We start from the raw sequence: 56,711 nt of genomic DNA on the forward strand, positions 1-56,711 counted from the left end.
GTGATTAGCTCTGCCGAAGATCTCTGGCACCAAATTTTGGAGCGGTTGCAACTGTTGCTCAGTCGCCCGACGTTTGAAACTTGGATTAAGACAGCAACGGTGCAGTCCTTTGATGGCCAGACCCTGACGATTTGCACCCCCAATCCCTTTGCCCGCAATTGGCTGCAAAAGTACTATTTGAAAACCATTGCCGATGTGGCACGGGAAATTGTCGGTGAGGCGGTGGAGATTGAGCTGGCGATCGCCCAAGGGGCAGAGCATGACACCAGCATTCGCCCCACCAGTCGTGCTGAAGTAGAGGCTACCACCCCGCCCGCTCGTCATCGCGGCAGTGAACTGAATCCCAAGTATGTCTTTTCCCGCTATGTCGTTGGCCCCAATAATCGCATGGCCCATGCGGCCTGCTTGGCAGTGGCGGAATCACCGGGGCGGGAGTTTAATCCTCTCTTTCTCTGTGGCGGCGTTGGCTTGGGCAAGACCCATCTCATGCAGGCGATCGGTCACTATCGCTTGGAAATTGATCCCAATGCCAAGATTTTCTATGTCTCGACCGAGCAGTTTACGAATGATTTGATTGCCGCCATCCGCAAAGACAGTATGCAGAGCTTTCGCGAGCACTATCGGGCGGTGGATGTCATGCTCGTGGATGATATTCAATTTATTGAGGGCAAGGAATACACCCAAGAGGAGTTTTTTCACACCTTCAATACACTGCACGAGGCCGGTAAGCAGGTGGTTTTGGCCAGCGATCGTCCCCCCAGTCAAATTCCCCGCCTGCAAGAGCGCCTCTGCTCCCGCTTTTCCATGGGGCTGATCGCCGATATTCAACCCCCGGACTTGGAAACCCGCATGGCCATTCTCCAGAAAAAAGCGGAGTACGAAAATATCCGCCTGCCCCGCGATGTGATTGAGTATATTGCCGCCAGCTACACTTCCAATATTCGGGAACTAGAGGGGGCACTGATTCGAGCGGTGGCCTACATTTCCATTTCTGGGTTGCCGATGACGGTGGAAAATATTGCCCCCGTTCTGAGTCCAGCCATCCGCAAAATTGAGACCTCCCCAGAGGTGATCCTGAATGTGGTCTCTGAAGCCCTGAATGTGTCTATTAGTGATCTCAAGGGCAACTCCCGCCGTCGCGAAATTAGCATGGCGCGTCAAGTGGGTATGTATCTGATGCGCCAATACACGGGCTTGAGTCTGCCGAAAATTGGTGAAGAGTTTGGCGGCAAGGATCACACCACCGTCATGTATAGCTGTGACAAGGTGGCCGAACTGCAACGTACCGATCCAGAAATGGGCAGCCTGCTGCGACAACTCAGCGATCGCATTAACTTGGCCAGCCGTCCCACAGAGCCATAGTGCGCAGAGCCTTCCTATGCCAAGATAAAAACAGTCTTGAAAGGGGTATGAATGCACATCCTCATTCCCGCCGCCGGCATGGGTAAACGCATGGGGGCAGGCCACAATAAACTGCGCTTGCAACTCTTGGGTAAACCCCTGTTGGCATGGACATTGGCAGCGGTGGCTGCTGCGGAAGCGATTGAATGGATTGGCGTTATTGGCCAGCCAGAGGATTTTCCCACTTGGGAAGCACTCCTTGGGGACTTGAACCTACGGCAGCCCGTCCAGCTCATCGAAGGGGGTGAGACCCGTCAAGCCTCCGTTTTTAATGGGTTACAGGCACTTCCCGAAAGGGCTGAGCAGGTGCTGATCCACGATGGTGCCCGCTGCCTTGCCACCCCCGATCTGATCAACCGCTGTGCCCAAGCCCTAGAGACCTATGCCGGACTCATTGCCGCCGTGCCGGTCAAAGATACGATTAAAATTGTCAACCATGAAGGGGTTGTTGTCCAAACCCCAGAGCGGGACTCCCTGTGGGCGGCTCAAACTCCCCAAGGCTTTCGCGTCGAGCCGTTGCGTATTGCCCATGAAATGGCGGTGGTCAAAGGCTGGGAAGTTACAGATGATGCTGCCCTCTTTGAACGCCTGGGCTATGCCGTACATATTGTCTTGGGCGAAGAAACCAATCTCAAGATCACCACTCCCAGCGATCTCCCCCTTGCAGAACGAATCTTGCAGCATCGCCGGGAGCAAGGCCAAGGGGACACGATGCCCTAGGCCAAGGTTTCGGGACAGTAGCCCAAGCCTTGAATGAACTGCTTGCGAAACGCTTCGATGTCATCGTAGTTGGGGTAGCCGTGGGAAACAATCGCCACTTGATAACGGCGCATCACATCCACCATTGACTGTCCGGTTTCCAGTGCCCACAGTGCCATTTTCAGCGAAATCCCCGGTGTGTAGGGGAATCCCAATTCGTTCAAGAAGGCGCGGAAATTCCCTGCTTGTTCGTTGGAGAGGGGCGAATGCATTTTAATGCGAATCACCCACCCATCCACTTGATGAATGACTGTAACAAACTGTATTGGTAGCTTGGCGTATTCATGCAAGAATTGCACAACCCGCAGGGTAAGGCTGGCATTGCTGAGGTGATAGATGAAATCCATGGTGTTGACCTCTTACCCTTGATACTTTTATTGTCGGTGGCACCTAGAGCGATCGCCTAGGGGAATTGTCCGCGATTTGCTGGGGGAACCCCCCTATCCTCAAGATTGAGATAATCGCTGCTGCGGCGTGCCACTGAGCAGATCATGGGCTGCCTGCAAAATCCTTGGAATCTTCTGCCGATGGGGACTCTTTTGCAAACAGGGGTCTAAATCCAAGTGCTTGACTTGGGCTGCATTGGCTCCAGGAAACCAGTGGCCGCCGTTGCCAAGCAAGTTATAGCGCATCCGCGCATAGTCCAGCAAATCGTAGGCCTGCACCAGATTCCACAGCCAGAGAATGGTGGGGATATTCACCTCACCGGGGGTGTGGCGATAGTCGGGCAATCCCTGATGCCAAGTGTGGTACCAGTCTTCCCCCAACCGCTCAATGGCGGCTTGCTCCAGTCGCGCCAAGATCGGCGGCAAAATTTCAGCGGCCTGATCCAACAGATCGAGCACCTTGAGATGCTCATCAAAATCACTGGGGCGAGCAGCACCGACACTCAGGGTATGCACTTGGGGATGGGAGAGGCAAAACAGATCGTTAAAGACCATTGGGCTTAAGGGGGCACACAGTTCCACTAGGCGTTGGGGTGGTTTGTAGAGCATCCCCCCCTTATCCGCAGGGCTAATGATAAAGACGCCCATATCCCGCGCTTGGGCATCGAGGATGGCGGGCCAATTCTGCTGATTGATGTAGTACCAGTGCAGATTGACGTAGTCAAAGGCATCGCTGGCGATCGCCCGGCGGATCACCTCCAGACTGCCGTGGGTAGAAAAGCCAATGAAGCGGATCTTTCCTGCCGCTTGCCAGTCCCGTGCCACCTCTAGGCATCCCCCCGGTCGCAGCACCTGTTCCAGATGCTCTGGCAAATTAAGGCCATGAATTGCCAGCAAATCGATGTAGTCCAGCCGCAGATTACGCAGCGAGGTTTCCAAGGTTGCCCGAAATTCCTTGGCGGTGGGTCGCGGCCCCACTTTGGTTTGCACGATCAGCTTTTCGCGAGGCAGCCGCGGCAGAATTTTGCCCAACTGCACTTCTGAGGTGCCATAGCCACGGGCGGTTTCAATATGATTAATGCCTAGCTCGACGGCTCGGCAAATCGTCGCCTCTAAACTGCGTTGATTTTCTTCTGGAATCGTACTCGGGCTGACATCCTGCCATGAAAACTGATAGCGCATGCCGCCACAGGAAAAGACAGGCATTGGTAATTGGGTACGACCAAAGCGACGGTAGCGCATGTTGAACTCAATGAACGTTTCTTCATCATTGTCGCGGAATTCCCGATCCTGCGCTAACGGGGGCATGAGGGGCTGAGGCAGCGGCACTGAAGAGAGTATCCCCAACATCCCTTGGTTTGGGCTAGGCTGGAAAAAAATGACAGCAATTATTTTGTATGTTCCAAGGGAAAAGCAATTCTCTCCTGCCTCTACTCCTTTCCTTGCTGGCCACCCTCGGCCTTTTGGGCATTGGTGCAGGGCTGGTGCTTCGCCTCATCAATAACGGCGAAATCATTGGCAATGGTGGTCTCAATCTCGGAACCAAGGGTCAATCCACGTTTACCCAAGTCAAGAATGTCCCCAGTGGTCTTTTTAATTATGGCGGTAGCACCACTTGGGCACCCATTCGCCGCGATGTGGATCCGCTGCTGCAAGCGGCTTGGCCCAATTTTCAACTGCGCTATGTGGATCCGCCCACAGGAACGCCGGGGTCGGGCAGTGGGATCCGCATGTTACTGAATCATCAATTGTCTTTCTCCCAATCTTCCCGTTCCCTCAAGGACGAAGAGCTAGCCAAGGCAGCGGCTCAGGGTATTAAATTAACTGCCATTCCTGTTGCTATTGATGGGCTGGCGATCGCTGTCAATCCGAGGCTAGAAATTCCCGGACTGACGGTGCAACAAGTGGTGGATATTTACACCGGCAAAGTAACCAATTGGCAGCAGGTGGGCGGCCCCAACCAAAAGATTACCCCCTTCTCTCGCCGTCCGGAAGATGGTGGTACCGTTGAATACTTTATTCAGGAAGTGCTAGGGAAGCAGCCTTTTGGTCGCAATGTGGTCATGGTTCGCGATACCACCGATGGCCTACGGCGCGTCGCCGCGACACTGGGGGGTATTTATTATGCCTCTGCGCCGGAGGTCGTGGGTCAGTGCAGCATCCACCCGCTTCCCCTCGGCCGCCAAGCCAATGAGTACGTGCCTCCCTATCAAGACCCCTATGTTCCCCCTGAGCAGTGTCCCCAACAGCGCAACCAACTGAATCAGCGTGCATTTCAAGAGGGGACGTATCCCATCACCCGCCGCCTATTTGTCATTACCAAGGAGGACAATAGCCTCGATGCCCAAGCAGGACGTGCCTACGCTGCACTCTTGCTCACGGATCAAGGGCAAGCCGCCATTGAAAAGGCAGGATTTGTGCGCCTGCGCTAGCGATCGCCCACTGAACAGGGTTTTGGCTGAAATCAATATTCTGGCACCGCCACCCCAGATAATAGATCTGGCCACCTGCTTCTTAATCTGAATCCATGACCTACAAGCGACTCAGTGACAGCGAACGCCAGCGTGTCTTTCAACAGTACACCGCCGGACAAACGATCAAAGCTCTAGCAGCGGAATTTGGTGTGAGTGAAAACACCATTCGGCGTGTGATCAAACAAATGGAAGAAGAAGCGGCTGCCCCTGAAGCTCCCCTATTGGCGGTGGCTGCAACGGATGACATGCCAGAGGAAGAGGATTTAGAAGATGTAGAGACGGCAGAGGCCGTTGTCCTCGATGAGGATGACTACAGTGATGCAGAGGATGACGATCTCGAAGATGACGATGACGAGGAACTTGAGGGGGATATTCCCTTACCGGATCTCGCCGATGTAGAAGTGGTGCAGTCGGTGGAGGTCATTCCCCTTGCAGAAGCAGTGCTGCCCCGTCCTTGTTATGTTGTTGTGGATCGGCGGGCGGAACTGCTCACCCGTCCCCTAGAAGCCTTTCGCGGTTTAGGTGCCCTCTCTAGTGAGGAAGCGCAACAAAGTACCCTACCCATTTTCGATAGCCGCCCCGTGGCTCTACGCTATTCCCAGCAAAATCAACGCCTCTATAAGGCCAGTGATGTCCAGTGGCGCAAGACCGTTGTTAAGGTACCCGACGGCGAAATGCTGCGGAAAGTGCGCAGCTATCTTCAGTCCAAAGGGATTACCCGCTTGCTCTACCATGGACGAGTGTATGCCCTGGATTGAGGTAAGCTAGGGGGGGACAGCCCTTTTCTAAAACGTGGGGTTCCTCAAGGAGTAGTGATCAACCATAGCTTTGGCTCTTTCCAGAGTCTTGCGTACCTTGTGAAAAGGGCTGTTATCACGAGTGGGGGTGTCTCCCTTTCAGTGTTGGTAGATTAGGTAAAACCGATATGAAAGCAATGATCTTGGCGGCTGGAAAAGGCACGCGGGTACGCCCGATTACATACACCATTCCGAAGCCAATGATCCCAATTTTGCAAAAACCGGTGATGGAGTTTTTGGTAGAACTTTTGCGGCAGCATGGGTTTACTGAAATTATGGTGAACGTTAGTCACCTAGCCCACGAAATTGAAAGCTATTTTCAGGATGGCCAACGCTTTGGTGTAGAGATTGCCTACTCCTTTGAGGGCTATATCAAGGATGGCGAACTCGTGGGCAAAGCCCTAGGCTCTGCGGGGGGGATCAAGCGAATTCAAGATTTTCACCCCTTTTTTGATGACACCTTTGTGGTGCTGTGTGGGGATGCCCTCATTGACTTGGATTTGACGGCAGCGGTGGCTTGGCATCGCCAAAAGGGGGCGATCGCTACCGTGATTATGAAAACAGTCCCCAAAGAGGATGTCTCTAGCTATGGCGTCGTCGTCACCGATAAGAGCGATCGCATTATCGCTTTTCAAGAAAAACCTAGCGTTGAAGAAGCCCTGAGCAACAATATCAACACGGGAATTTATATTTTTGAGCCAGAAATTCTCGACTACATTCCCTCCAACCAGGAATACGACATTGGCAGCCAGCTGTTCCCTAAATTGGTGGAAATGGGTGCCCCCTTCTATGGCCTAGCAATGGACTTTGAATGGATTGATATTGGTAAAGTCCCCGATTACTGGCAAGCGGTGCGCGGCGTTCTTGAGGGCACAATTAAAAATGTCTCGATTCCCGGCCATGAGCAGTTCCCCGGCATTTATACCGGGCTGAATGTGGCGGTCAACTGGGATAAAGTCACAATTCAAGGCCCTGTATACATTGGCGGCATGACCAAGATTGAAGATGGGGCAACGATTATTGGGCCGACGATGATTGGCCCCAATTGCCACATTTGCAGTGGTGCTGTCGTCGATAACTGTGTGATTTTTGAGTATTCCCGCCTTGGTTCGGATGTGCGTCTTGTGGATAAGCTGGTCTTTGGCCGCTACTGTGTTGACAAAACAGGGACAACGATTGATCTCAAGGCCGCTGCCCTCGATTGGCTAATTACCGATTCACGGCAAACGGATATTCAGCCGAGTCCCCTCGAGTTGAAGGAGATTGTGTCCTAGACCCCGCTATACACCCATGACATTTGCGAATCAGTTGCAAAGCGGTTTTACCCTTTTTCTGAGCCTACTGGTGGAGGCAGTGCCGTTTCTGCTGCTGGGCATTTTGCTCTCTAGCGTGCTGCTGCTATTTGTAGATGAGCAGGCGCTCATTCGTCGCTTGCCGCGATCGCCCCTGCTGGGAGCCTTGGTCGGCAGTTGCATTGGCTTTCTTTTTCCAGTGTGTGAGTGTGGCAATGTGCCGGTGGCGCGGCGATTATTGGTGCAAGGACTGCCTACATCCGTGGCCATTGGTTTTTTGTTGGCAGCACCGACAATCAACCCGATTGTGATTTGGGCAACGTGGACGGCCTTTCGTGATCAACCGGAAATTGTCGTCTTTCGTGTCCTCTTCTCACTGGCGATCGCCACCATTATTGGCTGGGTTTTTAGTTTCCAAAAGGATCTAACCCCCTTTTTGCAGCCCACCGTCACCAGTCTCATGCGTCGTCCCCAGCCTCAAGCAGCCACTATACCGGCCTTGCTCCAGTCAGGCACCTACCTGTTGGGAACCCCCGGCCAACCCCTTGCCATGGAAACTCTCACGCTTGCGCCACCGACTGCAACGATGCCTTGGCAGCAGCGTCTGCCCCAAGTCCTGGAGAATGTGGTGCAGGAATTTCGCGAATTGGGGGGAATTTTAGTCCTCGGTAGCCTAGTGGCGACTCTTATTCAGGTGGCGGCTCCCCGCGAACTCATTCTCAGCCTTGGCCAAGGGCCGGTGATCTCGATTGTGGCAATGATGATCTTGGGCACAGTGATTTCCATTTGCTCGACGGTTGATGCCTTTTTTGCCCTTGCCTTTGCTGCCACGTTTACGCCGGGGTCAATTCTCGCTTTTCTTGTCCTCGGACCGATGGTGGATCTCAAGGGGCTGGGATTACTGCTGACGATTTTTCGCCCCCGTGCTCTAATTTACCTCTTTCTGTTGGTGGCACAATTGACGTTTTCCCTTTGTTTGTTTTTGAATTTGCAGTGGAGTTAGCCGTGGTTGTTAAGCCAGAGTGGTTACGGGTCAAAGCACCCCAGTGGCAGCGGGTCGGTTCCGTCAAGGAACTGTTGCGGGACTTAAACCTCAATACCGTTTGCGAAGAGGCCTCTTGCCCCAATATTGGTGAATGTTTCCATGAGGGAACGGCGACATTTTTAATGATGGGGCCAGCTTGCACCCGCGCTTGTCCTTACTGCGATATTGATTTTGCGAAAAAGCCACTGCCCTTGGATGCCACTGAACCCCAGCGACTGGCGGAAGCAGTGGTGCGAATGCGGCTCAATCATGTTGTCATTACCTCGGTAAATCGGGATGACTTGGCTGATGGTGGTGCCTCTCAGTTTGTGGCCACGATTCAGGCTGTGCGGGCGCGATCGCCCCAAACAACCATTGAAGTGCTCATTCCCGATCTCTGTGGCAATTGGCAGGCCTTAGATCAAATTCTCGCCGCCAGTCCCGAAGTGCTGAACCACAACACCGAAACCGTGCCCCGTCTCTATCGGCGGGTGCGTCCCCAAGGCAACTATCAGCGCAGTCTGGAACTGCTGCAACGGGTGCGCGATCGCGCCCCTTGGATCTACTCAAAGTCAGGCATGATGGTGGGTTTGGGAGAAACCCCTGAGGAAGTGGCGGCAGTGATGGCGGATCTGCGTCAAGTGGGCTGCGACATTCTCACGATTGGCCAGTATCTGCAGCCGAGTCCGAAACACTTACCCGTGCAGGATTTTATTCCACCAGAGCAATTTGAAGCATGGCGGCAGCTTGGCGAATCCATGGGCTTTTTGCAGGTGGTCTCCTCTCCCCTCACCCGTAGTTCCTACCACGCCGAGCAGGTGCGTGCCCTGATGCAACAGTATCCCCGCCAGCGTCCTGCAACAAACCTCCTCGGATAAATTTATTGCAATTTAATCGCAACTAAGCTAGGCTAAGCAATAGGAAAAATCTGCATTAAAAAACCCCCTTGGGTGGGGGCGTTTTATGGACAACCGTGATCTTGCATTAAGGTTCGTTAACCTAAATTGCGAAAGACTACGCCTTCAGGCTGTCGTTGGCCAAGAAATGACCAATGTGGTAGGCACGCTCCTCCGTTTGCAGCAGGATTTGGTCATAGAGGTAGGCAGTGGCGCGATCGCCCAAACTCTCTGCTTGGGTAGCCTGTTGCCGCAGAACACCAATGATTGCCTGTTCGGCCTGCAAATCATTAGTGAGCATTTGGCGGCAATTAAAAGCCCCCTCCGGTTCAGGGGTAAAGCAGCAGAGCGTGGCCAACTGTTGAAAACCGGCCACAGGCACGCCCCCCAGACCATTCAGACGTTCACCCAAGTCATGGACGTGACCTTGCACCTGTTCATAGCAGTCTTGGAAAAACTGATGCAGTGGATAAAATTCTGCCCCCTCAACCACAAAATGATGCTTTTGGTACTGCAAATACAGGGCTTGAAAACTGGCCAAGAGGCGATTCATCCCCTCACAGATGGGCGTGGTGGTGGCTTTCTCCAGCAGTACAACTGTATCTTTCATCTCGCCAAAGGCTTGGCGCGGCAATGCACTGGTCGTCATAGCACGATGCTCCTTTGCGGACACTAGTGAGCTAACCAACTTAGCTCTGACAGCCCGATCCTAAACTACCTTTCTGTACATTTTCAATAGTGGAGTGCTTATTGAATGTCTATAAACCCCCACCTTATTGCAGTTCAGTGGCAATTACGCTGGCCAATCTACCAACGGTTGATTGATCTAGAGGTGCCCTGTGACTATGCTCCCTATCAACCCCTGAGGGTCGAGGTCAACTCCCCCTTAGCTGCCTTACAGGTGTGGTCAGTGGTGCGCCAAGTCTCTGCCCCTCGCGAGACCTTGATAGACTGGCTCGAAAACTGTTGGCAGTACTCTTTGACCACCTTGAGTGAGTATCACAATCCTGCTGAGTCCTAGGGGAATGTACAACCAGCGGGTGGTGCAGCACTGAATATGGCAGGCGTGATATTGGTAACTGTTCCTGCTCCAGTTGTGTTGATGACTACACCACCATTGTTCGGGGTGAGACTAAGAGCATTAACAACACGGAAGATGACAGGAGCATTCTGGGGTCGTAAGCGGAAACCTGCACCACTTGTTTCGACGTTACTAAATACGTTTGCACACAGTGTTGCATTATTATCAGCCCGCAGCTCTAAACTTCGCGTGGCAGGATTCCCTTGAGTGAGGGTGTTATTGTTGACTGTGGCATTGAGGCGAGAAGTATTCTGAGCACGCAGTCGCACTGCTTCACCACCAGCTGTTGCTTGGATACTGTTATTGCTAACCTCAAGTTGCAAGCTAGCATTGTTAGTGGTATCGATTTCTATCCCGCGATCGCTGACACCAGAAAGCTGATTGCCAACAATTCTGACCCGTGCCGGTGTTGGATTGGCAGCATTCGTGGTGAACTCAATGTCAATGCCGTCATTACCATTGCCAATATTTTGGATTACATTATTTTCAATGTTTAGTACCACTTGTCCTGCACTGTTGGACTCTAGCGTGATGGCATCATCATTGAGGATGTTGCGTATCTCATTGTTGCGAATTATGATGTTTGCGCTGGGAGGTGCAATTGGAGCCGCACTGCTGACAATATCAAACGTCATCCCCGCATCAGAAATATTGTTAACCACGTTATTTTCTAGAACGGCTGTGAGGTTGGCACCATCGCCAATATTGAAGTCAATGCCATCACTGCCGTCGGTACCTGTACCAATGTTGCGAATCTGATTGTTCCGAACGATAACAGTTGCACTCGCGGGAGCCGCACAGTTCGCAAACTGATTGTCACTGAAACGGTCAGCCACAGCAAAGCTATCGCCACGGCAGAGGTTAAATTCAATTCCATCCACACGATTACCTGGCGTCAAGTTGTTTTCAGTCACGTTATCTTCGATGGTAATGTTGGCGTTGCCACGATTGTTGCGAATGAAGATGCTAGCTTCGAGGTTAGTATCTGTTGCTGTTTGGCCAACATTACGGACAGTGTTGCCACGAATAGTTACATTTCCAAGGGCATTATCTAGGCCAATTCCCTCACCAATACCACCATTAACAGTGTTATTTTCAATCGTTGCGTTGGTGCTTTCAGTAATACTGATGCCACGGCGGTTAAAGGCAGGGGCAGTTGTGCTCGTAATTGTAACGGTATTATTGCGAACCACAGGGGATTCAGCATTGACTAAAATGATGCCACTGCCATTGGTACTCGTAATTTGGTTATTGGTAATTTGTACACCAGTACTATTCGTTATACTGATGCCGTTGGCATTGATGGTTGTAATTTGATTGTTGAGAATACGCGGTGGATTGACGTTATTACCAATAATCGCAGGTTAGCCGGCAGGCGGTGTAATATTGAAGCCATCAATTGTATTATTCTTAGCTAAAACAATAGTGGCAGCTATAATAGGCTGTTGGTTAATCGGTGTGAGCGCAGGAATAGTAATCGTTCCAAGTGTACTAGGAAGTTGTCGATTCACAGTTGCTGAAAGCAGTTGAACTCCATCTTGGAGATTAATAATGCCTTGACCTGCGGTATTGCCATCCGTATCGGCAACACCAACCAAGACAATGTCATTTTGAGCAAGGGGTAAATCATTAATACGGGCAGCGCTACCTGCTCCAGTATCAACTGTAAAAACTCGATAGGGTTGACCTATGGCAGGATTAATTGCTGCAATTTGATCCTGAACCAGTTCGTTATCAACGGTAATAAAGCTGAGACGCTCTGGAGATTCACCTAGACGGGCTGCTACATTTTGACCCTGTTCTGGAGCACGGCGGCGACTACCTGCGACACCGGGAAAAGAAACCCCAATTCCAAACCAAGCTTTCGTGCCAAAGCGATCATCATTTTGCACTGTTGCACTGAGGCTGAGGTACTCAATAGGGCGGGTAGCTAAACGGGCACGGACGCCAACAAAATCAGCAATACTCTCACCGCTGTAGTAGTATAAACCTGCGTAACCCCGCAGATAGTCTTTACCTAATGGAACCAATCGGGTTCCTACTTCAAAGTCAAAACCCGTCAGCGCTTCTTGGAAAAGGCGATCGCGATCAAGAAGAATCTGGTTGTTTTGAATGGTGCCGATTGAACCCACTGCTTGATTGAGAAGGACTTGCCGAGTCCCTAGGGGGATATAGCCGTTTATACGGACATCAACATCTCCCAAGAGTTCCAGACCAAGCCCAAGCTGGTTAAAACCTGCATCTCCCGTGTTGCGAAAATCGTAGGATAGGTAGCCACCAAGGGCAAATTTCTGATTGCCTGTCAGGGCACGGTAGCCAAGGGTCAAATTGTACCCCAAGGCTGTATTGGGCGTGGCCATGAGGAGTTTGCCTTCAAAGAAGCCGACGCTAGCACCCTGCTGTTGAAAGAACGGAATAAATGTTTCTGCACTGAGGTAGTGATCAAAACCAGCGCCTTCACTATTGAAGCGAATCGTTCCACGGGGCTGGATTCGAGGCCCTAACATTTCCTCTGCTGATGACTGGCCAACGGCTGCATTGTTCAATCCCAAAATGATGCCCAAGCCAACTAGGCAGCTTCCTAGAAGCTTCCCCCAAGAACGCATATACACTCCTCAACACACAATTCGGCAGTCACACCTCACCTGCGACTGCTTTTTGTTCCTCGACTCAAGATATTGGCTTGTATTTAAGTGGCGATAAAGATTTGTTTAGCTGAACGTTAAGGAATTAAACGCAACAATCGGCCATTTTGGGCATCGTCGGTGAGAACGTACAGGTAACCATCGGGGCCTTGGCGCACATCCCGTACCCGCTGACCTATTGGAATGCGCCCTTGGCTTGCAACAGCATTGTTGGTATTGACTCGAATTTTGCGCACATCTTGGGAGACGAGACCGCCGGCAAAAAGGGCACCTTGCCACTGGGGAGCGCGATCGCCCCGATAAACTGCTAGCCCTGAAGGCGCAATGGCCGGTGTCCACACCACCAAAGGATCCACCATTCCCGGCCGGCGCCGCTCTGGGGTAATTTCTGCCCCCCAATACTCACGGCTATAGGTGACCACTGGCCAACCATAGTTGGCACCACGTTCAATGCGATTGAGTTCATCACCACCAAGGGAGCCGTGCTCCGTTGACCACACCGTTTCTGTGACTGGATCAACCACCAGTCCTTGGATATTGCGGTGGCCGTAGCTCCAGAGTTCGGGGGTGGCCGTGGCATCGCCCACAAAAGGATTGTCCTCCGGCACAGTGCCATCGTCCCGCAGGCGAATAATTTTGCCCAAATGACTGCGGCGGTTTTGGGCTTGCTCGCGAATTAATTTGCCTTCCAGTTCAATTGGGGGATTGCCGCCATCGCCAATGGCCATGAGCAATGTGCCGTCGGGGAGCCAAGCCAAGCGGGAGCCAAAATGCTGTGCCCCAGTTTTCGCTTGCGAGACTTCAAAGAGAACTGTCACCTCTTCAAGGCGATCGCCCACCAGACGCCCCCGTGCTAGGCGAGTACGATTCGCGGATGCTGTGCCATGGGCATAGGTAAGATAAACCCAATTGTTTTCAGCAAAGCGGGGGTGAAGGGCGACATCCAATAAGCCCCCTTGGCCTTGGCCAAAGACCGGCGGCACGCCACGAATAGGTGAACCCAAACGCCCTTGGTGAAATCGCCGCAACCGTCCGGGGCGCTCAGTAATCAACGCACTGCCATCCGGCAGCCAAGTTACTGCCCAAGGATGCTCTAACTCTTCAACAACGGTTTCAATGCGTACCGCCAGTGTTGGTGGTGGCTGCGATTCTAACAGGGGTTCAGCGGTTGATAAGGGTAACGGGGTATCCGACTGCGCAATGGGACTACAGCCTAGGAATACCCCGATCGCCCCCATGAGGGGGAGTAATTTGACAAATCGATAACTAGGCAATGGGTGTCACATCTTCAGAACGCTCTGCACCTTCAGACTCCGGCAAGACCACCGGCAGTTCCAAAGAGGCAGCATCAGAAGCAGGGGTCGGGGCATCCGTTTGCTGCCGCCGTTGCCAGAGGGTCACCCCCACTGCCGCTGCTGTAATTGCACCTGCACCCAGTCCAAGGGCGATCGGCAGCTTGCTGCTATCGAAGAATGAGGAATTACTCAGACTTTGATGACTTAACCCTTTCGCATAGGCACAGGCTTGGGCAGAACTGGGTTGCGGCATTGCCACCAAAGTGGCAGACAGACCAACGGTCAGGGCAATGAGGGGACGCAACATAAACGACTCCTTAACGAATGTATTCTTTGAGGACACTGTTGCGGTTGGGATGGCGCAGTTTCCGCAGGGCCTTGGCCTCAATTTGGCGAATGCGCTCACGGGTGACATTAAAGAGTTGACCAATTTCCTCCAACGTTTTCATGCGACCATCGTCCAAGCCATACCGCAGTTTTAACACATCTCGCTCGCGGGGGCTAAGGGTGCACAATACCGTTTCTAAATCTTCGCGCAGCAGGTGCTTGGACACTTGATCTTCAGGGGTTTCACCGTCGGATTCAATGAAGTCCCCCAGACGGGAATCCTCTTCTTTACCGATAGGGGTTTCTAGGGAGATGGGCAGTTGTGCCGATTTGGCAATGAAGCGCAGTTTTTCAATGGTCATTTCCATGCGATCGGCAATTTCTTCCTCAGTGGGTTTGCGCCCCATTTCCTGTGAGAGGAGTTTAGTGGTTTTCTTAATCCGCGAAATGGTTTCGTACAGGTGCACAGGCAGACGAATGGTGCGGGATTGATCGGCAATGGCACGGGTAATGGCTTGGCGAATCCACCAGGTGGCGTAGGTGGAAAATTTATAGCCCTTTTCGTGGTCAAATTTCTCAGCAGCGCGGATGAGCCCTAGGCTGCCCTCTTGAATCAAGTCCTGAAAGGATAGCCCCCGGTTCATGTATTTTTTGGCGATCGACACCACCAGTCGCAGGTTCGACTGCACCATTTTTTCCTTGGCTTTGCGACCCACAAATAAGCGATGGCGAAAGGCTTGCACGGTCATACCCAGCTCTGTAGCCCAAGGCTCAGGATTGCGCTCTAGCTCTTCAGGGGTACAGCCGAGTTGTTGACACAGGCGATCGCGCACTCGCTCCATTTCTAGGAGATCGGCAATTTTGCGCGCCAATTCAATTTCCTCGTCGGCACGCAACAGACGAATGCGGCCAATTTCTTGCAAATAGAGGCGTATCGAGTCCTCGGTGTAGTGTTTCTTCTTGACCTGTGTCCGCCGTCGGCTGGCACGACCTTTTGTGGGCTTGTCGTCAAGATCGTCGCTGACCTCCTCAAAGTCTTCGCTCTCCTCCTCTTCTTCGGCCTCTACAGCATCAAGGCCATAGTCACTGAGTAGAGCCACCTCATCCTCAAGGGGGGCTGTTGCGGGGTCGTAAACGTCAAGTACATTCGCTTGGGTCATGCCGTTGTCCTCGTAAAATCTCCCTAAATGTGTATTGTCAGTGTGTTGTCGGCAACCGTTGCCTTTGGTGACGCTAGAATCGTCAGCCACATTTCAATCATGGAATGCAGCCAAGGAAAGCGGTTGGACGGGGGCATAGGCTCTAGATTCCACATCCTCAGGATCTCTGCCGCTGGATCATCTTGAAAAATTTCCTGTGTGACCCACGGGGTCAGGGAGCAGGCAGTAGCGAGCGGTTGAGACTGTGCAGGAATCTTTTGACTAATTTTAACTAAAACCTCATTGATTGTAGCCTTTCTAACAGAAATCGCCCACAGCAAAGGGATAAATTTTTCGGGAATTCAGGGCTAGCGATCGCTCGCGTCAACAACCGCTAACAAATTCTAATTTGCTATTCTCAGATAAAATTTCTATCCCTGCTGAGGGAAATTTCTTGCTTCTAGCCTAGCTAATTTATTGCCGTTCCGCCGTACCCGTTACGTTTGATCACGAACGATCACGAAACGCCCGAATCGTGGCTTGCAGTGCCTGAGTGCCCCTGACATCACTGCTGTAATAAAACCGCAGGGGAATTACCTGCCCATTCTGTAACTCCAAGGCCAAACGAGCTGATACTCTGCCCTTCTTACCACGGGAGAGCTGTACGACGACATCCTTGAGGTCATGCCAAGGGAAGGTTTTCTTTTCTGTCCTGAGAAGACTGCTATATTGCAGCGATACCACGCCTGCACTTTTATCAAAAACCAGCACCAGCACCTTGGCTTCGATAAAGATTAGGGGTAAGCCTAGACCCCAGCCAATAGCTAAGATCAAAAATCCCCACCAGTGGTTGTCTTCCACTAATGTTAAAGGGGGATGTTGCGGCTGCTGCAAAAAGCGACGGATGCGTTCGGCAACGGCTTCCCGATTCTGGCGATCGCGGGTAAATTCACCAAAGGCAATAGAACCCGCGGCGGTTTGTAGGTGCACCTGATAGACACGGTAGCGTCGTCCGCGACTAGAGCGCCACTGCTCGATAATGCCCACCCCTTGGAGCCGATTCAGGGGAATTTGGGTGATCTGTACCCCCGTTGCCCCAGAGCGCACCCAGCGACAGCGACTATCAATAACGCGAACCTCATGGCGGCACACCAGCTCATAGCGGGCTGCAAACCAAATCGGTACAGCAGCACCAACACAGAATATCAGACCTGCCAGCCACACCCCCCAAGGGCGACTGCGCAAAATCAGCCGCTGCTGAGACTTCTCGATAATTTCCATGCCCCTATTCTAGGGGGTCGGATTATTGGCATGGGCCTCTTGGAAGATCACCTGACGTCGCAGCACCTCTTCAATCGTCACATCAGGTTCAGGCACCCCCTTGAAGGCAGTCCCCACCTCTAGGCGAATAAACTGAATGCCTGCCAAGCGATAGCCTTCGGGCGTAAGGGGAACATACCCGACCTTGGGAACGACCGTCGGTGCCTGCTGGATGTAATACTCAACAAACTGTCGCAGCAGGGGCTTGTCTTGGGCATATTTGGCATTGACATAGAGGAAGAGGGGGCGCGAGAGGGGCTGGTATGTACTGTTTTGCACCGTTTCCACTGAAGGCGGAATTGCCCCTCGGCCATCATTGACGGGCACAGCTCGTAGCCGATTCTGGTTGGCCATGTAGTAAGCATAGGGAAGGTAACCAAGGGCATTCACATCCCCGGCAATACCCGCTACGATTTCGTTATCGTCTTCGCTGGCTTTGTAGTCGGTGCGAGAGCCGCGCTGATTGCCAAGAATCGCCTCGTTGAAATAATCAAAGGTGCCTGAATCTTGACCTGGTCCCCAGAGCACAATGGGTGCATTGGGAAAGTCGGGACGTAATTGGTTCCAGCGAGTGAGCTTTTGCTCCGCCGCTTTTTCCCAGAGTTTTTTCAGCTCAGCCACAGAAATTTCCTTGAGCCAAGTATTTTGGGGATGGACAGCGATCGTCAGCGCGTCAAAGGCAATGGGCAATTCAATAAAGGGGACACCATTGGCAATGCACTCGTTCATTTCAGTAATGAGGATCGGGCGAGAGGCGTCACTAATATCCGTTTTGCCGCTACAAAAGGCGCGAAAGCCAGCAGATGTCCCTGAAAAAGCAACGGCAATATCGGCCTCTTGACCATTGGGCGTGGTCTTAAACCCTTCGGCGATCGCCCTGGAAATGGGATAAACCGTGCTCGATCCATCCACCCGAATCACCTTGAGCATTGGGTCATTAGATGCCGCCTCCATTGTGCAGCCCACAAAGATGATGGCCAAAAGGGGTAAAACGCCGCGCCTCAATTGCTGAAACTGCATCACTCAAGCCTCACTCTAAAAATGACGGATATTGCATCAATTAGAAAATTGGTGAATTCAACTATTTCCCCACTAAAACAAAATCACTAAAAACGATGAATAACTTGCCAAAACTATTTATAAATAAAACTTCAAAGATGAGTTATTAATATAAATCCTTCTAAAGTTAGTAACTTGAATTCAAAGAATTGAGACTTAAAAAGTCTTATCTTAAGGTATTTCGTTAGCCCTTCTCCCTAGAGAAAGTATTGTTGAGAACACCCTAGCGATAATCTTAGGCTGCCTTTGGTCTCAGGAACCTAGAGATTAAGAAAATTTTTATAAATTGCTTCCTTGAAAGTATTCCTCACTACACCCAGCGGAAAACTAAGCTTAGACTGCCCTACCCAAGCTTTGGTTCAGATCGACAGAGACTGCACAATAATAAAAAAACTTAATTAACAGATGGAGTCGTTCTTAACCTAACCTTTACATCGTTCCCGTATTATCGCCCTAGCTTGTCTTTGAGTCGCGATAGATTTGTCGTTGCTATCGAGCAAGCTGTCATACAGCCCTTGTTCTAAAAACTATGGAGCACATGAACGGGGATGAGAGCCTCGTGCCTGCTGTCAGCGCACAATCGTTCTAACTGTTTGGAGCAGTCTCAATCCTCACGAGAGGGGCTGTAACTACTGATGCATCAATGCATTCGTTCATTGTCCTTACTTGCGATCGCGCTTATGATCTTCAAACTCAGAAAATCTCGAATTCTCATGATCCTCTCCGCTATTATTACCGCTGGCATCGTTGTTGCTTGCGGTCCTCAAGGAGGGGGTGGCCCAAATCAAGCGGGCGAGCCGATAAATATTAATGGTGCCGGCGCCAGTTTTCCTGCCCCCCTTTACCAAAACTGGTTCAAAACCTACGCCCAGCAGGTTGATCCCAACGTCCAAATCAGTTATCAATCCGTTGGCAGTGGTGCTGGTTTGGAGCAGTATATTAACGGCACAGTGGATTTTGCTGGTTCCGATGCACCGATAGCCGGCGATCGCCTGAAGTCCTTTCAGGAAAGATACAAGGCTGACCCCATCCAAGTTCCCATGGTCGGTGGTGCCGTTGTCTTTGCCTATAACCTGCCCGGTGTGGATGAACTGAAATTACCGCGGGCGGTCTATTGCGACATCGTCATGGGCAAAATTACCCGCTGGAATGATCCCAAGCTGGTTGCTGCAAATGAGGGTAAAACGCTTCCCGATAAACCAATTACCTTTGCCCACCGCTCTGACGGCAGTGGCACCACATTTATTTTCACAAACCACATCAATACCGTGTGTCCTGGCTGGCCGGCAGGGGTTGGCACCTCCGTCAATTGGCCTGTGGGTGTTGGTGGCCAAGGCAATGAAGGCGTGGCTGCCCAAATTCAGCAAAACGAAGGCACCATTGGCTACGTCGAGTATGCCTATGCCAAACTCAACAACTTGCCCCGCGCCCTACTGGAAAACAAGGCAGGTAACTTCGTCTATCCTTCCCCGGAAGCTGCCTCCAAAGCCTTTGAGGGCGCTGACGTTCCCGAAGATTTTGCATTGCTAGTGCCGGATCCCGAAAATCCCGAAGCCTTTCCCATCGCTGGCTTGACATGGATCTTGGTGTACCCTGAGTACCAAGATGGCAGAAAATGGCAAGCCCTTAAAAATGTGCTGCTTTGGGCACTGGGCAATGAGGGCAAAAGCATTGCCGAACAGCTGGACTATGTTCCCATGCCTGACGACATCGTCGCGCGAGTCAAGGCAACCCTCGATAAGGTGAAAGTCACAGGCTAAATCATGCAACCGCAGGGGGAGTGTTTCCCCCTCGCAATCCCCTAGGATGAAAAAGAGCCAGTTATGGCAATTGAGGCAACTGATCAATATTACCCGTGAAACCCTATGGCTGTTACCAGCACCCCCCCTGAATCACCGGATTTGGCTGCGATTGAGGCACGGAAAAACCTCCGCTACTACCTCGATCAATCCTTCTACTATCTGACAATGGTCTTTGCCTTGGCGGTGGCTGTTGCCCTGCTCTGGATTGTGATTCAAATTGGCCTTGCGGCTATACCTGCAATTACACGATTTGGTCTGCGCTTTCTGGCTAGCACCACATGGGATCCGGTGCAAAATATCTACGGCATCCTACCCCAAATCTACGGTACCCTTGTCAGTGCCCTCATTGCCCTACTGGTGGCAGTTCCCCTAGGACTGGGTATTGCCGTCTTTCTCAGTGAGGACTTTCTACCTACGTACATTCGTACCCCAATTGCCTTTGCGATTGAGCTATTAGCTGCCATTCCTAGTGTGGTCATTGGCCTGTGGGGCATCTTTGTGCTGATTCCCTTTTTGCGGCCATTTTACAATTTCCTGCACGAGTACCTCGGCTGGATTCCTCTCTTTGGTACCAGTCCTCGCGGTAACAGCATCCTCACCTTAGGTCTAGTGCTGGCGTTCATGATTTTGCCCCTGATCACCTCCATTTCACGGGAAACGCTGGTTTCTTTGCCTCCTTACTTACGCCAAGGAGCAATGGCTCTAGGCGCCACCCGCTGGGAGACGATTTTGCGGGTGCTCATTCCCGCTGGATTTTCGGGGATTGTGGGTTCGATTATGTTGGCTCTCGGTCGGGCGATGGGGGAAACGATGGCCGCAGCTATGCTCGTGGGCAATACCAACCGCATCAGCCTCTCAATCCTTGAGCCGGGTTCGACGATCGCGTCATTGATTGCCTCCCAGTTTGGGGAAGCAGGGCGAGAGCAAGTGGCTGCACTGCTGTATGCCGGTTTAGTGCTCATGATCCTGACACTGCTGGTCAATATCTTGGCAGAAATCATTATTAAGAAGTTTCAAAACGTTGAGCGATAGGTTGCACCATGACAGAGATCAGTAACCGCCTTTCTACCGCAGAGATTCAACTAGGCAAGGTCTGGACTTCGGCACGAAACCTCTTTGGTCTGTTGATGACAGGTGTGACGGGACTGTTTGCTGTCATTGCGGTGATTCCCTTGGCAGCCATTGTCATCAATGTGGCGTCCCAAGGACTGCCTCGGATTAACTTAGATCTGTTTACAAAACTGCCACCGCCGCCGGGTTTGAGTGGGGGGGGCTTGGGAAATGCGATCGTTGGTACGTTAATCGTGCTCGCTGTTGCCATGGCGATTAGTGTTCCCATTGGCGTTTTGGGCGCTGTGTGGCTGTCCGAATTTGGGCGGGGGAGCAAAATCGCCTATTGGGTGCGGTTTTCGGCAAACGTTCTCAGTGGGGTGCCCGCTATCATTGCGGGTTTGTTTTCCTATACGATTGTGGTCATGACGATGGGCACCTTTAGTGCCTTTGCCGGTGGGGTGGCTCTGGCAGTGGTCATGCTGCCCATTGTGATGCGAACCACAGAGGAAGGCTTGGTGCTGGTACCTGAGGAGGTTCGTCTGGCAGCATTGGGATTGGGTGCCACTCGTTTTGAGACGGTAACGCGAGTTGTTCTCCCTGCGGCGTTGCCCTCTATTGCTACTGCGGTAACTCTAGCGGTGGCGCGGGCAGGGGGTGAAGCGGCACCTCTCCTCTTTACGGCTCTGAATAATAATTTCTGGTCAACGGATTTGTTTCGCCCCATTTCCACGCTTTCGGTACAGGTTTATTTCTTTGCCATCATTCCCTACAAACCCCAGCAGGAACTGGCATGGGCAGGCGCGTTGGTGTTGCTGAGCATCATTTTGATCGTCAGTATTGGCTCCCGCTTACTCACTCGTAAGAAACGCTACTAAAGACTTAAAAGGTAACTGTTCTATGACAACTTACCCTAAACCTACTCCTAAAGTGGTTTTCCAAGTGCAGAACGCCTCGATTTTTTATGGCTCATTTCGGGCAGTACGGGATGTGACGATGGACATCTATGCCAATGAAGTAACGGCTCTCATTGGCCCATCGGGTTGTGGCAAGAGCACGCTGCTGCGCTGTTTTAACCGCATGAATGATCTGGTGCCGGGTGCTCGGGTAGAGGGCAAGATTACCTACCACGGCAAGGATCTGTACGCCAAGGAGGTGGATCCCGTGGAGGTGCGGCGGCGTATTGGTATGGTGTTCCAAAAGCCTAATCCCTTTCCCAAGTCAATTTATGACAATGTGGCCTTTGGAGCGCGGGTCAATAAGTATAAGGGGGATTTGGGTGAGCTAGTGGAAACTGCCCTACGGCAGGCGGCTCTTTGGGATGAGGTGAAGGACAAGCTCAAAGAAAATGGTCTGTCGCTCTCTGGCGGACAACAGCAACGGCTATGTATTGCGCGGGCGATCGCCACCAAGCCCGAGGTCATCCTCATGGATGAACCCTGTTCTGCCCTTGACCCCATTTCTACCCTCAAGGTGGAAGAACTGATCCATGAATTGAAGCAGAACTACACGATTGTGATCGTGACCCACAATATGCAACAGGCGACTCGGGTGAGCGATCGCACTGCCTTCTTTAATGCCGAGGCCACAGAACGGGGCAACCGGGTAGGCTACCTCGTTGAGTATGACTATACTAGCATTGTCTTCAATAACCCCAAAGAGCAAGCCACGATGGATTATGTCAGTGGCCGTTTCGGCTAAGGTCTAAAGCGGCGGCTGCTGCTGGTGCCAAGGGGTCGCCTGTTCATAGGCATAGGCAACGTGAAATAGGGTCTCTTCCCCTAGGACGTTGCCAATCAATTGCAGACCAATGGGCAGCCCTTCGTGATCAAAGCCACAGGGGAGGCTCAATGCGGGTAAGCCAGCAAGGTTCACGGGAATGGTCATCAGATCTGACAGGTACATACTCAGGGGGTCGGCGGTTTTCTCCCCAGCTTTGAAGGCAGTGGTGGGAGCTGTGGGGCAGACCAAAACATCCACCTGTGCAAAGGCTTGGGCAAAGTCTTCTTTGATCAGGGTGCGTACCTTTTGTGCCCGTAGGTAGTAAGCATCATAGTAGCCAGCGGAAAGGGCGTAGGTGCCAATCATGATCCGTCGCTTCACCTCAGCCCCAAAGCCTTGGGCGCGGGTTTTCATGTACATTTCAAGGAGATCGCTGGCTCCTTCAGCGCGAAAACCAAAGTTCACGCCATCATAGCGGGCTAGGTTTGCCGAGGCTTCCGAAGGGGCAATAATGTAGTAGGTGGGCAGGCCGTAGGCAAAGCGGGGACAGGAGAGTTCAACAATCGTGGCTCCCAATTCCTCTAGGGTTTTTAGGGCGGCCTCAAGGGCAGATTTCACTTCTGGTTGGATGCCTTCACTCACTGTTTCTTGAATAACGCCAATGCGCATTCCTTTGAGATCGGGTTTGAGGGCTTGGGTGTAGTCGGGAATCGACACGCTGAGACTGGTGGCATCCTTGGGATCATGCCCCGCGATCGCCCCCAAAAGAATCGCAGCATCAGTAACTGTCGGTGCCAAAGGCCCAATTTGATCCAATGACGACGCATAGGCAACAAGGCCATAGCGCGACACCAAACCATAGGTCGGTTTGAGGCCGACCACCCCACAAAAGGCGGCGGGTTGACGAATGGAACCGCCGGTATCGGAACCAAGGGCAGCCGCACATTCCCCGGCAGCAACGGCGGCAGCAGATCCCCCAGAAGACCCCCCAGAGACCCGCTCTGGATGCCAAGGATTGGCGGTGAAACCAAAGGCAGAATTTTCGGTGGAGCTGCCCATGGCAAATTCATCGAGATTGGTTTTGCCCACCATAATCGCGCCAGCGGCCTGCAATTTTTGGGTCACGGTGGATTCGTAGGGGGGGACAAAGTGCTCCAGCATCTTAGAGGCACAGGTGGTGCGCACACCGTAGGTGCAAAGGTTATCCTTGATGGCCAAGGGAATCCCTGTGAGCACACCAATCTCTTCACCGGCAGCAATGCGCTCATCTACAGCGGCCGCTTGGGCAAGGGCGCGATCGCCCGTCACGGTTAAGAAGCTATGGAGCGTTGGCTCCACTTGGGCAATGCGATCTAAGTAAGCTTGGGTAATTTCAGTGGCGGAGCGTTCTTTGCGAACGAGTTGACGGTGGAGCTCCTGAATCACTGACATAAATGCAGATTCCCTAGTGACAATGCAACACTGGCGATCGCGGGCATGGCCGCAAACAGGCCAATCTTAAGTTTAGCAATGTGGCTGATCATTTATTGCTCCAGATGCAGCGCTTTGGCACAGGGCTGTCTCTGAATCAATCAGCGATATATTAGGAATCAAGAAGCCCTGACGACGGTGCTCATGCCCTTGGGGAGTATTCGATGGAACCGCTCGACCCCGTGGATCGGGAAGCCTTTACCAACCCGACATTGCAGCGATTGTTGTTCTTTGTCTATTTGCTGCCCATTTTTGGCATGATTCCAGCACTGTGGCAGTTGAGTCGCCGGGGGAGCGATCGCCAGACCCGACAAGTGAGCCGCCTCGCTGTTCTCATTGGTCTCATTTGGCTGTTGGGCTATGGCCTGCTGAATGGGGCGGTCAGCGTGAGTGAAGCCCAGTCTCTGCATCATGGCCTATTACTCTTTCTCAATAGTCTCTGGGGATCCGCCTATTTTCTGGTGAACTTGGGGCTGATGGTACAGTTGTGGCAGGGGCGATCGCTGCAATTGCCCTTCCTACAACGTCTGATGAAATACCTGCCATGACCCCCAAGCGCTGGTTTTGGCCCCTGTTGGGATTCAGCGCCATTCTGGTGCTCATCCTCTGGTTGATATCGGCACTCACGTGGCTCTATGTGCAGGTGGCCTTTACTGCCCCCTTTTTGGCCAATCTCTTGGTGCTGATTTTCATTGGTCTATTGGGGGGGCTGCTCTATACCTTCTTTCGTTACCTGTACTTACTTGAGCGCAAGGGCAAGCCCGCCACCGCTACGCCCCAAGCCCCCCTCGATAAAACGGAGGCCGCCGCCGAAAACCTCAAAGCCCTACGGCAGCAACTGAGTCAAATTGAAGATGAGGTGGCACGGCAGGCGCTGTTGGCACGGGCACGGGAGCTGGCGGAGGATTTTTACCGCCAAGAATTGCGCATTGTGGTCTTTGGCACCGGTTCGGCGGGTAAAACCTCTCTTGTCAATGCCCTTCTTGGTGAAATGGTGGGGGAAGTGGCACCAACAATGGGCACGACGGCGGTGGGGCAAACCTATCGTTTTTGGCTACCTAATACAGAGCGGGAAATTCTGATTACCGATACCCCCGGCATTTTGGAGGCGGGTGTGGCTGGTACCTACCGCGAGCAATTAGCCCGCCAACTGGCCGCCGAAGCAGACTTACTCCTTTTTGTGCTCGATGATGACCTGCGCCAGTCGGAATATACCCCCTTGGTCAACTTGGTGGAAATGGGCAAGCGATCGCTCTTGGTGCTCAATAAAATTGACTTGCGCTCCGAGGCCGATCAACTGGCTCTTTTGCGCCATCTACGGCAGCGGGTCAAGGGGTTGATTCCACCCCAAGATGTGGTGGGTATTGCCGCCCGTCCCCAACCGATTCGCCTCGACACAGGAGAGTGGTTAGAACCCGAACCCCATATTTGGCCATTGATTCGGCGGCTGAGTGCTATTCTCCGCGAGGAAGGGGATGACCTCGTGGCAGATAATATCCTCTTGCAGTCGCAACGCCTAGGGGAGCAGGCTCGCAAAATCATTGATCAGCAACGGCGCCGCCAAGCCGATAAGGTAGTGGAGCGCTACCAGTGGATCAGTGCGGGTGTGGTCTGTGTCACGCCGATTCCCGGCGTAGATCTACTGGCTGCCGCCGCCGTGAATGCGCAAATGGTGATGGAAATTGGCAAGGTCTATGGCTGTGACCTGAATCGCGATCGCGCCCGCGAGCTAGCTCTTTCCCTAGGCAAAACCCTGGCCAGCTTGGGCATTGTTAAGGGAGCCATGAATCTCGTCGGTACGGCCTTGCAATTGAGCATGGGGGGGCTGGTGGTGGGCAAAGCCGTCCAAGGAATTACAGCCGCCTATCTCACTCGGATTGCGGGCAAAAGTTTTATGGAATATTTTCGCCACAACCAAGACTGGGGCGATGGTGGCATCAGCGAAGTAGTTCAACAGCAATTTGAACTCAATCGCCGCGATGAATTTATTCGCTCCTTTGTGCAGCAGGCGATCGCCCGCTTACCGTCGCAACTTGGCACCATGATGCCTGAAGCAATGAAAACACCCTTATCCCATGAGGAAGAGCTGCCTTAAGGTATTCTTAGGATTCCCCCAAGGGTCTTAGCAAAAACCGCTACTATGTTCAGTAACTATTTTATGTTACCGATTTCGGATGAGTCTCTCGACCCGCAGTCCCGATCTTGAGGTGGAACAACTGCCGCAGTTATTGCAGGCAGCTCGGTCTCGTTATTTGGCCGGGGAGCGATCGCCCGCTGTGACGAAGCCCCTCTCTCAAGCCCTGCGAGCCATCCTCGAGCGCAACATTGATACCCATCTGAGTCAACGCGGCGGCTATCTCCAACGCCTAGTGGAAGCCTATTTTCGCCTCTTTCCTCGCTGCCTAGAAAACTTGAGCCGCGATCAACTCCAACAGCAGGCAGTGCAAAAAACGGTGCAGCGGTTACTGCAAATTCCCGCCACCGTCATTCAAGACGAGTACGATCGCCTCAATCGTGGCCAGTACAATCAACCCCTAAAGCAACTGGTGCTTGCCTTTAGTCGCCCAGCCCTAGCCAACCGTAATCCCTCTCCCGAATTGACAGAGGCCGAGTGTTTCCTTGCCTTCTTTATCCAGTGCCTACGTCAAGAACTCGGCGCAACGGTTCTCCTATCCCCCCAGTTTCGCCAAGAGTACCGCGATCTCCTGCGCACGGTGTGTCTGGGGAGTTCTGATCCCGAGCAATGCCAAAGTAACCTCACGGGCTGGCTCTGGGAAGCAATGAAATCCTTTGACCCCCTCAAGCCCTTTGGTGCCACTGGTCATGGTCGTCCCACCTTTGAAGCATGGGTGCGCACGGTCATCAGCAATAAACTGGCGGATGAAAAACGCAAACTCCTCAAGCGCGAGGCCGATGAACTGCTCTTCTATGACAACCGCGCCCTGCAAGTCTTTCAAGATCGTTATCAAGCAGCACCCCCTGAGGTACAACGGGAGATTGATCCCAAAGCCTGCGCTCAGTTGATTACGATTGTCCAAACGGAAATTACCGATCCCCGTATCCGTGCTTCGACGGCTCGCTTGCGCCAGCACATTGCCCAACTCTTGGGCTGGACGATCGAGTACACCCGCGACATTCATCAACAGGTGCGGCGTATTCTTGGACGTTATGTGCAGTCCACTCGCTCTCTGAACATTTGCTCCACCGACAGCAACCAAGAATGGATTGACAACTATCCCGATACCCGCACACTGCCAACCAGCAATGGCCAAGGGGTGGAGTGCATAGTGGAGTTTCTCAATGATCCGCAGACGCCGACATGGGTCAGGGATTGGTGTGAGCGTCGCCGTACCCAAGCCGAAATTGCCCGTGAACTCTTTGTCAGCCAGCCCACGATTTCTCGCTGCCTCGGTCGTGAATATCGCCTGTGGCTCTACCGTAAATTCTTTCAAGATCCCCAGATTCCGCAATGGATGAGGCGATGGTATGAAACCCAATCAATCCCCAGCCCCCACCAACGACGGCAAACCCGCCGTGAAATTCACCCTGACTATGCCCGTGGCCGCTACACCGCAAAACAAATTGATGAGCAAATAGAGGCCAAACTTGCGCAGTGGTGTGAGCATAACGATATTTACTACCTTCCCTAGGCAGCCTCGCTTTTTCGTACTTGGTTTGGATGACGACGGCTATGACTTCCTTTTTGGCACCGACTGTTCCCATTCGTTCCCTGATATTGGATGCCGCCCATGCGGTGCTTCAGGGATGTCGTCCCAGTCGGCAACGGCAGGTTCTGCCCTATTTGGTTGCCCTCTACGCCTTCATTGACTGGTGGGAAAATGAGGGTGTTCCCAGTAAGCAGGATGATCTGGACGATCTGCCCGATGATCTGACCTTGAGTACCACTTGGTGTGAGCGGCCAGAGGTTCTTGACCTTGTGGACATTGCGGATCTCAACTTGGAAGGGGTGCAGTTATCTATCTATCCTGTCGAGGCGGGAGAGTCTCTGCGGATCCATTGCCCGACATTTTTGGGGGTGATCAACGCCGATTTGGCAGTTGCTGTTGGTTTGGATCGCGATCGCCGTCAGGCACAGATGCTGGGTTTTTGCGATCGCCAGACCCTTCTTGACTACTGGCAACACCATCCAGCGGATGCCCAAGGCTATGGCACCTTTCCCCTAGAGCACCTGCAACCCATCTTCTACTTGCCTGAGCAAATTAGCTTCCTCAACCCGCTGCCCCGAAGCACACCGCTGGCCACCAAGGGCAATACCTACGGTCAACGCCTCGAAACTCTACCGCAGCTCACCCAGCGCACGGCTGTTGCTGAACCTGAAGGGTTGCCCCTCGACAATGAAACCGCAATCCAACGCCTTTTACAAGCCCTCCAAGGCTACACTGAAACCTCGGAAATTTCCCTCTCCCAAGATTAAGATTGGGCTTCTGGGGGCGATGTGTTTTCGGGTGAGTGCTCGCGGTAGTAGGCCTGTGCTCCCTCTTTGGTATGAATCTGACCGGGTTGAGGACGGCGATGGGTTTGCAGGCCTTGCAGCACTTCTGATAAGGTCAAGCCTTCCGGCAGGGGCGATCGCACTTCCCGCACCTTGTGCCACACCGAGCGCGACATCATTAAACTGCGGCGGATAGGTTCAGCCCAGCTTTCAAGGTAGGCTTCTCGCTCCCCTTGGTAATCCGTCGAAGACAGCAGTAGAGGTACGGGCGGATAGGCCTGCACCAAGCGAGCAATGTGGGTCAGTACCCCTGGATACAGATTTGTATAGGCAGGATGTACTGTTAAGTCTAGCCAGTGGGGCGTGTGTCCATCTTGGCTGGTATGGAGTGTATAGGAGGCGATCGCCACCTTCCGCTGTGGTTCAAACACATAAGCACGATGCACTTGTACCTGTTGCGACCAACTGGCCAAACCGTGGTGTAGCCAATCCAAAAGACTCGTTTGAAAGTCCCGATAGTGGCGATTAAAGACTTGGCGCACCAGTGCCGGCATCGACATCGTATCCAACTCATGCAGCAACCGTGCATCAGCATTCGTGACCTTCAGCAAATTAGGCAAGCAAGGTGTGCCCTGTGCCAGTTCTGCCAACTGATCCGCTGAAATTTGCCAGTAGGTGAGATGCGCCAAGGGTTGAAAGCCATTTTGGCGGTAGAGGTCTAGTGCTTCACGGTGGTCAATATTGATTTCAACCATCCAAGTACGGGCTTCCACAAGGGTACTAAAACAGTGGCGCAGGAGTTGTGTCCCCACCTCCGTAAACTCTTGGGCGGCCAATTGCTGCACCTGCCATGTGGTGCGACTTTCATTAAAGGGAGCCACCTGCACAACGCCCAACACTTGGTTGTCCCGCTCCGCAACATAAATCCGCAGCTTGCTCATCCCCGTTAGCCACTGCAATAGATGCAGCGGTGAGGTCATCAGGCCACCCGCCAAGGACGGCAGACCAAAGGGTTGATCATGTACCCCTTCATGGCACAGCCGCTGTTCCACCACCTCCACATCCCGATAGGCCAAGGGACGGATAATCAAATCACCAGTGGAGGGCAAGTCGGAAACCATCAGCCGGCACCAATCACTACTTCCATCTTAAGGACTCCAGTCCCAAAATAAAGGGGCGATGCCCAACGACAACCGCCCCAGCAACATAAATTGTGCAAAATCGCCTTAGTAAAGTTCTTCCTCTTGGTGGGTGAGGATTTTGCAGTCAGAACGGGGATAGGCGACACAGGTGAGCACAAAGCCCTTCTCGATTTGGTCATCATCCAAGAAGGATTGATCCGACTGATCCACTTCCCCTTCCAGCAGCTTGCCGGCACAGGTCGAGCAAGCACCAGCACGGCAGGAGAAGGGCAGGTCTAAGCCTTGCTCTTCAGCCACATCCAGAATGTACTCATCTTCGGGCACGTCAATTGTTGTTTCGCTTCCATCAGGACGCACTAGCGTTACTTTGTAGGTTGCCATGAATCTTGTCCTCTCATGTATGGAAAAGGCAGGGAGCCATCACGCTCCAATTTAGATACTAGGGGAAAACCCTAACCTTGATGGTTGGATTCAAGTCCCTCTTTGTATCGTTTTCGTAATTTGAGGCTCCCAAGGTATCTGAAATACTTATAGACATTGAACCCTATGGAGAAAATTAAGCAAACTCGATGACTGGCTCTATTCTCCGACTCGATGGCGCGGGGGCACAACCAACTCCCCTGTCCGATACCGATTCACCATGGCCGTTAGGGCTTGCTCCATCTCACGGCTAAAGCGTTGGGGATTCCACAGGGGGGCATAGCGTTTAGCTTGGCGCAGTTTCCAGCTGACCTGCTGCCGCAGCGCTGGCTCCGTCCCGAAACGAATTCCCCAATTCACATACTCCTCATCATTGAAGGCAATCCCCTCCTCAACGCCAACATTTTTCAGGAAAGTATAGGTATGGCGTGCCACAAACTGCTGGCCTACCTTTGTAACAATTGGCACCTCCAACCAGAGGGCTTCAAGACTCATTGCTCCCCCAGCATAGGGATAGGTATCCAGCACCACATCCACATCATAGAGATTGGCACGGTGGATCTCTGGCAGATTTGATGTCAAGAAATAGAGTTTGCTTAAATCAAATCCGGCAGCTTCCGCCACACTGCGGCACCACTCCTCAAAAATCGAGCTACTAGCGTGGTACTTGACAATGAGTACAGCATTTGGCACCGCTTCAACAATGGCAAATAGCAGCTTGAGCATTTCGGGTTGAATTTTACTGGCTCGCTGGGCACACAGAAAGATCACCGTATCGGCACTCAGCCCCAATTGATCGCGAATCCCAGTTTTGTTGGCCACCTCATAGCCATCAAGGGAGAGATAACAATCCGGCAGGCGCCACAGGGTTTCTGTGTACCATGCCTGCGCTCCCTCGGAAAGAATATACGGGTCAACAATAAAGTAATCTACTGTTGGCAAGCCAATGGCATCAAAGCCCACCCATGTCGCTTGTACAGGTGCTGGCTTGAGGGTGAGAACTTGATAGGTAAGGTCACTGGTGCAGCTATCTAAGTCAATGAGAAGATCAATTTTATCGTCATAAATCTGCTGAGCAATCTCATTGACTTTTGTGTCACAACTGCGAAAGTAATCGAAACTAGCTTGAAACCAGCGAGAAAGTTGGTCTTCCTTACTGGTACGAAACCATGGATTATAACCATAAAATTCAAACTGCTGGCGATCGTACAACCGAATAAAGGCACGAACCTGATGACCCGCAGGATGCTCGTGAAAACAATTGCCAATAAATCCAACCTTAATTTTCTCAGTAGATGAACTCTCTATGGAAGAATGTAAAGATCGTTGATGATTAGCATAGTAATTATTGACGGGTAGAAAGTACTGAGCATTTTCATAAAAGACTTTATTACGCCTGTTATAGATTGGTTTAATTTTAGAAGGTTCATCAAATTGATGTGTCAGATGAAAGTAAGAAGAGATAGCATAAAAGATGCTGCCAAAGTCAATTTGTTGACTGCTGATATTCTCTGCAAGAAATTGATTACAGCGATCGGCGTTCTCAAACCATCTCTTCCACAGATTTGCAACTTCTTCGGAATAATTGAGATCATACTTAAACGTTTGTAGCACGTGCAGTTTAGAAGTGGGGCTGACATCCTCCCCCAAAAGTGTCAGTGGATAATCAAAGAGCTTATTTGCACAGTAAAGTGCCAACTCATGTAACTTGCTCTTAGCACAAATACGAGAAAGAAACTCGTACAATCCCCATTTTTCCTCAGCAATTTTTAGATAAACCTCAGCTAGGGAAGGAGCTAGGTTAGCAGGATGATTGTTGAGCATTTCAAACACTACCTTCTCAAGCGCAGGTTGCAGTGATGGATATTGGCCTAGCGCTTTGATAAACTCAGGCAACCCCTCTAGCTCACTGTTGTCACCCACTAAGTGCTGCACTGTATTAACAACATCATCAGGGTTAATTTCCTCTAAGCCTTCATTTGGTGGCAATAAAGCAGTGAGTTGATGTAACAAGTGAGTAATTTCTTCTGTGCCGAATCGTAATTGAAGTGAGAGGTTAATTAATTTCAGCCCTATCTTGAGGTTAGGGGTAAATTCGTAGGCGTAGCTTGTGAGAGCAAATTGCAATTCTAAGGTGTTGCAGGGTAAATTTGCAAGCTCCAATAAGATGGGTGCCCATGTTGCCGTAATTTCTACTTGCTCTTCTTCAGTAAAGTCACTGAGATACGCTGACCACAGCAGCTGTGCCTCTGTCTCCTTGCCCTGAAAAATGTACGTGGCGCCTTGATAGGCAACCCAGTAGTGCTCTGCAGGAAACTGCTCGCTCAATGTCTCGCAGGCAGCTAGTACATCCTCATATCGTCCCTGTTCAAGATAATAGCGAAGTCGCTGCTGCCAGTTGCCCAACATTACCACAGACTCTGTCAACACCTGTTCTAGAAATGCTTCCCATTCGCGGGCACGAACTGACCATGTGCAGTGGCGATTGATGTAGTCCACTTGAGCACGGAGATGGGCATCGAGGGCGGCATGGGCTTGAGGGTCTTTAAACCGTTGAATCACCTGATCAAGCACGCAGCCATAGGCAACCAGATAGTCCTCGTGGGGAAGAGGGATGAGGTCAGCAAAGCCCGCTGTTGTTTCAGGGAGTGCCCCCAGTTCACTAGTAATGACGTAGCAACCACTGGCCATAGCCTCCATTGCGGCAATGCAGGAGGTTTCAGCAAAGGTATTCGTATAAGCCCAAATGGCAGTGGATTTAAGGGCTTGAGCTAGTTCTGGTTGGGGGAGTGAGCCAATATAATTGACATTGGCCAAGTCATGGCAGCGTTGGTAAAGGTTCCCATACCGCTGTTGATCCTCAGCCTCGCTGGCTTGATAAACCTTCATGCTGGAATAAACATTGAGACGTACTGCGGGATGGCTCGCCTGCAGCGAAGGCATGAGATCAAGAAGTAGATGCAAACCGCGAAAGGGGGTACTCGTATAGGCCAGCGTCAAGGGTTGCGCCTTTGCCTTAAGGATAGATTCTGTAGGATCAAAAAGGTTTTCAAAACAAGGGGCAATGGCATTACGCAGGACAGCGGTTTTCTCAACAGGAATCTTGAATACTTCAATATATTGCTCTTGCTGCCATTGACTAATTAAGATAATCCGTTGATAGACCTCTTGATGTTCAGGGGATTGCAAAGATTCAACGGCAGGTTGATCGGCAGCGTGTTGTGTCCATAGTAATAGGGGAGTCTGGGGTGGCAACACTAAACGAAGCTGGTCAGCCGCAGCGGTACTATTTAAAATAATGGCCACATCAGGTTGCAGTTGCTCAAGGAATGGCAGCGTCAGCCAAGCTAGGGGCAGATGGGGAACCTGCCGAATACATTCAATATGCCGCGTGTTATTGAAGAGCCAGACCTCGTGCCCTCGCTGTTGCAATTGCTCCGCCAGATAACACAACGCCGACTGTGACCCCCCTAAGGGAGCTTCATAGGGTGTGTTGAGTGTGTACTGCCAACCAATCCGATCAATAAAGAGAATGCGCATAGGAGCAGAGGGTAACTGACCAGACTAATTTTCTCTTAAGGTAATAGTTTTTGGTGAAAAAAGCCAAGAATACCTCGTTTTAGCTCTAATTTGGTTTGACTGAGTAAAGCCAACTTTGACTTAAAACTTAACTTAAGACTAATATAGCTATTCCAATCAAGAATGAGACATTATCCAGCACAATACTTGCGAATTATCTCATCCATAGAACAGTTTGACCCCGCATACATCCGCGCTTGCTTCAGCGCACTAAAGTCATGCTCAATCACATTCAAAATAAAATCTAGATATAAATAAAAGGCCAAGAATACAGAATTCTTGGCACTTCAGGTTTTATCAGTAAAACTCTGCAAAAAAACTTAGGCAGTCCTACTGCATTGACCTAAGAAGAAGGAGCAGGGCAGTTAGGAGCATTATTATTGGCGCCTGTCACAATTGTAGAGGTCGTGATACCGTTGTTCACCGTCACACAACCTGTGACCCCTGTCCCTTGGTCGTCAATAGAGGTCGTTTTGGCGATAGCACTTGCCCCAGCATTAACCGTAATTCCAGGCGTCTCGTATCCATCAGGTGTCGAGACCCCTAGCTTCAGGGTTGTGACATCAGGTGCAAAATTTGTGTTTTCCAAACGATAGGCCTGTTGGGCACGGTTGATGGCACCGATCGTGTTCTTGGCGCTAGAGAGACGAGCTTTAGCCGCCTGGTTGAGCATGGAGGGCAGGGCAATGGCGGCCAAGATACCGATGATGATCACCACCACCAGCAGTTCAATCAGGGTGAAGCCTTCGTTGGCTTTTTTCTTGGCCAGCAGGTGCTGGAGGAATTTCGCTTTCAGTTCGGTTTTCATATTTTTGAGACTCCTTAAGTCAAGAGATATTCGCCTCTAGGCATAACATACCCACCCCCTGCAGCAAAATTAACACCCCTGCTAAAAAGTTTCCGATTTTTTCCCCGCTACTACTGGAGTGCCCTCGGTAGGCGTCATTCCCAATCTGCTAAATTTGCGGTAGCTGGCTCGCGTGGTATCTTCGCCTCATGTGCAGTAGGCTAGTCTATAGTTATCAAGCCTGATCAGTCTCTTTATGAATAACCGTGGCAATGGCTTTGGCTGGGGATTTCTTGCAGGTGCCCTTTTTGGGGGCATTGCGGGTTCCCTTGTCACGCTTTTAGTCAAGGACAGACTGCGGCAAGCAGCTACGGGTGAATCTAGGCGACTGCGGGGGGATAAAGCCACTCCTCTCAACAGCAGTGATGACAACTTAATGGAGTCGATGCGCCTAGAGCTAGAGGCCAAAATTGCCCAAATTAATGAAGCGGTGGATGACCTGCAAAACCGCCTCAGCAACGACGATCAGCCTTGAGCGGTAGGTAGAGTACGGCTGCTAAAACAAATAAAAGACTTGAGACGTAGGGATATTGCCTCAAGCCCAATCAAGGATTTACCGAAGGTTTCACGAAAATAGGGGACTAGTAGGCTAGACCCATGCTGCGGGTGGTTTCGGCACCCAGATAGACACGAATGCTCAAAAAGTCCGTCGGACAGGCCGTTTCGCAGCGTTTGCAGCCAACGCAATCTTCTGTGCGGGGGGAAGAGGCAATTTGACCCGCTTTGCAACCATCCCAAGGCACCATTTCCAGCACATCGGTGGGGCAGGCCCGCACACACTGGGTGCAGCCAATGCAGGTATCGTAGATTTTGACAGTGTGAGCCATGTGGTAACCGCTCCTAAAACGATCAGGATGACAGGTGGATGCCCTGCCGCCAACTCAGGAAGCCCCTAAGCTACGACAATAAGGGCAGTCTGGAGATAAATACCGAGATTTAGGATACCGCAGTGGTTGATTGCTGGGTGGGGTGGATGAGCAAACTTCAAAGAATGTAACTTTTTTGTAAAGTCTGGTAAATTTACCTACTGTGGGGTCAATCTTAGTCATTTAATCCGTGGCGCTTGCCTAGGTTGCGGAACTTGAAAGGGTTCTAGGGATTCCAAGTACAGTGTAGTCGGATGCGTTGTGTGTGGTGGTCAATGTCTTGGAAGTGGTTGCCCCTTGCTGTGTGTAGTGCAGGCCTACTGCTGGTGCCTGTGCCTTCACCTCATTCCTTGGCTCAAACTTCCCCGCGCACAGATGCGATCGCTCCGTGGGAGATCATGAACTATGCCCGCGTGGTTCTGGAAATTGAACCCATTCGTCAAAAATACTATCGTCAAGCTCAGGTGGCTTTCCAAGGTCAAGTGCCCCGCAACTCTTGCTTTGGCATGAATCCCCAAAATATCCCCAGTGGCTTGGAGACCATCTGTGCTAATTATGTGCGTGAGGCGATGCAGGTGCTGAGGAAATATAATATGTCTTTAGAGCAATTCAATGCGATTACACTGCGAGCACAGCAGGACAGCGCCTTGAGTCAGCGTATTCAGGCCGAGATGGTGCGATTGCAGCGACCTTGAACCCATGAAACCCACTCAACCAACTCTAAGTATTATTACTGCGACCTATAATGCTGAGGAACACCTGCCACGGTTGATTGCGTCGTTGATTGCTCAAACCGATCCAGACTTTGAGTGGGTCGTTGCCGATGGTGGTTCTACAGATCGCACTTTAGAGCTAATAGAAGCAGCAACAGCTAAACTCAAGGCAGTTGTTGTCGACTCGCGACCTGACTTTGGGATCTATGATGCCCTCAACCGTGCTATTCGCCTAGCCTCAGGAGACTATTATCTGGTGATAGGTGCAGATGACGAGCTCTTTCCTGAGGCAGTTGCCCAATACAAGATCGCTTGCGAGGAAACAGGGGCGGATTTTGTTACTGCTAACTATTACGTAGGAGAGCGTGACATAGCGTCTGTTTCGCAGCCAGCATGGGAATGGCGGAGGGGAATGCATGCTCACGTAACTGGTCATGCTGTTGGCTTGGCAATTCGACGCACATTACACCAAAGGGTTGGTCAATACTCCCGCCATTTTCCTCTCCTAGCGGATCAGCTTTTTGTTATGCAAGCAATTCGTGCAGGCGCAAGGGTTGCTAGGAGAGATTTTATTGCTGGGCGTTTCCATCCCCATGGAACCAGTGGTAGCGATCTTTTGGGATTGATTGTTGAGCTGTATCGGATTCAAGTTCGTTTAGGACACTCCCTCCTTGTCCAAACCTTGCTACTCTTTTATCGGATTATCAGATGTTGGCCCCGCATTCAACAACAGAGATCAAAATTTCTGTTGTAATTCCTTTGTATAACAAAGCTAGGCATATTGCTCATACGCTGAGGAGCGTTTTGCAGCAAGCCAGCCCAGCAGCTGAGATTCTTGTGGTTGATGATGGGTCAACTGATGCTGGAGCTGAAATTGTTCGCGGCTTTTTGGATCAGGGTGTGCGTTTGATTCAACAGCCAAACCAAGGGGTGAGCGCCGCCCGTAATCGCGGATTACAGGAAGCCAGTTATCCCTACGTCGCATTTTTGGATGCTGATGATGAGTGGCTGCCTGAGCACTTGAGTACTCTTCAAACATTAATTACTGAGTTTCCGCAAGCCGCTTTGTGGAGTACATTTTGTTTAATTCGGCAACATGGGAACTACTATTTGCCACCAAGCGGGTTGCCATATGGCTGGCGAGGCATGGTGGAGCGGTTCTTTGAAGCCCATGCCCAAGGACTAAGCATTGTTAATTCCTCAACTGCTTGTGTTTGCAAGGAGGCGCTACTTTCTGTTGGGGGCTTCCCCGTGGGTGTCAAACTAAATGAGGACTACATCGCTTGGTGGCACTTGGGGTACCAATACCCTGTGGCTCATGCAGCAATAGTTACTGTTATCTATAACCAAGATGCAGAGAATCGCTGCAGTAAACTCCCTCAAGCTGCACTCCCTGCTTCATTACCTTTTTTAGTAGAGTTGTTACACTCTCAGCAAACTCCTTACCACCACCGCCGAGGGATTAAGGCCTGTTTTCGCCGAATTGCCATAGCCACATTGATAAACACCAAAATTAATGCAGAGACATTGGATACGAAAACTCTTCTTCGCCTCACATGGCGCAGTGGGTGCTATGAGTTGCTCCTAATCCTTGTTGTCCTTTATTTGTGCCCCAGAAGTTTTCTTGGGTTCCTTAAGCATAAACGCCATCGGCGACAGCGACAGCAGGCTAAGGATCTGTTAGGCTGAGATAGCATTAAATAAATAACCAACCCCCACAATTCCTAAGGTAGTTAAACTAATAAAAATACCTAATAATTTTGGTTTTAAAACCTTTCGCAAAATGATCATCTCTGGCAAAGAAAGAGCAGTCACTGCCATGGTAAAAGATAAGACTGTACCGATAGGCATTCCCTTAGAAAATAGAGCTGAGGCAATGGGTAAAACCCCTGCAATATTAGTGTAAAGGGGTACTCCAATTAAAACAGCAACTAAGACAGCAAAGGGGTTATCTTTTCCTATCCATTCACTAATAATTTGAGCAGGCATATAACCGTGGATTCCAGCACCAATACCAATCCCAATTATCACATAAATCCAAACTGATTTAAGAATTTCACTCGATTGAAACCAACCAACTTTGAATCTATTTTCCCAGCTTATCTGAGAGGATCTTGTTAGTTCAATATCCTCATCTTGAGATTGTTTATGCTGTTTATCTTTTAATTTCCAAATAAAAGGTTCTACCCATTTTTCTAGCTTCAACAAACCAATAACATAACCGATAATAACAGCTAATGTAATCCCAAAAAAGATGTAAAATAAAGTTATTTTTAGACCAAATAAAGCGAATAATAAAAATACAGCAACTGCATCCACCATCGGAGCGGAAATAAGGTAGGAGAAGGTAATACCTAAAGGTATGCCAGCTTTAACAAAACCGATGAATAAAGGCACGGCAGAACAAGAACAAAATGGTGTTACTGCTCCTAAACTTGCTGCTAAAATATGCCCGCTTAATTTGCGTTTTCCTTCTAAATAAACTCTAACTTTTTCAGGTTCTAAGAAAGTTTGCAGTGTTCCAACTACAAAGCTAATTACAGCTAATAAGGTTAATATTTTTGGCACATCGTAAAAGAAGAAGTGCAAACTTTTGCCTAGGTGTGAATCTAGGGATAAGCCAAATAACTTCGTAACTATTTGAGCAGATAACCAATCAAAGGGGTAAAACAAATCCAGCATGTCTTTTTCCAGTTAAGTTTGTAGCGAGCACTTAGGCTTTTTTCAAATTGAGAAAACCTCAAGCAATTGAAACGCTACCAATAGCAATACTCTACGGAATGTTATTTTAAGAAGGATGCAATTTCTTCAGGCGTTAAGACTTTTCCTTTGCTGACCACCTTGCCATTAATGGCCAAAGCAGGTGTTGACATTACTCCTCGGTTGGCTATTTCTAGGCTATCGGTTACGTGAGTAATTTCGGCCGCCAAGTTGAGATTTTTAACAGCAGTTTGAGTATTCACTTCTAGTTGTTGACATTTTTTGCAATTTGTGCCTAAAATTTCTATTTTTAATGTCATAATCTTTCCCTCTACTTTTAGGCGACATGCACCTAGGTCTGAGCGCTTTTCGTGTTTTATCCTGAGGCGATGCTTAACTCCGCTTGCACAAGTGTAGCACCCCTTCAGCTTTCCTGCTAAGGCTTGCTAGTGGTAAAGGGCGGAGTTCCCCGCCCATTCAGCTAAAAATTGCGAGCCTTAGCTACAGCCACAGCCTGTATGGCCACAGCCACCGCTTTCTTTGCAGGTGCCGTTGGCACAGGCTTCGGAGCAGTAGGGTTTGCCTTCAACCATGATGGCCTCGCTGAGGGAGACAATGCAGAGACAGTGGGGGCAAGCGCATTTCATTTGGGTAACGGTTGTCATGGCTTTTTCTCCAAATGGGTGACACAAGGGAGGTATGCTTCACCTCTCCTTTAATATATCTGAACAGTTGTTCAAACGTCAATTAGTTAGCACCTGATCAACGCCTATGATGGAAGTATGAATACTAGAATTTTTGCTCCTTCTCATCCTCATCATCCAGAGGCTTTGGCACGGGCGAGCGATCGCCTGCTCTCTACAGAAAAAGCCCAACGGATGGCGCAATTTTTTGGCCTGCTAGCCGATGCCAACCGACTGCGGATTGTAGCCTTGCTCGCCCAAGGGGAGTTTTGTGTTGGCGATATTGCCGTGGCACTGGAAATGAGCGAGTCTGCCGTCTCCCACCAATTGCGGATGCTTAAGGCCATGCGACTGGTCAAGTTTCGTCGCCAAGGGCGGCATATCTTTTATCAATTGCTAGATCACCATGTCCTCGCTCTTTATGAGGCGGTCGCAGAACACTTAGATGAAGACGCATCAGACACTTCAGGGAGTGGGAACGGGGCAAGATGAGGGTGAGGCAATTCCTGAACCAGCGGGGGCAGCTTCTAAAATTTGGGTTGTGGTTAGTGTTGTAAACGTAGCATAGGTGCAGCCCGTAAATGCTTTCAATTCTGAACGCTCAGGGGTGGCTTGGAATTCAGCATAGTTACTATTCGCAGCGGTGATTGCGTAATCATAGTCGGGCGTATCACTAAAGCCGATTTGTAAACTTGCGATGTCAGTGGTGAATGTGGGATTGGCCAAACGGTAGGCCTGTTGCGCACGGTTGACCGCACCAACGTTTGTTTTGGCTTGGGATTCGCGGGCTTTGGTGGCTTGATTTAACATGGAGGGCAGGGCGATCGCGGCCAAAATCGCAATAATAATAACGACGACGAGCAGTTCAATCAGGGTAAAGCCTTTCGAGAGGATGAGCGATCGGTAGAACCAAGGCAAATTAAGACGGTAAGGAGACATAGGGCGGCTCTCAGGTTAGACTCGTCTTCACTCTCAAGTGTTCCCACAGATCTCCGTAAAATTACAGGCAGCTCCCCTATAGCCCCAGTAGTTTTTTCTTGGCCGCTTGGAACTCCGCTTCTGAGAGTAGCCCCTGCTGGTACATCGCCATGAGTTGTTGCAGTTGCTCTAAGCCAGAGGAACTCGCCGAAGCACTGGTTTCAGGTGTTGGTTCGGGTTGGGATGGAGGTGGTTCAGGAGCAGGGGACGTTGGTGTGGGGCTAGGGGCTGGTGTGCCTTGAGCCAATTGATAGGTTTGGATCACCTCTTGGAGAATGGCGGCTTCTCGCTTATATTCAAGGCTGTCGCGTCCCCCAGCTTTGTGGAGTTCTTCCTCGCGTCGCTTCAAGTAGTTCAGTAGATGCTCATAGAGGGTTTGCTTTTGTTCTGGGGTTTCTGCGGCTGTAAGGATAGCGGTCACTTGGCGCTGAATTTCCTCTAAGTCGGGACGGCAGGCCAACACCTCTAGGACTTGGGTTACTTCCTCCCAGTTGGCGGCAATATCCACATCTTCAAGACCAACGGCAGTATGGCGGGTGTAGCGGATGGTGGCTTCGCGGGTGGCGCGGTTTTCTGCTTGTTTAAGGACATCAAGGGCGCGAGCAATCACCACCAGTTTTAGAATTTGGGGGTTTTCTGGAAAGACATCCCAGAAGGGGGGATCCTTTTGCAGATGTACGGGGATGGGCAAATCGCGGTTTTCTCCCCGCAGGCGGGCGCGTTTGGCGGTAATCATTTGGCCTCGCCAATCTTGGTAGGACTGCCGCAGTTCGGGCATGCCCTCAATACAGCGTAGGGAAAAGCCCCCCATCTCTTGGACAAAGACAATGCGGTGGCGTTCGCGATCGCCCAAGGGCTTAATGTCATCACTGGTAATGCTCTGGCCATTCGGTTTGACGAGGTTCTTGAGCAGGGGAATCAGTTTTTTGGCAGCCAAATCGGTAGTATTTTCACCGCCGACAATGGCGATATTGGTATTCACTGAAGGAGTAAAGCCAGCATCACGACCACTCATGACCGCTTGGGAGAGCAATAGCAGTGGCTTTGATTTCTGATAGGCCATGCGCAGGACACTGAGGATTTCCCCTTCATCATTGCGATAAACCTGCAACAGGCGATCGCAGGCAGTGAGATCCCGCACAAGGCGGCTCTCTTCTGGGGCATTTTGCACGGTGCGCCGTACGGTTTCTTGGATAATCTCCCGCAGGTCACTTTCTTGGACATCCGCTAGTTGTGCCAAATCCAAGAGACGCATCACCTCATTGGCGGCGCGGGTTTCCTTCCAGAGGGGACTGGCCTCCTGCAACACCGTTGCTGCCGTTGTGGTACAGAGTTGGTTCAGACCAATGGCAAATGTGGACTGCACCCCGGTATTGGCACCCGCATAGCGTTCCACCAAGTCTTGATAGAGGCCATTGAGTTCTTGGCGATCGTAGAGCTTCACCCCATTGATTCGCAGGGCATCGGCACTATCCGCTTGACTATCGGCCATCGCCTTGAAACCATCCCGTAAATTGAGGAGCCGCTGGTTGAGCTTGGCAAGACGTGCCTCCATCCCTTGCAGCCATTCCTCCAGTTTGCCCATCACCTCCTTGGCCAGAATGCGGGCTTTGGCTTGAATGATGGCATTGAAACTGCCCTCAATCCCCTCTAGAGCCTGCTGGCAAAATTCCTCCATTTTGGCTTGCTTGGAGATGCCAAAGAGAGTGCTAAAGTGCTGGATGTCCTGCAGGGCATTTTCGTATTGTCGCTGACGGTTGGTGATATTGGGTTGCCAAGTATGCTGAATTTCGCGGTCGTACTTTTCTGCTTGGCTCATAAAAATTTGGCGAATTTGCTGCAGAAAGGCGTTGGCAAACTTGGGTCCGCGATTGCGATCTTCAACAATGCGGTAGAACTCCTCCTCAAGACTTTGGCGAGCCTGCTGAATAATTTGATTGCGGTTGTCGTACATGCGCTGCAAAAAGTCACCGTGGAGACGCTCATCGGGGCTAAGTTCGCGCAAGTGGGCAGCACGGTAATTGTCCACCTGTTCACTCAGCCAAGGCACAAATTGCAAAATTTTGCCTCTTTCCGCACCAATCATGCCCCCTACCCCCTGTTGGGTACATTCAAGGCGGTTTTCACGGCTAATTTGATTGCGTAGATCGTTAACCCAGCGGGAAATTTCCTGCATGTAGGGGCGATCGCCCGCTGCTGCTAAGGCCAGTACCAAATCCACATCCAGCAAGTTCATGGGTTTCAGGAGACTCTGGGTCACCTCTAAAAGCTGGGGTGGCAATTGCACCGATTCGTTCAGCCACCAGTGAATAAAGTCTTGGCAAAGGCGATAGGTCAAGGAGGCGCGAATTTGGGCAATGGGAATTTCGACACTGGAGAGGCCAAAGGCCATAAAGCTCTTGGGATAGCCTCGCCCCCCGGCATCCTGAGAGGCCCAAGCCGCCTTAATGTTGTCGCGAATCGAGCGTTTGTGGGGGGCAAAGTCAGAAGTGAGATCCAAAAAGATATTTTGGGCAATCATCTCGCGGATCTCATCGAGCTTGAATTCATTCTCGCCATTTTTGGTGCCCACGAGGTAGGTAAAGTCAAAGGGAGGACAGTTGTAGCGCACTTCGTCGCTGAGGCTGCTACTAAATTGCGCCACGTACTCGGTGCGGTAGTCGGCAAAGTAACTGAGTTCCATGAGGGCGGCATAGCCATTGGCCAGCACGCGATCGCCGACACTAATGGCTGCAAAGGCATTGGGCATGGGCACAATTCCCGTGATCAGAGGACTCGACTGCCCCTTGAGCCAATGGCGCACACAATAGCCCAAGTCAATGAGCATACCGCTACCGGTGCCCCCAGAGAGGGAGCCCGTAATAAAGACATTTAAGCTGCTGTTGTTGACCTTGACCCCATAGCGGCTTTGCATATAACTTTCGTGGCCTTTAACGCGATCGCTGGCCGCTTGGAACTTTTGTTGAATCGCATGGTAGTTGCAAAAGAAGGCAAACCGACCACAGGCACGGATTTGACCCGCCCCGGCCTCTAGGGCGGTAATGTTGCGCTCCAGTTCCTTGGGAAACCAAGAGGCAATCCACGGGTAGTTGTCGAGGTTTTGAATGATTTGCTGCACGTTTTTGCCACTGACACTGGCCCAGTGCTTTTCGTTGTCCTTGAGGGGAGAGCCAGCGGCGAGGGGGTTACTCACTTTGTAGTCGCGATCGGTGTCAATGGCAAGGAAGCTAATCACGGGAAACTGTTTCAGACTGCCGTAGGTTTCTTCCACCAGTCGCCGCACCCGCGATAGCACCTCAATGCCTGTACCTCCCACGCCAACAATTACTGTCGGAACAATGGACTTTTCCTCCACCTGTGCAGGCATGATTCCCGTCTCCGTGACCAGTCATCCCCATCCTAGCAAGGATGTCCGCCAAGTCTGGAGTGGCCTGTCCATGAATACCATCCCTCAGGAGAGCAGAGAACCGTGGTAGTAGGAGACTCATTGACTGGGAACTGGTACGAATCCTCTCACGGCAGTACCCTGTGGATTTCGGGGCTGGTTCATTCCCTGATCGGCAGCAGGGAGCAGCCGCAGTTGCCAAAATTTGAGGCGCCTTCACGATAGATTGAAAGATGTTTGCGCCCTGAGTATCGTCATGACAGCTTCTTCTCCGGTTTCGACAACAACTGCCCCTTCCCTAACACCGGTGGCGGTACCCCGCCGGGATCTGACTGTGCCGCTGTGGTTAGCGCTGGCGATCGCTGCCGTTGCTACGGTGATCCTTTACATTTTCTTTTTGCCCCTTCAGGGCACCTACCTTGGCCAACTGCTCCTCAATCGTGGCTGGACGCAACCCGTGGCTGTCTTTTTTGCGTGGACAGTTTTGGTGTTTACGATTTTGAAGGCGATCGCCCTCTTTCAACAAGCACCCAGCCTGCGGCAAATCTGGATTCCCGCCAACTACCCCTTCACCTCAATGCGGGATATTTTGCAATTACAGCAAACCCTTGCCCAACGGCGGACACTGCTGCCCAATCGCTGTGCCCGTGTTTTAGGCGCGTTTCTCAGTAGTGGCCAGCGAGAGATTGCCGTTGAAGCCGCCGCAGAAGAGAGTGGCAGTGCCGCAGCCGCCACTGATGCCTCCTATACGATTCCCCGTGTTCTCGTCTGGGCGATTCCCCTGCTGGGCTTTATTGGCACCGTGGTTGGGATTAGCCAAGCGGTCAGTGGCTTTTCCAGCTTTTTGGAGACGGCTCAGGACGTGAACCAAATCAAGGAGGGGATTGGCGGTGTGACGACGGGGCTAGCAGTGGCCTTTGATACGACCCTCGTGGCCTTGGTGCTGAGTGTGCTGGTGATGATTCCGATGGTGATCGTTGAACGCTGGGAGAATAAGCTGCTGCTGCAAATTGACACCTACATTAACGATCAACTGCTGCCCCGCCTCCCCGTTACGAATACGTCCGCAGGGGTGGATCGCGACACCCTCCAAGACATGATTCAGGAAACGATTCGCACGGAGCTGCCCACGGAGGAACGGCTGCAACAACTCTTGGACAACTTAAATCAACTGGCTCGTGCCGTGGTCAGGGATCGGCAGCAATTTGTGGCCACACTGGAGGAGCGCCAGCAACAGTCCATTGAGCAGTTTGAGCGCCTCGTGACCCAGATTCAGCACAGCCAAGGGGAACTACTGGCGCACGTCAATCAGGAACAGACCGCCATTGCCCAAGAACTGCGGCAACAAAGTCAGTACATTGCTCAACTCTTGGCCGAGAGCGATCGCACCCTGCAACAGCGGTTACAACTGTTAGAAACCCTCAACCAAGCCCTGCAAGCCCTCGCCGATACGGGTAATCTGCAACTGCTGCTCGATCGCCTCAACCACACGCTGGGGAATTTGCAACCGGTACTACGGCAACTGGCGCAACCTCGACGGGTGACGCTGGTGGAGCAGCCCAGTTCCTTGGAGGGGGGCAATCCCTAGACTGCGAGGAACCGCTGAATCCCGTCTTGGCTGAGATCACCGGTGGGGTCAGAGGCCACAATGCCCCCCTTTTGTATCGCATAGCACCAGTCTGCCCCCCGCACAACGTGGAGGTGCTGCTCCACTAGAAGGACCGAAATGCCTCTTGGCTGAGATCTGCACCCATGGGGTAGAGCATTTTCTTCAGCACAGGAAAGAGTTCAAAATCTCCTTAACCCGGTGGCCATTGCATGGCTCGCCCGCCCAACAGGTGCAGGTGCAGATGATAGACGGTTTGACCGCCATCGGGGCCATTGTTAATGACAATCCGATAGCCATTGGTTAAACCCTCTGCCTCAGCAATGCGTTTGGCCGTCAGCAGCAGGTGCCCCAGCACACGGTGATCTTCCGGTTCTGCCAAGCTCAGTTGGGGAATCGGCTTTTTGGGGATGACCAGAATATGCACGGGGGCTTGGGGGTTGATATCACGAAAGGCCAAGCAAAGGTCATCCTCATGGACAATATCCGCTGGGATCTCGCGGCGAATGATGCGGCTAAAAATGGTTTCCGTGGTCATGGTTTCACTCCTCACAGAGGTCTAATGGTTTAGGGATCCACCCAGCGGCCATCGGCTTTGATTAATTCCACAAGGGCAGCCACCCCTTCAGATTCCGGCACCTTTTTCACTTCCTCACGACCGCGATAGAGCGAGATATAGCCAGGTTGTTTGCCCACATAGCCATAGTCGGCGTCGGCCATTTCCCCTGGCCCATTGACAATGCAGCCCATGACAGCAATATTCAGACCCGTGAGGTGTTTGGTGGCTTCGCGGACTTTGTGCAGGACTTCCTCAAGGTTAAAGAGGGTACGGCCACAGGAGGGACAGGCCACATACTCCACCATGGTGCGCCGCAGACCCAAGGCTTGCAAAATGCCGTAGCAGACGGGAATTTCTTTTTCGGGGGCTTCGGTGAGGGAGACACGAATCGTATCGCCAATACCTTCGGCAAGGAGGGTGGCAATGCCAGCAGTGGATTTGATGCGGCCATACTCGCCATCGCCGGCTTCAGTGACTCCCAAGTGGAGGGGGTAGTCCATGCCCAGTTCATCCATGCGCTTGACCATAAGGCGGTTGGCGGCAATCATCACGGGTACCCGTGAGGCTTTGAGGGAAATTTCAAGGTTGTAGAAATTCAAAGACTCGCAGATGCGGATAAATTCTAGAGCCGATTCCACCATGCCTTCTGGGGTGTCCCCATACGTAAAGAGCATCCGCTCAGCAAGAGAACCGTGATTGACGCCAATGCGCATGGATTTGCCCTGATCTCGCAGCGAGATTACCAGTGGCTCAAGGGTTTCGCGAATTTTGGCACCAATTTCCTCAAACTCGGCTTGGGTGTATTCAGTGCGATCGGGCTTGGGTTTCTCAAAGACGTATAGCCCCGGATTGATGCGTACATTGTCCACATACTTGGCAACTTCGAGGGCAATTTTCATGCCGTTGTGGTGAACATCGGCAACCAAGGGCACAGGTTTGTAGGTTTGGTAGAGGCGATCGCGAATCTCTTCCATGGCTTTAGCATGGGCAAGGCTAGGCACTGTCACCCGCACAATTTCACAGCCAATTTCATGGAGACGACGAATGGCGGCTACTGAGCCTTCAATATCTAGCGTGTCTTCATTGATCATCGATTGCACCGCCACAGGATGACCGCCCCCAATGATGACAGAGCCAACGGGCACAGGACGGGTTTTGCGACGGACAATGGCGGTTTCTGTCGGAGTAGCTTGAACAGGACTCGGCAGCGTTTGCATAGGATGTAAGTGGCCAAATTGCGCAACTTCTCCCTTTCAGGATGCCATAGAAGCGGCAAGCTGCGGCAGGCGATCGCCTCCCAAGAGATTTGCTATAATTTTCTCGGAACCTAAAAAATACTCAAATGTCCCCTTCATTGTTAGCGGCAGCCTTTAACAACCCTAACGCTGTTTCTAGCACCCGAACTGCTGTCGCCGGAGGTAAGTGACGCAATTTGCCAAGAATCTCAGTCACCAGTTGTTCTTCTTCGCGGTTGGTGACATCCGTTTGGTCGAGGTAGGCGATAAAACTTTCTAAATCCTCAAAGCCAAAAACACGACATAACTTTAATAGATTTTCAGTATTTGGAAATGAAGCCATATTTTCCCATTTTTGCAAGCAGGTATAGGAGATTCCCAGCTCGGCGGCAAAGGCACGTTGACTGCGTATCCCCCGTTTTTGGCGTAGCAGCCTAGAGAGTTGTTTTCGAGAGAGTGGACTAACCATGCGGAACCTAAATAGACCCTTGGAAAGGGCACTGCGTCTTTCAATAACTTTACATGTCAACCTCACCAATGAATACTCCCACTATCTTGTCAAAAGTTGTCGCTTGACAACCTTATTGCCCGCAATTAACATTGAATTGCTTGGCACAGATTTATAACAGCACTATGCATCCTGAGGACATTAAGGCAGAATTGCGGAAACGGGGCTGGAATGGCGCTAAAATTGGCCAAAAGCTAGGGGTTTCGCGTCATTGTGTATCGGCAGTGATTCGTGGCCGCTCCCGCTCGGCAATGATTGAGAAAGAAATAGCAACGATTCTTGAAAAGCCCCTTTACGTTGTTTTCCCCGACTACTACAGTTGTCGATCGCCCTCGGATTAACTTTTCGCTCTAATTATCTATTTTTTAGTATAGCCTAACAATTATAAAAATTTTACTTTGACAACTAACCTTTAATTTTTTGGTGTGTTCCTGAAATATTTCTTATTAGTACAACCATTCCTTTGATAGGCTCAAACGAAACAAATGAGGGGGACACTTGCTGAATATATTTGCCTTTTCCCTGAGCCGATCGCGATCGTGAACAGTAGCGGTGAAATTCTAGCAATCAACGATGGTGCCTCGCTCTTTTGGCAACAGGATGCAGAAGCCTTAATTGGTAAATCCCTCGCAGCGCTGCTGCAACAATCGCCGGAGCAGGTACAGGCATGGTTAAAGCTCTGTCAAAGCAATGCCCAGATGTTGGCTGCCCATTTTCCGATTCCCAACCCTGAGACGGATCAGTGGGTTATTGAAGGCATTGGCGTCAATCTGGATGATGAACCTGCGATTTTGACGCGGATTGTTCCTAGCTTTTGCCACAATCAGCAGTTACTCGCTGCCCAGTTGCAACAACTACAGGCCGAACTGGCTCGGCAAATTGCCCTTGTGACGGAATTGCAACAATGCCAACAAGCCCTAGAGCAGGAAAAACAGCACCTCCAGATCCTTGCGGAACGGGATCCCTTAACGGGGTTAGGCAATCGTCGCTTTTTTGACACAGCATTGAATCAGCTCTGGCAGCAGGCTCAAGACCAAGGCCATACTTTGACGCTGGCTATCATTGATATTGATGACTTCAAGGCCTATAACGACTGCTGTGGTCACTTAGCGGGCGATCGCGCCCTGCAACAGGTGGCTCAAACCCTTAAGACCCATCTGCGCTCCAACGATATCATTGCTCGCTACGGCGGTGAGGAGTTTGCCCTTGTGCTCTCCCATGTTTCTGCTGATACGGCTCTACACATTGTTGAACGAATGCTCCATCATGTCCGAGAGATGAAAATCCCCCAAGGGGAGAGGGCACACCATCCCTACATAACAGTCAGTGCTGGCTTATGCTTTGTTCCTGCCAAGGCAAGTGAGGGCACCTTAACGGAGATTTTTGCCATTGCTGATGCCGCCCTTTATCAGGCCAAGCAACAGGGGCGCGATCGCTGTGTTCTGCTTGAGTGGTCACACAATGGGTCTTCATAATCTTGGGGCTTGTGATACTGGTTGGCGATCGCCCCCGCCTCCGCTAGGATAAACTTGAGTTGCGTTTCCGCCAATGGCTATGAATACTGCACCGAACTACTTTATTGCCAGCCAAATGACGATTGAGCCGCAGATTATTGTGGCGCAGAAATTCAAAGATACCTTGGGGGAAGACGTTTCTAAGGCGTGGGCAAACTTTGTCGATTCTGGCCAACTGTGGGCACTGATTATTGGTCTGGCCATTGGCTGGATCTTTGGCAAGCTCCTGAATTTTTAGCCCTGAGAATCGCCCGTGACTGCCCAACCTCAGCCTTGGAGCCAGCGCTTTGAACAAGCCCTCCATCCGGCGATCGCCCGCTTTAATGCCAGTATTGGCTTTGACATTCGCCTCATTGAATACGACCTCAGCGGCTCCCAAGCCCATGCCCGCATGCTGGCAAAAACGGGGATTATTTCCCCTGAGGAAGCCGAAACGCTGATTCAAGGCCTAGAGCAAATTCGCCAAGAATACCGGGATGGCCAGTTTACCCCCGGTATTGATGCCGAGGATGTGCACTTTGCCGTCGAACGCCGCCTCACAGAATTGGTTGGGGATGTGGGTAAGAAACTGCATACGGCGCGATCGCGCAACGATCAGGTGGCCACCGATATTCGCCTCTATTTGCGAGCGGAAATTGATCAACTCCTTCAACAACTGCGACAGTGGCAGCGCACGCTTCTGGATCTTGCAGAGTCCCACATTGCAACCTTGATTCCTGGCTACACCCACTTGCAACGGGCACAACCCCTGAGCTTGGCGCACCATCTACTGGCCTACGTGGAAATGGCCGAGCGGGACAGCGAGCGACTGCGGCAAATTCGTGAGCGGGTGAATGTCTCTCCCTTAGGAGCTGGGGCACTGGCGGGCACAACGTTTCCCATCGATCGCCACTACACAGCAGCATTGTTGGGTTTTCGCGAACCCTATCGTAATAGCCTCGATGCCGTCAGCGATCGCGATTTTGCCATTGAATTTCTCTGTGCCGCTAGCTTGATCATGGTGCATCTATCGCGGCTCTCGGAGGAGATTATTCTGTGGGCCTCTGAGGAATTTGCCTTTGTCAAGCTCACCGACACCTGTGCCACGGGTTCTAGCATCATGCCCCAAAAGAAAAATCCCGATGTGCCGGAGTTGGTGCGGGGCAAAACAGGACGGGTGTTTGGCCATTTGCAAGCCCTCTTGGTGATTATGAAGGGGCTGCCCTTGGCCTACAACAAAGACTTGCAAGAGGATAAAGAGGCGCTTTTTGATGCTGTGGATACCGTCCGTGCCTGCCTAGAGGCAATGACGATCTTGATGGCCGAGGGGGTGGTGTTTCAACCGCAACGCTTGGCGGCGGCTGTGGAGAGCGATTTTGCCAATGCCACCGATGTGGCGGATTACTTGGCCAGTAAGGGGGTGCCCTTCCGTGAGGCTTATAACTTGGTGGGGCAGGTGGTGAAAACCTGTCTTGCTGAAGGGAAATTCCTCAAAGACCTCACCCTTGAAGAATGGCAAGCCCTGCACCCCGCCTTTGCAGCGGATATTTACGAACGCATTGCACCGCGACAGGTGGTGGCTGCCCGCAATAGCTACGGGGGCACAGGGTTTGATCAGGTGCGCCAAGCCCTCGCAGCGGCTCGCGATCGCCTTAATGATTTTTAATGAAAAATGGTGTCATTTACCCTTAGCCTGAAAAATAGACTGTACTGACGGTCGCTTTTAGAAACAAAACGTTGCAAATTTTTAAGAAGGATCTCGTGATGACGACGTCTCTAGCGACGAAATTGCGTGAAGGCACCAAAAAAGCCCACACCATGGCCGAGAACGTTGGCTTTGTGCGCTGCTTCCTCAAAGGCACCGTGGAAAAAAGCTCCTACCGCAAACTCGTTGCCAGCCTCTATCACGTTTACAGTGCCATGGAGCAGGAAATGGAACAGCTCAAAGACCATCCCATTGTTGGCAAAATTTACTTTCCGGAGCTGAACCGCAAAAATAGCCTTGAGCGAGATCTGACCTACTACTTTGGTTCCAATTGGCGGGAAGAAATTACGCCCTCGCCAGCCACACAGGCCTATGTAGCCCGCATTCATGAAGTGGCCAATACCGCACCCGAACTGTTGGTGGCGCACTCCTACACCCGTTACCTTGGCGATCTTTCGGGCGGCCAAATCCTCAAGGGGATTGCTGAGCGGGCGATGAACCTACAAAATGGCGAAGGCACCGCCTTTTATCGCTTTGAGGCCATTAGTGACGAAAAAGCCTTCAAGCAACTCTATCGCCAACGCTTGGATGAATTGGCCGTAGATGAAGCAACAGCGGAGCGGATTGTGGATGAGGCCAATGCCGCCTTTGGCATGAATATGAAGATCTTCCAAGAACTGGAGGGCAACCTCATCAGAGCCATTGGCCAGTTGCTCTTTAATACGCTGACTCGTCGTAAACAGCGCGGCAGCACCGAATTGGCGACTGCTGAGTAGACTAGAGTGTAAACTGAAAGGCCTTGACGAGCATCCCCGGCACCGTAATACCTCCAAGGGAGCGGCGCTCATAGGTGTCGGTGTGGGCAATCCAAAGCGGGGTATCTGTCAAGGCTTCGAGGTTGTCTCCCCAAAACTCATAGAGACTGTCATCAAAGCGCAGGTCTGTAATGGGTGCAACGATTTTGCCCTGCTCTACCCAAAAGCAGGCGTAGCGGGTCATGCCGGTCATGCGGCCATTGGGGCGATCGCTCCAGTTGAGGTAGTGTAAATTGCCCACATAGAGACCCGTATCGAGGGCAGCCAGCACCTCCTGCTCTGGTAGCGTGCCCGGCCAGAGGAGGGGCGATCGCAGAGTTTCTTGGCGGTTGGCACCATTGGCCACAAGGTGGTATTCCTGAGCGGTGCGCCGACTAATGAGTAACGTTTGCAATTTGCCGCGATCAATCAATGCCAAGCAAGGGGGCGCAATATCGCCATCGGCATTAAAGCGGGGCACCGTTCCGGTGGTAAAGTCCTCCTGCAAACTAAAGAGGGGAGAGAGGGTTGCCCCTTCCCGTAATTTGGCGAGGGCACTGCCGCCTTGACGATAGGCCGCTTCACTCACAGCTCCCCAAGAGAGCATGCCCACCAGTTCAGCCACCGCTGCCGGGGCAAAGTAGGTGCGATAGCGTCCCGCTGCTAACTGACGGGGAGGCTGTTCCAATTGTGCTAACTGCTGGCGATCGCCCTCAATTTGAGCTTGATAGATGACAGTGTCCCAATGGGTACTGGCATAGCTATTTTTCACCGCCTTGCCCGCCGCTGTAAAGAGAGAATAATCCAAGCAAAACGTTTCCGTAGCAAACCAGTGCTCTTGCCCAGCGGAGTTAAAGCTCCCACGAGCGATCGTCCCCCCACTGTAAATGCCCACAAAATCAAGGCCTTGAACGGGTGTCAGAATTGTCTCTACCACTGAGTCAGGATCAGGTAAGCGGCCAAGGTAAGTGTCTTGAATCGAACCGGTATCCGTTGGTGGCACGAGGTAGGGATCCACAGGGAGTTGCACCGTTTCTGAACGCAATGCGGCCAAGTGCTCTAGGGCAGCCGCTAGATCCGCCGTTCCCGTATAGGGAAACGAGGTGCTTGCCGTCCGTTGCTGCGATTGCAACCGCAGGGTCACCACCGTATCTTCTACGGTGCCAATTTGCCGCACCCGCGCCCGATTGAAGCGAATAAACTGGCTGGATTCACTGGCAATTTCAACGAAAAGCGCCTCTGTCGGTTTCAGGGCAGCAAACAGCTCATGGCTCAGGTGCTGAGCAGCAGAAAAGTCAAGGGTCATGCGGCGCAGAGTTTTTGTGAAGATTCTCAAAGGTATTCCTTGGTATTCCTTAGGTTAGCGCATTCCCCCCCTGCATATTCTTCAAGCGTCTTGCATTGTGGCTCTGCCTAGGGCACGCTGAGACAAGAATCGCTTAATAGTTCCGCTGCATGTACTTGGTCACGGGTGCCACAGGACAATTGGGTTTGCGGGTGGTGCGCCGCTGTATCACGTTGGGGCTGCCGGTACGAGCCTTTGTGCGCCTGACGAGCCAATACGATCTCCTCAAGGAATGGGGTGCCGAGATTTTCATTGGCGATCTGCAACAGCCCCGCGATATTCAGGCTGCCATGGCGGGCGTGGAGGCGGTGATTTGCTGCCATGGTAGTCAGTTACTCAGCCGTGCTATTCAGGCGATTGATTACCGTGCCACGTTGGATGTGATTCAGGCGGCTCAGGAACAGGGGGTACGCCATATAACCTTGATTTCTCCTTTGGCGGTGACGGGCGATCGCCAGCAGTCCCCCTTTCTCAAGGCCAAGTACGAAGTCGAGCAGGTGCTCATCAGCAGTGGCCTCAACTATGCCATTTTCCGCTGCCCCACCCTTATGTCTAGTTTGCTGCCCCTTGCGGAGCGCTTTCAGCAGACGGGGGTTTACATTGTCCTTGGAGATCCCCAGCACCGCCTGCAACTGCTCAGTCCCGAGGATTTAGCCCGCTGTATTCTCGTGGCTAGTCAAGCCAGCCAACCGGCCATTTTTAGCTTGGCACATCCAGAGGTCTTAACCCGCCAAGAGATTGCCGATCGCCTTGGTCGCTTTTTCAATAAACGCCCCTTTGTCATGACGGTTCCCCTAGCCGTGATTGACGGCGCTCGTCAGTTTTTGGGAGTGATGAATCGGGATCTTGAGGCCAGCCTAGGAACGCTGCGAACCCTATTGGCCTATGAAAGTCTCTGCCCTGCCAGTGAAATTGAACGTGCCCAAACCTATTTTCAACTCTCCTTTGAGTCTTTAGAGACATTCTTGGATCGCTACTTCTAGCCGCGAATATCCCCACAGGGGCGATCGCGATAGGCCTGCCAATAGCGATTAAACGTGGCCCAGTCAAAACTACGCGGATCCATGCGCTCGCCAGAACGATCCACCGCCGCATGGGTGGTTACCCGTTGGAGATCAATGCCCGTTTGCGCCACCAGCCATGCCAAGGTACGGTACTGAGCATCGGTATAGCCCGCATGGGTAGAACCATTATGGCGACCTTCAGGAGGGGTTTCTAGGGAAAAGTGGAGGGCAAAATTGTTCACCGAAGGGGCAAGGCGGAGGTTGGTCTGCACCGTTTCCCTGCCAAAGACAGAGTTGCCCGCACCATAGGCACGCTTGGACCAAGGCACTAAGTGCAGCAGCCAACCCCTGAGGGTAATCAGTTCATGGTAGCTGGCTTGATCTTCATCGCGGGGATGCGGTGTTTGGAAAAAATCCAGCGTAGATTGGGCAGAGGCCACAGTTTCATGCAAAACAATCAGCGGTGCATTGTCCACCACTTGACCCCGAATATCGGTACGGTAGCGATCGCCAAAATTGGTGCGGTCGATGGGGACACTGTACCAAGGGGGCGTAAATAAACACTGTTGATGAACTTGGCGGACTTGAGCAAAAAGGCGTTCATAGGCGGCGCCATCACTGCGTTGTAGAGGCAGCAGGGTATTCTCTGGCAGCGGGGGTGAGGGCGATGAGTCCGTTGGCGGATCAAATTGGGGATCATCAATGGAGACCGCTTGACTCAAATCAAGGGGGCGATCGCCACTGGGGATAGAGCCAATCATCACACTCCACAGGGACAGCACAACCACGGTAGCGATCGCCAGCGAAATCATCAACCGCAGGCCTCGGAAACGACGCAGCATAGGCAGAACGGAACCAATTTGGCACAATACAATCAAACCCTAAGCCAAAAATTTGGGATCAGCAAGCGGATGATTATTGTTCTAAAAAGTGGCACTCCCGGTGAAGAGATTGAGCGGGTCAGCGCTGAGATGCGCACTTGGGGACTCACCCCCGAAAAAATTGTGGGCAAGCACAAAGTCGTTATTGGTCTTGTCGGCGAAACTGCGGAACTCGATCCCCTGCGAATTCAGGAAATTAGCCCTTGGATTGAGCATGTGCTGCGGGTTGAGCAGCCCTTCAAGCGAGCCAGCCGCGAGTATCGCCACGGCGAACCCAGTGAAGTAGTGGTGCCAACGCCCAACGGCGAAGTTATTTTCGGCGAAGGCCATGAGGTAGTGGTGGTGGCAGGGCCTTGCTCCGTTGAAAATGAAGCGATGATCCTTGAAACAGCGCAGCGGGTGAAAGCGGCGGGTGCCAAGTTTCTCCGCGGTGGCGCCTATAAACCCCGTACCTCCCCCTATGCCTTCCAAGGCCATGGTGAAAGTGCCCTTGATCTGTTGGCAGCAGCAAAAGAAAAAACGGGCTTGGGCATCATTACCGAAGTCATGGACGCAGCGGATCTAGACAAAATTGCTGAAGTGGCCGATGTGCTGCAAATTGGTGCCCGTAACATGCAAAACTTTTCGCTTCTCAAGCGGGTGGGTGCCCAACCCAAACCCGTGCTTTTGAAACGGGGGATGTCTGCCACCATCGAGGAATGGCTGATGGCTGCTGAGTACATTTTGGCGGCAGGGAACCCCAATGTGATTCTCTGTGAACGGGGCATTCGCACCTTTGACCGTGAATATACCCGCAATACCTTGGATTTAGCAGCGATTCCGGTGCTGCGCAAGCTCACCCATCTGCCGATTATGGTTGACCCCAGTCATGGCACTGGTTGGGCAGAATTTGTTCCGCCGATGGCCAAAGCCGCCGTGGCCGCGGGCGCCGATGCCCTGATGATTGAAGTGCACCCCAACCCAGCAAAAGCCCTCTCCGATGGTGCCCAATCCCTCACGCCCGCTCAGTTTGATGAGTTGATGCAAGCCCTGCAACGTCCCCTTGTGAGTCTCAGTCGATAGGCTGCCCAAATGACCGATATGCTGGTCAAGCTCTACGAGCTAGCGGTGGATTGGCCCGCCGTCATGGCGCATCAGCAGCAGGGGATTCACTACCGCCAGCCTTTGGGGTCAGAAGTGGATGGCATTGTCCAGTGGGTGGGCGATCGCTTTAGTGCCGGTTGGCGCAGTGAAGTGGCTCTTGCCTTGAGTCAGCGTCCGCCACGGGGACTGATTGCCGTTGAAAATGGCGAACTTCTAGGCTTTGCCTGCTACGATGCAGCCGCCCTGGGACTGTTTGGGCCAATGGCTGTGGCCGAACCCTATCGCGGGCGGGGGATTGGTCGCCTGCTGTTGCAGTTAACCTTGGCTCAGATGCAGGCAGCGGGCTATGCCTATGCCGTGATTGGCTGGGTTTCCTCAGAGGACTTTTATGCAAAGACCGTTGGTGCCATGCCGATTCCCAATTCGCGGCCCGGACTCTGGCAAACGGCCTTAAACCTTGGGCAGTTGACTAACCCGTCAGGCTCTTAACGAGGAGGCCAAGGACAAATCCCAAACCAGCAAAGCGGACAAAGTGCCAAAAGTTTTCTTGAGCCAGAATGTCCTGCCAGCATTCCCGCGCTGCTTCCCCTAAATGGAACAGGAGGGTCAGGCCAAACTCCGCCTCTAGTTGCCGCAGCTCTTGGACGAGGCGATCGCGCTCTTGATCTAGGGCAGCCTGATTACGTCCTTTTAACCGTGCTTGGGTGGCTTTGATCTGCTCGTACTCACGGTAAAGCTCTGCCATCCGTGTTTGCGTCTCTTCATAAACCTGACGCACCTCATCTTGGGGTTC

The 56,711-nt window shown here is 51.8% G+C and carries 57 protein-coding genes and 2 pseudogenes (1 of these 59 running past the window's edge); 30 read left to right on the forward strand and 29 right to left on the reverse strand.

Annotated elements, in window-relative coordinates:
- Both dnaA and ispD read left to right on the forward strand, forming a co-directional pair.
- On the forward strand, positions 1-1,362 hold the full coding sequence (dnaA, locus tag RHH53_RS00005; protein ID WP_206200529.1) for a chromosomal replication initiator protein DnaA: 1,362 nt from the start codon (positions 1-3) through the stop codon (positions 1,360-1,362).
- A gap of 51 nt (positions 1,363-1,413) precedes the next feature.
- Positions 1,414-2,121 (forward strand): 2-C-methyl-D-erythritol 4-phosphate cytidylyltransferase, encoded by a 708-nt coding sequence (ispD, locus tag RHH53_RS00010; RefSeq protein WP_302678509.1) that lies wholly within the window; start codon positions 1,414-1,416, stop codon positions 2,119-2,121.
- Here ispD and RHH53_RS00015 read toward each other — a convergent pair.
- Together RHH53_RS00015 and RHH53_RS00020 are read right to left on the reverse strand one after the other, a co-directional pair.
- Positions 2,118-2,507, reverse strand: coding sequence for a hypothetical protein (locus RHH53_RS00015; RefSeq protein ID WP_206200531.1), 390 nt, complete (start codon positions 2,505-2,507; stop codon positions 2,118-2,120). The genes ispD and RHH53_RS00015 overlap by 4 nt on opposite strands.
- A gap of 99 nt (positions 2,508-2,606) precedes the next feature.
- Positions 2,607-3,788, reverse strand: coding sequence for an aldo/keto reductase (locus tag RHH53_RS00020; RefSeq protein WP_315863536.1), 1,182 nt, complete (start codon positions 3,786-3,788; stop codon positions 2,607-2,609).
- A 155-nt stretch (positions 3,789-3,943) separates the two neighbouring features.
- Here RHH53_RS00020 and RHH53_RS00025 point away from each other — a divergent pair, with 155 nt between their 5' ends.
- The 5 genes from RHH53_RS00025 (at position 3,944) to lipA (ending at position 9,011) form a co-directional block, all read left to right on the forward strand.
- Positions 3,944-4,978, forward strand: a complete 1,035-nt coding sequence (locus RHH53_RS00025; RefSeq protein ID WP_310437769.1) for a PstS family phosphate ABC transporter substrate-binding protein — start codon at positions 3,944-3,946, stop codon at positions 4,976-4,978.
- A 95-nt stretch (positions 4,979-5,073) separates the two neighbouring features.
- On the forward strand, positions 5,074-5,778 hold the full coding sequence (locus tag RHH53_RS00030; protein WP_206200533.1) for a helix-turn-helix domain-containing protein: 705 nt from the start codon (positions 5,074-5,076) through the stop codon (positions 5,776-5,778).
- A gap of 167 nt (positions 5,779-5,945) precedes the next feature.
- The gene (locus tag RHH53_RS00035) at positions 5,946-7,091 is read left to right on the forward strand and encodes a sugar phosphate nucleotidyltransferase (protein WP_206200534.1); all 1,146 of its coding nucleotides are present in this window, start codon (positions 5,946-5,948) and stop codon (positions 7,089-7,091) included.
- Positions 7,092-7,107: 16 nt separating this feature from the next.
- Positions 7,108-8,112, forward strand: coding sequence for a permease (locus RHH53_RS00040; RefSeq protein WP_206200535.1), 1,005 nt, complete (start codon positions 7,108-7,110; stop codon positions 8,110-8,112).
- A 2-nt stretch (positions 8,113-8,114) separates the two neighbouring features.
- Complete coding sequence (gene lipA, locus RHH53_RS00045) at positions 8,115-9,011, forward strand: lipoyl synthase (protein WP_302678512.1); 897 nt, start codon at positions 8,115-8,117, stop codon at positions 9,009-9,011.
- 136 nt (positions 9,012-9,147) lie between these two features.
- Here the strand turns inward: lipA and RHH53_RS00050 are convergent, their stop codons facing one another.
- Positions 9,148-9,678 carry a Dps family protein gene (locus RHH53_RS00050; protein WP_206200536.1) on the reverse strand — a complete coding sequence of 177 codons (531 nt, stop codon included), beginning with the start codon at positions 9,676-9,678 and terminating at the stop codon, positions 9,148-9,150.
- A gap of 105 nt (positions 9,679-9,783) precedes the next feature.
- Between RHH53_RS00050 and RHH53_RS00055 the strand changes: the two genes are divergently transcribed.
- Positions 9,784-10,050: an Asr1405/Asl0597 family protein gene (locus tag RHH53_RS00055; protein WP_302678513.1), complete on the forward strand. Its 267-nt coding sequence runs from the start codon at positions 9,784-9,786 to the stop codon at positions 10,048-10,050.
- Here the strand turns inward: RHH53_RS00055 and RHH53_RS00060 are convergent.
- From RHH53_RS00060 to RHH53_RS00090, 7 genes are all read right to left on the reverse strand, one after another.
- On the reverse strand, positions 10,047-11,468 hold the full coding sequence (locus tag RHH53_RS00060; protein ID WP_310744271.1) for a right-handed parallel beta-helix repeat-containing protein: 1,422 nt from the start codon (positions 11,466-11,468) through the stop codon (positions 10,047-10,049). The genes RHH53_RS00055 and RHH53_RS00060 overlap by 4 nt on opposite strands.
- A 6-nt stretch (positions 11,469-11,474) precedes the next feature.
- Complete coding sequence (locus RHH53_RS00065; RefSeq protein WP_310743892.1) at positions 11,475-12,674, reverse strand: hypothetical protein; 1,200 nt, start codon at positions 12,672-12,674, stop codon at positions 11,475-11,477.
- Between the two features lie 158 nt (positions 12,675-12,832).
- Positions 12,833-13,993: a PQQ-dependent sugar dehydrogenase gene (locus RHH53_RS00070; RefSeq protein ID WP_206201547.1), complete on the reverse strand. Its 1,161-nt coding sequence runs from the start codon at positions 13,991-13,993 to the stop codon at positions 12,833-12,835.
- 28 nt (positions 13,994-14,021) lie between these two features.
- The gene (locus RHH53_RS00075) at positions 14,022-14,357 is read right to left on the reverse strand and encodes a hypothetical protein (RefSeq protein ID WP_206200539.1); all 336 of its coding nucleotides are present in this window, start codon (positions 14,355-14,357) and stop codon (positions 14,022-14,024) included.
- 10 nt (positions 14,358-14,367) lie between these two features.
- Positions 14,368-15,537: an RNA polymerase sigma factor RpoD gene (gene rpoD, locus RHH53_RS00080; protein ID WP_310453054.1), complete on the reverse strand. Its 1,170-nt coding sequence runs from the start codon at positions 15,535-15,537 to the stop codon at positions 14,368-14,370.
- Between the two features lie 486 nt (positions 15,538-16,023).
- Positions 16,024-16,797 (reverse strand): PH domain-containing protein, encoded by a 774-nt coding sequence (locus tag RHH53_RS00085; protein WP_310437773.1) that lies wholly within the window; start codon positions 16,795-16,797, stop codon positions 16,024-16,026.
- Between the two features lie 9 nt (positions 16,798-16,806).
- Complete coding sequence (locus tag RHH53_RS00090) at positions 16,807-17,859, reverse strand: PstS family phosphate ABC transporter substrate-binding protein (RefSeq protein WP_399373003.1); 1,053 nt, start codon at positions 17,857-17,859, stop codon at positions 16,807-16,809.
- A 749-nt stretch (positions 17,860-18,608) separates the two neighbouring features.
- Here RHH53_RS00090 and pstS point away from each other — a divergent pair.
- The 4 genes from pstS to pstB all read left to right on the forward strand — a co-directional run bounded on the left by pstS (position 18,609) and on the right by pstB (position 22,448).
- Positions 18,609-19,655: a phosphate ABC transporter substrate-binding protein PstS gene (pstS, locus tag RHH53_RS00095; RefSeq protein WP_310743893.1), complete on the forward strand. Its 1,047-nt coding sequence runs from the start codon at positions 18,609-18,611 to the stop codon at positions 19,653-19,655.
- A 105-nt stretch (positions 19,656-19,760) separates the two neighbouring features.
- Positions 19,761-20,729, forward strand: coding sequence for a phosphate ABC transporter permease subunit PstC (gene pstC, locus RHH53_RS00100; protein ID WP_206200544.1), 969 nt, complete (start codon positions 19,761-19,763; stop codon positions 20,727-20,729).
- 8 nt (positions 20,730-20,737) lie between these two features.
- Positions 20,738-21,625 (forward strand): phosphate ABC transporter permease PstA, encoded by an 888-nt coding sequence (gene pstA, locus RHH53_RS00105; protein WP_302678519.1) that lies wholly within the window; start codon positions 20,738-20,740, stop codon positions 21,623-21,625.
- Positions 21,626-21,647: 22 nt separating this feature from the next.
- The gene (gene pstB / locus RHH53_RS00110; RefSeq protein WP_206200546.1) at positions 21,648-22,448 is read left to right on the forward strand and encodes a phosphate ABC transporter ATP-binding protein PstB; all 801 of its coding nucleotides are present in this window, start codon (positions 21,648-21,650) and stop codon (positions 22,446-22,448) included.
- A gap of 3 nt (positions 22,449-22,451) precedes the next feature.
- Here the strand turns inward: pstB and gatA are convergent, their stop codons facing one another.
- Positions 22,452-23,900, reverse strand: coding sequence for an Asp-tRNA(Asn)/Glu-tRNA(Gln) amidotransferase subunit GatA (gatA, locus tag RHH53_RS00115; protein WP_310437775.1), 1,449 nt, complete (start codon positions 23,898-23,900; stop codon positions 22,452-22,454).
- Positions 23,901-24,103: 203 nt separating this feature from the next.
- Between gatA and RHH53_RS00120 the strand changes: the two genes are divergently transcribed.
- The 4 genes from RHH53_RS00120 (at position 24,104) to RHH53_RS00135 (ending at position 28,374) form a co-directional block, all read left to right on the forward strand.
- Entirely contained in the window at positions 24,104-24,487 is a 384-nt protein-coding gene (locus RHH53_RS00120) for a hypothetical protein (protein WP_302678521.1), read from the forward strand.
- Positions 24,484-26,034: a DUF697 domain-containing protein gene (locus RHH53_RS00125; protein ID WP_310743894.1), complete on the forward strand. Its 1,551-nt coding sequence runs from the start codon at positions 24,484-24,486 to the stop codon at positions 26,032-26,034. Before RHH53_RS00120 ends, RHH53_RS00125 begins: the two co-directional genes overlap by 4 nt.
- 79 nt (positions 26,035-26,113) lie before the next feature.
- A complete protein-coding gene (locus RHH53_RS00130) occupies positions 26,114-27,589 on the forward strand; it encodes a hypothetical protein (protein ID WP_310437777.1) in 1,476 nt (491 codons plus the stop codon).
- A gap of 29 nt (positions 27,590-27,618) precedes the next feature.
- Positions 27,619-28,374 (forward strand): hypothetical protein, encoded by a 756-nt coding sequence (locus RHH53_RS00135; protein ID WP_310743895.1) that lies wholly within the window; start codon positions 27,619-27,621, stop codon positions 28,372-28,374.
- Here RHH53_RS00135 and RHH53_RS00140 read toward each other — a convergent pair.
- From RHH53_RS00140 to RHH53_RS00160, 5 genes and pseudogenes are all read right to left on the reverse strand, one after another.
- Positions 28,371-29,513, reverse strand: coding sequence for a GNAT family N-acetyltransferase (locus RHH53_RS00140; RefSeq protein ID WP_310453831.1), 1,143 nt, complete (start codon positions 29,511-29,513; stop codon positions 28,371-28,373). The two genes, RHH53_RS00135 and RHH53_RS00140, sit on opposite strands and share 4 nt — an antisense overlap.
- Positions 29,514-29,618: 105 nt before the next feature.
- Entirely contained in the window at positions 29,619-29,915 is a 297-nt protein-coding gene (petF1, locus tag RHH53_RS00145) for a ferredoxin PetF1 (protein WP_297051799.1), read from the reverse strand.
- 198 nt (positions 29,916-30,113) lie between these two features.
- Positions 30,114-33,494: a glycosyltransferase gene (locus RHH53_RS00150; RefSeq protein WP_310743896.1), complete on the reverse strand. Its 3,381-nt coding sequence runs from the start codon at positions 33,492-33,494 to the stop codon at positions 30,114-30,116.
- A 170-nt stretch (positions 33,495-33,664) separates the two neighbouring features.
- A pseudogene (locus tag RHH53_RS00155) lies at positions 33,665-33,769 on the reverse strand (IS630 family transposase); the annotation flags it as partial.
- Between the two features lie 107 nt (positions 33,770-33,876).
- A complete protein-coding gene (locus RHH53_RS00160; protein WP_310743897.1) occupies positions 33,877-34,341 on the reverse strand; it encodes a type IV pilin-like G/H family protein in 465 nt (154 codons plus the stop codon).
- Positions 34,342-34,576: 235 nt separating this feature from the next.
- Between RHH53_RS00160 and RHH53_RS00165 the strand changes: the two genes are divergently transcribed.
- Complete coding sequence (locus RHH53_RS00165) at positions 34,577-34,855, forward strand: hypothetical protein (RefSeq protein WP_310743898.1); 279 nt, start codon at positions 34,577-34,579, stop codon at positions 34,853-34,855.
- A gap of 106 nt (positions 34,856-34,961) precedes the next feature.
- Here the strand turns inward: RHH53_RS00165 and psaC are convergent, their stop codons facing one another.
- Complete coding sequence (psaC, locus tag RHH53_RS00170) at positions 34,962-35,207, reverse strand: photosystem I iron-sulfur center protein PsaC (protein WP_011056855.1); 246 nt, start codon at positions 35,205-35,207, stop codon at positions 34,962-34,964.
- Positions 35,208-35,521: 314 nt separating this feature from the next.
- On the opposite strand from psaC, the gene RHH53_RS00175 reads away from it, so the two are divergent.
- The 3 genes from RHH53_RS00175 to RHH53_RS00185 are packed head-to-tail and all read left to right on the forward strand — an operon-like array spanning position 35,522 to position 37,648.
- Positions 35,522-35,941, forward strand: a complete 420-nt coding sequence (locus tag RHH53_RS00175) for a DUF4168 domain-containing protein (RefSeq protein ID WP_206200556.1) — start codon at positions 35,522-35,524, stop codon at positions 35,939-35,941.
- Between the two features lie 4 nt (positions 35,942-35,945).
- Positions 35,946-36,713, forward strand: a complete 768-nt coding sequence (locus RHH53_RS00180; RefSeq protein WP_310743899.1) for a glycosyltransferase — start codon at positions 35,946-35,948, stop codon at positions 36,711-36,713.
- The gene (locus RHH53_RS00185) at positions 36,668-37,648 is read left to right on the forward strand and encodes a glycosyltransferase family A protein (protein WP_310743900.1); all 981 of its coding nucleotides are present in this window, start codon (positions 36,668-36,670) and stop codon (positions 37,646-37,648) included. The genes RHH53_RS00180 and RHH53_RS00185 overlap by 46 nt, the downstream gene beginning before the upstream one ends.
- Here RHH53_RS00185 and RHH53_RS00190 read toward each other — a convergent pair.
- From RHH53_RS00190 to RHH53_RS00200, 3 genes are all read right to left on the reverse strand, one after another.
- Positions 37,640-38,641, reverse strand: a complete 1,002-nt coding sequence (locus RHH53_RS00190; RefSeq protein ID WP_310743901.1) for a permease — start codon at positions 38,639-38,641, stop codon at positions 37,640-37,642. The genes RHH53_RS00185 and RHH53_RS00190 overlap by 9 nt on opposite strands.
- A 101-nt stretch (positions 38,642-38,742) precedes the next feature.
- The gene (locus tag RHH53_RS00195; protein WP_190278283.1) at positions 38,743-38,982 is read right to left on the reverse strand and encodes a thioredoxin family protein; all 240 of its coding nucleotides are present in this window, start codon (positions 38,980-38,982) and stop codon (positions 38,743-38,745) included.
- A gap of 174 nt (positions 38,983-39,156) precedes the next feature.
- Positions 39,157-39,324, reverse strand: coding sequence for a metallothionein (locus RHH53_RS00200; RefSeq protein ID WP_206200560.1), 168 nt, complete (start codon positions 39,322-39,324; stop codon positions 39,157-39,159).
- Positions 39,325-39,441: 117 nt separating this feature from the next.
- On the opposite strand from RHH53_RS00200, the gene RHH53_RS00205 reads away from it, so the two are divergent.
- On the forward strand, positions 39,442-39,834 hold the full coding sequence (locus RHH53_RS00205; RefSeq protein ID WP_310453062.1) for a metalloregulator ArsR/SmtB family transcription factor: 393 nt from the start codon (positions 39,442-39,444) through the stop codon (positions 39,832-39,834).
- Here the strand turns inward: RHH53_RS00205 and RHH53_RS00210 are convergent.
- Together RHH53_RS00210 and RHH53_RS00215 are read right to left on the reverse strand one after the other, a co-directional pair.
- The gene (locus tag RHH53_RS00210) at positions 39,808-40,281 is read right to left on the reverse strand and encodes a type IV pilin-like G/H family protein (protein WP_302678533.1); all 474 of its coding nucleotides are present in this window, start codon (positions 40,279-40,281) and stop codon (positions 39,808-39,810) included. The genes RHH53_RS00205 and RHH53_RS00210 overlap by 27 nt on opposite strands.
- Positions 40,282-40,357: 76 nt before the next feature.
- Entirely contained in the window at positions 40,358-43,687 is a 3,330-nt protein-coding gene (locus RHH53_RS00215) for a tubulin-like doman-containing protein (protein ID WP_310743902.1), read from the reverse strand.
- Positions 43,688-43,961: 274 nt separating this feature from the next.
- Between RHH53_RS00215 and RHH53_RS00220 the strand changes: the two genes are divergently transcribed.
- Complete coding sequence (locus RHH53_RS00220; RefSeq protein ID WP_310743903.1) at positions 43,962-45,293, forward strand: MotA/TolQ/ExbB proton channel family protein; 1,332 nt, start codon at positions 43,962-43,964, stop codon at positions 45,291-45,293.
- On the opposite strand, the pseudogene RHH53_RS13130 reads toward RHH53_RS00220, so the two are convergent.
- The 4 genes and pseudogenes from RHH53_RS13130 to RHH53_RS00240 all read right to left on the reverse strand — a co-directional run.
- Positions 45,290-45,436 (reverse strand): annotated as a pseudogene (locus RHH53_RS13130) (ABC transporter ATP-binding protein); the annotation flags it as partial. The gene RHH53_RS00220 and the pseudogene RHH53_RS13130 overlap by 4 nt on opposite strands.
- Before the next feature lie 68 nt (positions 45,437-45,504).
- Positions 45,505-45,849 (reverse strand): histidine triad nucleotide-binding protein, encoded by a 345-nt coding sequence (locus tag RHH53_RS00230; RefSeq protein WP_181496625.1) that lies wholly within the window; start codon positions 45,847-45,849, stop codon positions 45,505-45,507.
- A gap of 29 nt (positions 45,850-45,878) precedes the next feature.
- A complete protein-coding gene (gene ispG, locus RHH53_RS00235; protein WP_206200565.1) occupies positions 45,879-47,087 on the reverse strand; it encodes a (E)-4-hydroxy-3-methylbut-2-enyl-diphosphate synthase in 1,209 nt (402 codons plus the stop codon).
- A gap of 121 nt (positions 47,088-47,208) precedes the next feature.
- Positions 47,209-47,574 (reverse strand): helix-turn-helix transcriptional regulator, encoded by a 366-nt coding sequence (locus tag RHH53_RS00240; RefSeq protein ID WP_310743904.1) that lies wholly within the window; start codon positions 47,572-47,574, stop codon positions 47,209-47,211.
- 140 nt (positions 47,575-47,714) lie between these two features.
- On the opposite strand from RHH53_RS00240, the gene RHH53_RS00245 reads away from it, so the two are divergent.
- The 5 genes from RHH53_RS00245 to RHH53_RS00265 all read left to right on the forward strand — a co-directional run bounded on the left by RHH53_RS00245 (position 47,715) and on the right by RHH53_RS00265 (position 51,587).
- Positions 47,715-47,954 carry a helix-turn-helix domain-containing protein gene (locus RHH53_RS00245; RefSeq protein WP_310437789.1) on the forward strand — a complete coding sequence of 80 codons (240 nt, stop codon included), beginning with the start codon at positions 47,715-47,717 and terminating at the stop codon, positions 47,952-47,954.
- A 144-nt stretch (positions 47,955-48,098) separates the two neighbouring features.
- The gene (locus tag RHH53_RS00250; protein WP_302678537.1) at positions 48,099-49,088 is read left to right on the forward strand and encodes a GGDEF domain-containing protein; all 990 of its coding nucleotides are present in this window, start codon (positions 48,099-48,101) and stop codon (positions 49,086-49,088) included.
- A 79-nt stretch (positions 49,089-49,167) separates the two neighbouring features.
- On the forward strand, positions 49,168-49,365 hold the full coding sequence (locus RHH53_RS00255) for a hypothetical protein (protein ID WP_225901602.1): 198 nt from the start codon (positions 49,168-49,170) through the stop codon (positions 49,363-49,365).
- 15 nt (positions 49,366-49,380) lie between these two features.
- The gene (gene argH / locus RHH53_RS00260; protein ID WP_302678538.1) at positions 49,381-50,772 is read left to right on the forward strand and encodes an argininosuccinate lyase; all 1,392 of its coding nucleotides are present in this window, start codon (positions 49,381-49,383) and stop codon (positions 50,770-50,772) included.
- A gap of 98 nt (positions 50,773-50,870) precedes the next feature.
- On the forward strand, positions 50,871-51,587 hold the full coding sequence (locus RHH53_RS00265; protein WP_310743905.1) for a heme oxygenase (biliverdin-producing): 717 nt from the start codon (positions 50,871-50,873) through the stop codon (positions 51,585-51,587).
- Position 51,588: 1 nt separating this feature from the next.
- Here the strand turns inward: RHH53_RS00265 and RHH53_RS00270 are convergent, their stop codons facing one another.
- Complete coding sequence (locus tag RHH53_RS00270; protein ID WP_399385556.1) at positions 51,589-52,911, reverse strand: TldD/PmbA family protein; 1,323 nt, start codon at positions 52,909-52,911, stop codon at positions 51,589-51,591.
- Positions 52,912-53,060: 149 nt separating this feature from the next.
- Here RHH53_RS00270 and RHH53_RS00275 point away from each other — a divergent pair, with 149 nt between their 5' ends.
- Positions 53,061-53,933, forward strand: coding sequence for an SDR family oxidoreductase (locus RHH53_RS00275; protein ID WP_302676930.1), 873 nt, complete (start codon positions 53,061-53,063; stop codon positions 53,931-53,933).
- Here RHH53_RS00275 and RHH53_RS00280 read toward each other — a convergent pair.
- A complete protein-coding gene (locus RHH53_RS00280) occupies positions 53,930-54,796 on the reverse strand; it encodes a peptidoglycan recognition family protein (protein WP_310437792.1) in 867 nt (288 codons plus the stop codon). The two genes, RHH53_RS00275 and RHH53_RS00280, sit on opposite strands and share 4 nt — an antisense overlap.
- 69 nt (positions 54,797-54,865) lie before the next feature.
- Here RHH53_RS00280 and aroF point away from each other — a divergent pair, with 69 nt between their 5' ends.
- Positions 54,866-55,897, forward strand: coding sequence for a 3-deoxy-7-phosphoheptulonate synthase (aroF, locus tag RHH53_RS00285; RefSeq protein ID WP_310743907.1), 1,032 nt, complete (start codon positions 54,866-54,868; stop codon positions 55,895-55,897).
- Positions 55,898-55,906: 9 nt separating this feature from the next.
- Positions 55,907-56,407, forward strand: a complete 501-nt coding sequence (locus tag RHH53_RS00290; protein ID WP_302676933.1) for a GNAT family N-acetyltransferase — start codon at positions 55,907-55,909, stop codon at positions 56,405-56,407.
- Here the strand turns inward: RHH53_RS00290 and RHH53_RS00295 are convergent.
- Positions 56,388-56,711: the 3' portion of a hypothetical protein gene (locus RHH53_RS00295; protein ID WP_206200573.1), read on the reverse strand. The gene runs 3 nt beyond the window's last position; 324 of the gene's 327 nt are visible here — the last part of the coding sequence; its start codon lies beyond the right edge, outside the window; its stop codon occupies positions 56,388-56,390. The two genes, RHH53_RS00290 and RHH53_RS00295, sit on opposite strands and share 20 nt — an antisense overlap.

It is taken from the genome of Thermosynechococcus sp. PKX82 (genome assembly GCF_031583255.1).
In the GTDB taxonomy this organism is placed as follows: Bacteria; Cyanobacteriota; Cyanobacteriia; order Thermosynechococcales; family Thermosynechococcaceae; genus Thermosynechococcus.

Coding starts and splice junctions, on each gene's coding strand:
- ispD (WP_302678509.1), top strand. CDS start 1,414: ATGCACATCCTCATTCCCGCCGCCGGCATGGGTAAACGCATGGGGGCA.
- RHH53_RS00015 (WP_206200531.1), bottom strand. CDS start 2,507: ATGGATTTCATCTATCACCTCAGCAATGCCAGCCTTACCCTGCGGGTT.
- RHH53_RS00020 (WP_315863536.1), bottom strand. CDS start 3,788: ATGCGCTACCGTCGCTTTGGTCGTACCCAATTACCAATGCCTGTCTTT.
- RHH53_RS00025 (WP_310437769.1), top strand. CDS start 3,944: ATGTTCCAAGGGAAAAGCAATTCTCTCCTGCCTCTACTCCTTTCCTTG.
- RHH53_RS00030 (WP_206200533.1), top strand. CDS start 5,074: ATGACCTACAAGCGACTCAGTGACAGCGAACGCCAGCGTGTCTTTCAA.
- RHH53_RS00035 (WP_206200534.1), top strand. CDS start 5,946: ATGAAAGCAATGATCTTGGCGGCTGGAAAAGGCACGCGGGTACGCCCG.
- RHH53_RS00040 (WP_206200535.1), top strand. CDS start 7,108: ATGACATTTGCGAATCAGTTGCAAAGCGGTTTTACCCTTTTTCTGAGC.
- RHH53_RS00050 (WP_206200536.1), bottom strand. CDS start 9,678: ATGACGACCAGTGCATTGCCGCGCCAAGCCTTTGGCGAGATGAAAGAT.
- RHH53_RS00055 (WP_302678513.1), top strand. CDS start 9,784: ATGTCTATAAACCCCCACCTTATTGCAGTTCAGTGGCAATTACGCTGG.
- RHH53_RS00070 (WP_206201547.1), bottom strand. CDS start 13,993: ATGGGGGCGATCGGGGTATTCCTAGGCTGTAGTCCCATTGCGCAGTCG.
- RHH53_RS00075 (WP_206200539.1), bottom strand. CDS start 14,357: ATGTTGCGTCCCCTCATTGCCCTGACCGTTGGTCTGTCTGCCACTTTG.
- rpoD (WP_310453054.1), bottom strand. CDS start 15,537: ATGACCCAAGCGAATGTACTTGACGTTTACGACCCCGCAACAGCCCCC.
- RHH53_RS00085 (WP_310437773.1), bottom strand. CDS start 16,797: ATGGAAATTATCGAGAAGTCTCAGCAGCGGCTGATTTTGCGCAGTCGC.
- pstS (WP_310743893.1), top strand. CDS start 18,609: ATGATCCTCTCCGCTATTATTACCGCTGGCATCGTTGTTGCTTGCGGT.
- pstC (WP_206200544.1), top strand. CDS start 19,761: ATGGCTGTTACCAGCACCCCCCCTGAATCACCGGATTTGGCTGCGATT.
- pstA (WP_302678519.1), top strand. CDS start 20,738: ATGACAGAGATCAGTAACCGCCTTTCTACCGCAGAGATTCAACTAGGC.
- pstB (WP_206200546.1), top strand. CDS start 21,648: ATGACAACTTACCCTAAACCTACTCCTAAAGTGGTTTTCCAAGTGCAG.
- gatA (WP_310437775.1), bottom strand. CDS start 23,900: ATGTCAGTGATTCAGGAGCTCCACCGTCAACTCGTTCGCAAAGAACGC.
- RHH53_RS00120 (WP_302678521.1), top strand. CDS start 24,104: ATGGAACCGCTCGACCCCGTGGATCGGGAAGCCTTTACCAACCCGACA.
- RHH53_RS00125 (WP_310743894.1), top strand. CDS start 24,484: ATGACCCCCAAGCGCTGGTTTTGGCCCCTGTTGGGATTCAGCGCCATT.
- RHH53_RS00130 (WP_310437777.1), top strand. CDS start 26,114: ATGAGTCTCTCGACCCGCAGTCCCGATCTTGAGGTGGAACAACTGCCG.
- RHH53_RS00135 (WP_310743895.1), top strand. CDS start 27,619: ATGACGACGGCTATGACTTCCTTTTTGGCACCGACTGTTCCCATTCGT.
- RHH53_RS00140 (WP_310453831.1), bottom strand. CDS start 29,513: ATGGTTTCCGACTTGCCCTCCACTGGTGATTTGATTATCCGTCCCTTG.
- petF1 (WP_297051799.1), bottom strand. CDS start 29,915: ATGGCAACCTACAAAGTAACGCTAGTGCGTCCTGATGGAAGCGAAACA.
- RHH53_RS00150 (WP_310743896.1), bottom strand. CDS start 33,494: ATGCGCATTCTCTTTATTGATCGGATTGGTTGGCAGTACACACTCAAC.
- RHH53_RS00160 (WP_310743897.1), bottom strand. CDS start 34,341: ATGAAAACCGAACTGAAAGCGAAATTCCTCCAGCACCTGCTGGCCAAG.
- RHH53_RS00165 (WP_310743898.1), top strand. CDS start 34,577: ATGAATAACCGTGGCAATGGCTTTGGCTGGGGATTTCTTGCAGGTGCC.
- psaC (WP_011056855.1), bottom strand. CDS start 35,207: ATGGCTCACACTGTCAAAATCTACGATACCTGCATTGGCTGCACCCAG.
- RHH53_RS00175 (WP_206200556.1), top strand. CDS start 35,522: ATGTCTTGGAAGTGGTTGCCCCTTGCTGTGTGTAGTGCAGGCCTACTG.
- RHH53_RS00180 (WP_310743899.1), top strand. CDS start 35,946: ATGAAACCCACTCAACCAACTCTAAGTATTATTACTGCGACCTATAAT.
- RHH53_RS00185 (WP_310743900.1), top strand. CDS start 36,668: ATGTTGGCCCCGCATTCAACAACAGAGATCAAAATTTCTGTTGTAATT.
- RHH53_RS00190 (WP_310743901.1), bottom strand. CDS start 38,641: ATGCTGGATTTGTTTTACCCCTTTGATTGGTTATCTGCTCAAATAGTT.
- RHH53_RS00200 (WP_206200560.1), bottom strand. CDS start 39,324: ATGACAACCGTTACCCAAATGAAATGCGCTTGCCCCCACTGTCTCTGC.
- RHH53_RS00205 (WP_310453062.1), top strand. CDS start 39,442: ATGAATACTAGAATTTTTGCTCCTTCTCATCCTCATCATCCAGAGGCT.
- RHH53_RS00210 (WP_302678533.1), bottom strand. CDS start 40,281: ATGTCTCCTTACCGTCTTAATTTGCCTTGGTTCTACCGATCGCTCATC.
- RHH53_RS00215 (WP_310743902.1), bottom strand. CDS start 43,687: ATGCCTGCACAGGTGGAGGAAAAGTCCATTGTTCCGACAGTAATTGTT.
- RHH53_RS00220 (WP_310743903.1), top strand. CDS start 43,962: ATGACAGCTTCTTCTCCGGTTTCGACAACAACTGCCCCTTCCCTAACA.
- RHH53_RS00230 (WP_181496625.1), bottom strand. CDS start 45,849: ATGACCACGGAAACCATTTTTAGCCGCATCATTCGCCGCGAGATCCCA.
- ispG (WP_206200565.1), bottom strand. CDS start 47,087: ATGCAAACGCTGCCGAGTCCTGTTCAAGCTACTCCGACAGAAACCGCC.
- RHH53_RS00240 (WP_310743904.1), bottom strand. CDS start 47,574: ATGGTTAGTCCACTCTCTCGAAAACAACTCTCTAGGCTGCTACGCCAA.
- RHH53_RS00250 (WP_302678537.1), top strand. CDS start 48,099: ATGAGGGGGACACTTGCTGAATATATTTGCCTTTTCCCTGAGCCGATC.
- RHH53_RS00255 (WP_225901602.1), top strand. CDS start 49,168: ATGAATACTGCACCGAACTACTTTATTGCCAGCCAAATGACGATTGAG.
- RHH53_RS00265 (WP_310743905.1), top strand. CDS start 50,871: ATGACGACGTCTCTAGCGACGAAATTGCGTGAAGGCACCAAAAAAGCC.
- RHH53_RS00270 (WP_399385556.1), bottom strand. CDS start 52,911: ATGACCCTTGACTTTTCTGCTGCTCAGCACCTGAGCCATGAGCTGTTT.
- RHH53_RS00275 (WP_302676930.1), top strand. CDS start 53,061: ATGTACTTGGTCACGGGTGCCACAGGACAATTGGGTTTGCGGGTGGTG.
- RHH53_RS00280 (WP_310437792.1), bottom strand. CDS start 54,796: ATGCTGCGTCGTTTCCGAGGCCTGCGGTTGATGATTTCGCTGGCGATC.
- aroF (WP_310743907.1), top strand. CDS start 54,866: ATGATTATTGTTCTAAAAAGTGGCACTCCCGGTGAAGAGATTGAGCGG.
- RHH53_RS00290 (WP_302676933.1), top strand. CDS start 55,907: ATGACCGATATGCTGGTCAAGCTCTACGAGCTAGCGGTGGATTGGCCC.